Source organism: Aeromicrobium tamlense (assembly GCF_013408555.1).
Classification (GTDB): Bacteria; Actinomycetota; Actinomycetes; order Propionibacteriales; family Nocardioidaceae; genus Aeromicrobium; species Aeromicrobium tamlense.
Genome location: NZ_JACBZN010000001.1, coordinates 1120777 through 1174232 on the forward strand (window position 1 = coordinate 1120777; position 53456 = coordinate 1174232).

Consider the following 53456-nt stretch of genomic DNA (forward strand, 5'->3'; position numbering starts at 1 on the left):
CCGGGTGATGCAGTCATCGTTAGGGAACGGTGCCTCGGGACGGCAGTAGAACGGATCGGGGACGTGCTCGGTCGGCGGAGGCTGCCGGTAGTCGATATTCCAGTCCGGGACCTGGTCGCGGGGCGACGTCTCCCTCTCGTCCCAGATCACGACGCCCTCGTCGTGGAACGGGTCTTCGCCGACGTCAGGGTCGCCAGCGAGGACCGTGCTGATCAACATCGCTGACGCCGCGATGAAGGTCCCCATCACTTCGCATCCCCCCGATATATCGCGGTCACGCGGCGTCCGTCCGCTGAGCCCGTGACTCCGAAGGTGAGTCGCATCTCCGACGCGGAGACGCTCTCTGGCTCGGACGACCGGTCTTCGCGGCGTGTTCCCTCTGCGATCTTCATGTCGATCGTCACGAGACTCTCACCGTCTCGCACGTAGCCTCCCTTTGCGCCCTGGAACGTGCGAGCTCCGCCAGTGATCTGCCCGCCAGCCTCTGCTAGATCCTGGATCGCTGTGATGTAGGACTGACAAGCGTCGCAGCCGGGATCGGACAGCCTGGACAGCTCGGCCGTCTGGCCGGTCCAGTGGGCGTAGGACAGAACCTTCAGATAGTACGAGACGAAATCGGTCACACCTTGCGGTGAGTCATCACCGGCCCTCGGCGGAACGGTCGGCGGAGGCTCGGTGACAGTGGTCGCCGTCGTGCTGGGTTCGGGTGGCGGCGGGTCGTCCCCGCCGCAGGCGCTCAGTGTGAGCGCGAGTGTCGCCATGACGGCAGACGTGACCAGCCGCATCGTTCCCCCTGACTCGATGGTGTGAACCCGAGTTGCAGGAACCCTAGCGACCAGGCGAGCTCCGCGGGAGCCTCCGTCTCAGCCCTGTGGACAGGGGGAAGCGCGCACCCCAGAAAATGTGTAGCGGTATCCACCCGAATTCCGGCGGAAGCGCCGGAAAAGGGTGGATACCGCTACAGATCTCGCGCGCCGGAGGCGCGAAGCCCGGGTCAGTCGGCCTGGAGGTCCAGGGCGATGCCGTTGATGCAGTACCGCAGGTCGGTCGGCGTGGCGAAGCCCTCGCCGGCGAAGACGTGGCCGAGGTGGGAGCCGCAGTTGGCGCAGCGGACCTCGGTGCGCTTCATGCCGAGCGTGGAGTCCTCGATGTACTCGACGCGGTCCTCGGCCAGGGGGGAGTAGAACGACGGCCAGCCGCACTGGGCGTCGAACTTGGTCTCGCTGCGGAACAGCTCGGCTCCGCAGCCGCGACAGCGGTACACGCCGACCGTGGGGTCGTGCTCGTAGTCGCTGCTGAAGGGTCGCTCGGTTCCGGCCTGGCGCAGCACGTGGTACTCGGCGGCGCTGAGGTCCTCGCGCCACTGGTCGTCGCTGCGGTCGACCGCGTAGGTCTTGTCGGTGGGGTTGCTCACATCTCCGCCTGTTCGTCGAAGGTCAGGTGTTCCAACAGGTGCAACGTCGGGACGTCCAGTTTTCTTCTCGCGCGCGACGTCCAGTCGAGGTGAAGGAACTCACGCACGACGTGCGGCTCGGTGAGGATGATGACCTCGTCGCAGGACTGCTCCTTCACGAGGTCGACCAGCGCGTCGATCGGGTCGTACTCCACGAGCTTCGTGGTGACCTTCTGCCCGCGCTCGACGAGCAGGGCCGCGGACGCGTCGAGCTCCTGCTGACCGTCCGCGCGCAGCTCGTCCTCGATGCGCGTGTAGGAGGCGGGCTCCTCGAGCGGGACGAACTGGGCCCCGCCGAACGCCGTCATGGACGCGCTCAGTGCCGCCGGGGACGAGTCCACGGGCAGCAGCATGTGATAGGTGACCTCGTCGTCGACGCCCTCGTGCAGGGCGAGGATCTGGTCGGCGTCGAGGTCGATGAGCTGGCGCTCCACCAGCAGGGCCACGTTGTACATGTCCCCAGCCTAGGCCGCGCGCCGATCACGGACCCAGCGTGTGAGCAGCACGCCGTCGTCGTCGATCGCATGACCCAGCCGCATCGGCAGCTCCACGGGTCGCGCGCCCTCGGTCATCCGCTTCGCGGCGCCTCCGAGGAGGTGCGGCGACACGGTCAGGCAGACCTCGTCGACGAGGTCGAGGTCGACCAGCGTCCCGTGCAGGTCGGGCCCGCCCTCGCACAGGATCCGGTCGAGGCCGCGGGCGGCGAACGCGTCGAGCACGGCCGGCCAGTCGACCTCGTGCTCGCCCGCGACGATCACCTCGACGGACTGCGACAGCTCCTGCCGCCGCTCGGCGTCGGAGGCGGCCGGCGTGATCACCATGAGCCCGGGCGTCAGGAGCGACTCCGGGATGTCGAGGTGGCGGCTGACGACGGCCAGCTGCGGCACGCGGGGACGGTCCTCGCGCAGCGTCTCGTGTATGGCGTCCGCACCGATCGGGCGGTAGCCCTCGGCCCGCGCGGTGCCCGCGCCCACGACCACGACGTCGGCGAGGCTGCGCAGCACCTGGAACAGCCGGGCGTCCTGCTCGCCGCCGAGCGTGCCCGAGAGGCCCTGCGAGTTCTGCACCCCGCCGTCGACCGAGGCGACGAAGTTCGTGCGCAGCCACGGCTTGTGGGACTCGGGGTAGGCGTACAGGTCGGCGAGCTCATCCAGATCCGGCATGGCTCCACCGTAGGGCGACCTGAGGCATACTGCCGAGATGACGGACCTGCGCTCGACCCTCGCGACCACCGGACCGATCGACCTGGCCGCGCACCCCTCCGACGCGACCCCCGGATTCACGGGAACGAAGCGCGACGCGAAGCGCCTGCTGCCCGAGATCGGCGCGCGGCTGATGGACCTGCAGGAGCTGCTGTTCGCCAACGGTCGCGCGGGCACCACCGACCGCAAGGTGCTTCTGCTGCTGCAGGGCATGGACACGTCCGGCAAGGGCGGCACGCTGCGCCACGTCGCCGGTCTCGTCGACCCGCAGGGCCTGGCGATCACCGCATTCAAGGCCCCCACCGACGAGGAGCGCGAGCACGACTTCCTCTGGCGGATCGGCCGGCGACTGCCCGAGCCCGGCATGATCGGCGTCTTCGACCGCTCACAGTACGAGGACGTCCTGATCGGTCGCGTGCGCGAGCTCGCCCCGGCCGACGAGATCGAGCAGCGGTACGAGCAGATCAACGCGTTCGAGCGCGAGTTCACCGGCGGCGGGGGAGTCCTGCTGAAGTGCTTCCTGCACATCAGCCCCGACGACCAGCGCGAGCGCCTCGCCGAGCGGCTCGAGGACCCCACGAAGTTCTGGAAGTACAACCCCGCCGACCTCGACGAGCGCAGCCTGTGGCCTCAGTACCAGCAGGCCTACGAGATCGTCCTCGAGCGCTGCTCCACCGAGTACGCCCCGTGGCACGTCGTCCCCGCGGGCCGCAAGTGGTACCGCAACTGGGCGATCGCCACGATGCTCGGCGAGACGCTGGCCGAGCTCGGCCTCGACTGGCCGGCCGCCGACTTCGACGTGGAGGAGCAGAAGAGGCGCCTGGCCACGATGTGACCAGACGCCTCCCTCCGCCCTCGGGCGGTTGCTCTCAGACGTCGGCGAAGAGCGCGTCCATCGGGACCAGGTCCACCGCGCCCACGGCGTAGCGGGCCAGGATCACCTCGGCGACCTCGTCGGCGACACCGAGCGGCTCGGCGACCGCCACGGCGCCGGCCTCGAGCGCGAGCTCCCTGGCGCGGTCGGGCAGGACGCCCGGCGCCAGGAACAGCATGCCCACGGCGATGTGACGTCGACCGTCCGCGCGGTGCGCGCGCACGGCCTCGCTGGCCGCCGGCGGGACGCTCGAGGCGAACGCGGCGATCGTGGGCAGCTTGTGGTGCGCACCCCACGCGCGGGCGGCGCGGGAGATCATCGCGTTGGCCATCGGGTCGGACGAGCCGGCGCCGGTCAGCACGAGCGCGTCGAGCTCACGCACGCGGTTCTCGCGCAGCGCCTCGCGCAGGCGACGGTCGAGGACGTTGAGGAACGTGCCCTCGATGCCCAGGACCTTCGTCACCTCGATGCGGACGTCGTGCTTCGCCGAGGCGGCCTTCGCGACCTCCGGGACGTCGACCTTGGCGTGGTACGCCTCGGTCAGCAGCAGCGGCACGACGACGATCTCGCCGAAGCCCTCCGCGGCCAGCTGCTCGACGACCTCGTCGAAGCTCGGGCCGCACAGGTCCAGGAACGCCGTCTCCACGCGCAGGTCGGGGCGCATGCACGCCACCACCTCCGTGAGGGCGTTGATGGTCTCGGCCGATCGCGGATCGCGGCTGCCATGGGCCAGGGCGATCAGTGCGGGTGCGGTCATCGTGCATTCCTCCCTTCCTGCGGTGCTGTGCTGGTGATGTCGGTGCGGGCCAGGTGGCCCAGGAACTTGAGTCGGAACGCGCGCAGACAGCTGCGGCACTCCCACTCGCCGTGCGTCTCGCCGTGAGGACGCAGGTCCTCGTCGGCGCAGTACGGGCACGAATAGGGGACGAGGCGTTCACTCATCGCGACACCGCCTCGAAGAAGCAACGGTCCGGCGATGTGGCGACTCGTGATGCTGAAAGGTTCGCTCGCTGGCGCTCGCTCATCGCAAGACCTCCTCGTCGGCCCGGGCGACCCACGCGGCGAAGGACTCGCCGTCCTCGCGGTTCGCCAGGTAGGTGCGCGAGAGCTTCTCGACGTAGTCGGGCAGCTCGTCGCCGGTGACCTTGTGGGCGCGCAGCTTGCGGCCGAACCCGGCGTCGAGGCCGAGCGCGCCGCCGAGGTGGACCTGGAAGCCCTCGACCTGCTGGCCGTCCTCGTTCAGGACGAGCTGGCCCTTGAGGCCGATGTCGGCGGTCTGGATCCGTGCGCAGGAGTTCGGGCAGCCGTTGACGTTGACCGTGATCGGCGTGTCGAGCTCGGGGACGCGCTGCTCCAGCTCGTCGATGAGCGCCGCGGCGCGGTCCTTGGTGTTGACGATCGCGAGCTTGCAGTACTCGATGCCGGTGCAGGCCATCGTGTGCTGGCGCCACTGCGACGGACGCGCGTGCAGGCCGAGCTCGGCGAGCGCCGCGACGAGCGACTCGACGCGGTCCTCCTCGACGTCGAGGACGACGATCTTCTGCATCGGCGTCAGCGCGACGCGGGCGGAGCCATGGGCCTCGACGACGTCGGCGAGCCGCTGGAGCAGCGGACCGGAGATGCGTCCCACCGTGGTGGCGGCGCCGACGTAGAAGCGTCCGTCGACCTGGCGGTGCACGCCCACGTGGTCGACCGGGGTGTCGGGGACCGCGGGAGCGTCGAGGTCGATCAACGGGCGCCCGAGGTACTTCGTCTCGAGGACCTCGCGGAACTTCTCGATGCCCCAGTCCTGGACGAGGAACTTCAGTCGGGCACGCGAGCGCAGCCGGCGGTAGCCGTAGTCGCGGAAGATGCTGACGACGCCCTCCCACACCTCGGGGACCTCGTCGAGCGGCACCCAAGCGCCCAGGCGCAGGGCCAGGTGCGGGTTGGTGGACAGGCCGCCGCCGACCCAGACGTCGAAGCCGGGCCCGTGCTCGGGGTGGACCGCGCCGACGAACGCGACGTCGTTGATCTGCGGGACGACGTCGTGGCCGGGGTGGCCGCTGATCGCGGTCTTGAACTTGCGGGGCAGGTTCGAGAAGGCCTGGTCGCCGATGTAGCGGCTCTCGATCGCGTCGATCGCGGGACGGCCGTCGATCAGCTCGTCCGCCGAGACGCCGGCGACCGGGCTGCCCATGATGACGCGGGGGCAGTCGCCGCAGGCCTCCTGCGTGGACAGGCCGACCGACTCGAGGCGCTGCCAGATCGTGGGGACGTCGCGGACGTCGATCCAGTGGAACTGGATGTTCTGGCGGTCGGTGACGTCGGCCGAGCCGCGGCCGAAGTCGACCGAGACGTCGGCGATCGCGCGCAACTGCTCGAGCGAGAGCTGACCGCCGTCGATGCGCACGCGCATCATGAAGTAGGAGTCGTCGAGCTCCTCGGGCTCGAGCGTGGCGGTCTTGCCGCCGTCGATGCCGGCCTTGCGCTGGGTGTAGAGGCCCCACCAGCGGAACCGGCCGCGCAGGTCGCCGCCGTCGATGCTCTCGAAGCCCCGGTGCGCGTAGATGTTCTCGATGCGGGCGCGCACGTTGAGCGGGTTGTCGTCCTTCTTGGACTGCTCGTTGGCGTTGAGGGGCTCGCGGTAGCCCAGGGCCCACTGGCCCTCGCCCTTACGGCGGCGGGGACGTGCGGGTGCTGCGGGGGAGGAAGACATCGTTGCTCTCTGTCGCGGTGCGGGTGCGCGGGCGTCGTCGCCTCGGCGCTGAGGACTGCGGGGTGGGGCAGATCAACGACACATCATGGAGCGCGCACGACCGAGGTCGACGTGGAGTCGTTCCACGAGCCAGGTGGTCTGTGCGGCGAGCATGCAGACAGTCTGTCCAGTGAGACGGTGGTCCAACAAACGGACGTCTCAAATGATGGAACCATCGTCCGCATGGCGAGACTCGCGAAAGCGAAGCGCCGAATTTCCAGGCTGAATTGATGTCGCGATTCAGCCGAGCCTGCGCGTGACGCACGTCTCACTCCAGCCCACGGTACCGCGAGGCGGGTGCAAGGTGCTGAGCGAACATTGCACGGGTGCTATGGACAGGCATAGCACGCGTGCGATACGGTCCCGGCATGCGAGGACCGATCGAGCACGACGACTTCTACGAGGGCATCGCCCGACAGGTGGTCGAGCAGCGCACCGTGCGCCGCCTGTCCCAGCGCGAGCTGGCCGACCTGTGCGGCACCACCCAGTCGGCGATCGCCCGCTTCGAGACCGGCTCACGGCCGCCGAAGCTCGACACCCTGCTGCGGATCGCCGCGGCCCTCGACTGCGAGCTGGACGTTACGTTCCGCCCGCGCACCCGTCCCATGAAGGAGTCCCGATGAGCACCCGCGTCAACACCGAGGAGATCGAGTCCACGCGCAGCGAGCGGCTGCTGGCGGTCCTGCTCGCGGCCTTCCTGCTGGTCGGCACGGTGTGGTTCTACGTGAAGGTCCCGGCGTGGGTCGACGACGCGATGCCGTCGGTCGACGACTCCGCGGTGGTCCGGGCCGAGGACCGGCAGCAGGAGACGGCCGACGCCCGCTGGGACGCCGAGACCGCCCGCGACGAGGCGCTCGTCCAGCTCGACCTCGAGCGTGAGGAGTACAAGGTCGCCCTGCAGGAGGGTGAGGGCGTGCAGGCCGCGCGTGCCGAGTACGAGCAGGCCCAGGGCGAGCACGAGCGCGCTGACGCCGCCCTGACGACGGCCACCGAGCAGGCGAGCACGGCCGAGAAGGCCGCCGTCGAGGCACGCGAGGACTACGACCGGGAGAACCGCTCCGGGCTCAAGGCGTGGCTGGTCGCGGGCATCCGCCTCGCGTTCGTCGCGGCCTGGACCGTCGGCGCCTACCAGCTGATGGCGCGGCTGCGGCGGCGCGACTCGCGCTATCTCACGCTGGCGTTCGCGGGCGCCGCCGTCGGCGCGGTGATGGCGCTGGTCTTCGCGATCGACTACGTCACCGACTACATCGACCCGCTCGATCTCGGGCCGTTCGTGCTGTCAGCCCTCGGCGTCGCGGCCACGGTGGTGGCGTTCCGTGTCCTGCAGAGGTACCTCGCGGCGCGGCTGCCCGGGCGGCGGGTGCGCAAGGGGGAGTGCCCGTTCTGCGGCTTCCCGCACCAGGACGCCGGGATGCCGGGCGCCCACTGTGCCGGCTGCGGCCGCGAGGTCGTGGGCGAGTGCTCCACGTGCGGGGCACCCCGCCGCGTCGGCTCGCCGCACTGCGTGTCGTGCGGGGCCGCCTGATCAGGCCAGGCGGCTCACGGTGACCCACGCGGAGGCGCCGGACAGGACCTCCAGCTCGGCAGGCGTCAGCTCGATCGCCGAGTCGGCGCTGCCGACGGCGGGGAACACCGTGTCGAAGCGCTTCAACGACGTGTCGAGGAACACGGTGGCGCTCTCGGGGTTCGCGAACGGGCAGACGCCGCCCACGGGGTGACCCGTGAGCGCCTCGACCTCGTCGGCCTTGAGCATCGTGGCCTTGCGGCCGAAGCGGGCCTTGAACGCGGCGTTGTCGGTGCGGGCGTCCCCGGCCATCACGACCAGGATGCAGGTCTCGGGGGAGTCGCCGCGGAAGGACAGGGTCTTGGCGATCCGGGCCGGCTCGACGCCGAACGCCGCGGCGGCCTCGGCCACGGTGGCACTGGATCCGTCGGTGCGGCGGATGGCGCCGCCGCGGCCGTGCTCGCTCAGGAACTCCTGCACGCTCTCGATCGACATGGCTCGATCCTGCCCGACGGCGTCAGACGCGGGGGAAGCGGTCGGCGAGGTCGGAGTTCTGCAGGACCTGGTCGCGCAGGAAGCGGCTGCCGTCGTTGTTGGGGTGGATGCCGTCGGGTGCCTGGGCCAGGGTCAGGGACTCGGTGTCCACCCACGAGAAGCCGTAGCGCTCGGCCGCGGCCTGCACGATCGGGCGGATGATGCGGCCCTTACGCGCTTTCGTGGTGCCCCAGGGCGTCATGACGTAGACCTCGGCGCGGGGATGACCGAGCTCGTCCCAGACGCCGGCGAGCTCGGCGAAGAAGCCGTCGGTCGCCCGCTCGATCTCGGTGCGGGTGGCCTCCACGACGCGACCGTCGCGCGTGCAGCGGCGCCAGTCGTTGCGGCCGCCCTCGATCATGAGGATGCGCGGGTCGACGGCGCGCACCGTGTCGAGGCGGGCCTTAAAGCGGGTGTGCGCGCAGCTGCTGCTGCGCGAGAGGAAGCCGGTGCCGCCCATCGCGTCGAGCTGCGGCTCGAGGCCCAGGTCGGTGGCGAGCATGGCCCACCAGCCGGGATAGCGGCTGTGGCGGTCGCCGTAGTAGGAGGAGTACGAGTCGCCGATGACGAGCATCGTCTCGGGCTGCGCCGGCACGGTGACCGGGGCGACTGTCGGGCTGGCCGCGGGCGTCGTGGACGGCGAGGCCGCTCCGGCGCCGGTGACGAGGGCGATCAGGGTGCCGGCGATGGCCAGGGCCACGAGTCCGAGGCGCCGCCAGGGCAAGTGAGCACGGCTCGTCACGCCGGTTCCTCCGAGGGTTCGTTACTGCTGAGTCAGTAGAAGATAGCGCGCCCGCCGCGTCCGATCGTGCCTCGGCACGCGGGAGTGAGACGGCGTGTCGTCACTGGGGGGCCGGATCCGCGACGAGGTCGCGAAAGGGCCCCGGAGATTGTCACATGCCGGGGGCCCCGCCCTCGAATCGCGACGGGGTCAGTGCCAGCTGAACCGTTGCACCAGCACGTCGACCCGCGTGAGCCGTGACAGCGCCGTGAGGAGACCGAAGCCGAGCAGCGCTCCCGCGACGTTGAAGAGGAGGTCGTTCACGTCGGCGACGTGGCCGCCGTGGAAGAGGTGCGCCGCGACGTACTGGGACACCTCGATCGCGAGGCTGAACGCCGCTCCCACGACCAGGACGCGCCGCCAGGACGCACCCGCCACGAGCAGCGGGACGAGCACCCCGACCGGCAGGAACACGACGATGTTCATCACCGCGTCGGCGAGCTCGTAGTCCACGAGGGGCACGGTGGACAGCGACGCGTGCCAGGGGCGGTCGCCGCCGGGCATGTCCAGGTAGATCGGGAACACGGTGTTCGCCACGACTCCGGCGGCGTAGACGCAGAGCACGAGCGCGACCGACGCCCGCGGCGCCGTGAGCTGCTCCCGACGGTGCAGGACCCACAGCAGGACGAGGAGGACGACAGCCGCGAGGGGCACGACCACGGGCAGCACGGGGACCTCGCCGAACACTCGGTGTCGCTCCTCCCGTGGGGACCAGCCCTGAACATGCGAGAACCCCCGGTCTCCCGGGGGTTCTCAGTGGGTGGGCGATACTGGGTTTGAACCAGTGACCTCTTCCGTGTCAGGGAAGCGCGCTACCGCTGCGCCAATCGCCCGTGGTGATGCAGTTTTCAGCGAGGTGGGTACGGGATTTGAACCCGTGTAAACGGATTTGCAGTCCGTTGCCTCGCCTCTCGGCCAACCCACCGCAGATGGGTCCGGCGAGACCCTCTCCGAGCGGATGACGGGATTCGAACCCGCGACCCTCACCTTGGCAAGGTGATGCTCTACCACTGAGCCACATCCGCGCTGGCCGCGTTACCGGCCGAGAAGAAACATTAGCCGATGGTCGTGGCGCACTCAAAACCGGGTCGGCCTACAGTCGAGTCATGAAGGCGTGGATCAACGGCGAGGTGCTGGAATCACCGGACGAACCGGTCCTGAGTGTGCTCGATCACGGGCTCGTCGTGGGCGACGGAGTGTTCGAGACGGCCGCCGTGATCGACGGCGAGCCGTTCGCGATGACGCGTCACCTCGACCGCCTGGTGACGTCCGCCGAAGGTCTCGGGATCGGCCGACCCGACGTCGGGGCGCTCCGCGAGGGGATCACGGCGACGATCGACGGCCAGGAGCTCGCGTTCGGACGCATCCGCATCACGGTGACCTCGGGGAAGGGCCCGCTGGGCTCGCCGCGGGGGAGCAGTGGCCTCACGCACGTCGTGGTCACCGAGCCGGCCGAGCGCCCGCCCGCCGTCAGCCGGATCGCGACCGTGCCGTGGACGCGCAACGAGCGGAGCGCGCTGGCCGGACTCAAGACCACGTCGTACGCCGAGAACGCCAAGATGGTCGAGTACGCGAAGGCGCGCGGCGCCTCGGAGGCCGTCATGGCGAACACGCGTGGCCACCTCTGCGAAGGCACCGGCTCGAACGTGATGTACGTGCTGGACGGGCAGGTCGTCACGCCGACCCTGCACTCGGGCTGTCTCGCCGGAATCACGCGTGCGCTGGCCATCGAGTGGCTCTCCGGCGAGCTGGACGTAGTCGAGCGCGACGCGCCGCTGGAGGTCCTCTTCGACGCCGACGAGGTGATGCTCGTGGGGACCACACGCACGATCCAGGCGATCAGTCAAGTGGACGACCGCGAGCTGCCCGCACCCGGCCCGATCACCCAGCGCGCGCAGGAGATCTGGCGTGCTCGGGAGGCCGAGTCGACCGACCCGTGACGACGCCCTGACCCGGTGTCGGTGGTCGTCCCTAGTGTCGATTCCATGACCTCGACGACCGCTGGCGACGCCGTGATCGCTCGTCTGCGCGACGCCGCGCAGACGCTGCGGTCGGTCTCGTCGTCCGCCCTCGACGAGGTGCGCGCGATGGTCGCGGCGCGCGATGCGCTCGACGCGGCGATCTCCGAGTCGCTGCTCGCGATCGAGGAGACGGGCGTCCATCGCGAGGAGGACGCGTCCACGGTGCAGACCTGGGCGCGACGCGAGGTGCGTCTCGACGCCGCCGAGACCCGCTCGCGGTTGCGCTCGGCGCGGGCGATGCGACGGCTGCCGGCGATGGCCGAGGCCCACCGTCAGGGCCGGATCTCGGCCGAACACGCCAAGGCGTTCGACTTCGCGCTGCGGCACGTGGGGGAGCCCGAGACGGTCGAGCTCGAGCCGGCACTGCTCGACGTGGCCCTCGTGGCCGAGCCCACCGAGCTGCGCCGGGTGGCACGCCGTTTCAAGGACGTCATGCACCCCGAGGCGCTCGACGAGGCCTGGCTGCGCGGTATGGACCGACGTGACCTGCAGGTGCACCGGTTCGAGGACGGCTGGCACGTGAACGGCTTCCTGCCGATCCAGACCGGTGCACGCCTCCAGGCCTTCCTCACGGCCGCCTCCGCGCCCGGAGAGGCCTGCGACGAGCGCACGGCCGCGCAGCGGCGCGTCGATGCGCTCGACGACCTCCTTGACCGTGTCCTCGCCGAGGGCCTGCCCACGGACGGCACCGTGGCGCCCCAGCTGCACGTCATCGTCGAGGCCGGGACGCTGCGCGAGGCGCTGGCTCCGGGCGCGCAATCGTCCTTCGAGGCCGGCGAGCCCGCCGTGCTGGTCGGCTTCGGGATGATCGGCCGGAACCTGCTGCGCCATCTCGCGTGCGGCGCCACCCTCACGCCCGTGCTCGTCGAGCGGATCGAGCCGAACCTGAAGATCCTTGACGTCGGCCGGGCCGAACGTCTCGCCACCCGGAAGCAGCGGCAGGCGATCTGGCTCCGGCAGGGCGGGGAGTGCGCCACCGAGGGGTGCCGGAACCCGATCGACCACGTCCACCACGAGATCCCGTGGTCGCTCGGCGGACCCACGGACCTCGGCGTCATGACCGGACGCTGCGCCGTCTGCCACACCCACGTTCACTCGCGCGACGGCACGATTCGGGCGGTGGCGTAGGGACGAGGGGCATCGGGGATGCCCCCGTTCGTGCTGCGCCGGGGGTGTGCGTTAGTCTGGTCGTCGCACTCGGGCGATTGGCGCAGTGGTAGCGCGCTTCGTTCACACCGAAGAGGTCACTGGTTCGAACCCAGTATCGCCCACCCGAGGAGAGCCCCGGAACCGCAACGGTTCCGGGGCTCTCGGCATTGCTGGGTCCTCACCTCGTGCTCGCACGTCCGATTCCTGAGAAAAACTTATTCATGTTGCTTGCCACATGAATAAGTTACGTAGTACGGTCGGACTACTCACCGAGTTGTGCACCCAGCTCGCGTCAGTACGCACCCCTGGGGAAGGGGCAGTTCCATGGTCAACATCAAGAGGCTTCCGTCGCCCATCATCGAGTCCTACGAATGGCAGTGGGAGGGCGCCTGCATGGGTGCCGACTCCTCGGTCTTCTTCTCGCCCGAGGCTGAGCGTGGGATGAAGCGGCACCGCCGTGAGGAGAACGCCAAGGCCGTCTGCGCCACGTGCCCGGTCATCGACCGGTGCCGTGAGCACGCGCTCGCGGTCCAGGAGCCGTACGGCGTCTGGGGCGGTCTCACCGAGTCCGAGCGCACCGAGATCCTCGCGGGCCGTCAGGTGGCCGTCGGCTGAGACCGACCCGGGTGCGGGCGGCGTGACCGGCGCCCGCATGGCCCATCGGGGTCATCTCTGCTGAATCCGCGGTCACGGCACCTGTCGTGATGCGAGCATCCACGCATGAAAGACCTGGTCAAGCGGCTCGCGGCCTGGATGGCCGCGAGCTCGCAGGACGCATCGCTGGTGTGCGGCACCGAGGGCTGCAACGGTGATGCGCGGTACTCGCCTCCCAGTCGGGGTCACGTCAAGACCTGCCTGTGGGTGGGCGACTTCTGAGGCGCCGATCACCCGTGAAGCACGTCGTCGTCGCGATCGCCGCCGCGGTCGCTCTCTCGCTCCTGCCCGGCGTCGCCCACGCGGCCACCTCGGTCGAGGTGGCCCGCGGTGCGCCGCCCTGCGAGCCCGAGTCTCGCACCGCCCGACCGATGTCGAAGTCCGCTCCGGCGACCTACCGACGCGCCGGGGCCTGGACGTACGGCGACTCGATCACGTTTCAGTCGCGGCAGCACCTGCGGCGGATCGTCACCGTCCGCACCGCCGTCGACGCGCACTGGGGCCGTGACACCGAGAGCGCGGTCGACGCGCTGGCGGCCGACGTGCGCCGGCACGGCGCTCCTCCGGTCGTCGTCATGGCGGTCGGCACCAATGACCTGAAGGACGTTCGCGCCTTTCGCGCCCAGGTGGTCCGGACGCGCCAGCTGCTGCCGCGACGCACGCGCCTGGTGTGGGTGGACGTCTACGCCGACGCCGTGACGGGGCACGACGCGGCGAACCGCGCCCTGCGCAGCGTTCGGGGCATCGAGGTGCTCGAGTGGTCGCGACAGAACACCCGGCGGCTGCGCGACGGCCGGTCCCGCCTGCTCGGCGACGGCATCCACGTCAACGCGCGGGGCTGCGAGATCCGCAACGACCTGATCGGCACGGCGCTGACCCGGGCCGCGCGTCGTTGACGCCCCGCGGGGCTCAGGCCAGGACGCCGACGAGCAGCGCGACGATGCCGAGCACGGGAAGCGTGCCCTGGGTGATCGCGGCGCGGGCCTTGCTCCGGTCCGAGAGCAGCAGGACGAGCGCGGCGGCGGCCATGGAGCCGATGCCGGCGAGCACGAGCGCCACGCCGGCGTCGTCCTCGTTCGACAGGACGAGGGCGATGCCGATGCCCGTGACGATGGCGAGGAACAGGTTGTAGAAGCCTTGGTTGTAGGCCATCTGCTTCGTCGCCTCGGCCTCCTGGGCGCTGAGTCCGAACGTGGCGCGGGTCCGCGGACTCGTCCAGGTGACGGACTCCATCACGAAGATGTACACGTGCAGCAGGGCGGCGAGCCCCGCGAGGACCAGACCGATCGTGACCATGGCCCGATCCTGCCCTGCAAAGGGCCCGAGCGCACGCACCGGCGTGCCGCGGTTGGGGGCGGCGCTTAGACTCGCCTCACTCTGATGGACGACGCCGTCGTCCGCCGTCGACCCGAGAGAGACATGGACATACACAGTACGAGCCCCCTGCCTGCACCTGAGGAAGACGCGGACGGGGGGAATGAGAACTGATGTGGGCGCTGACACTGCTGCTCGGCGTCGTGGTGGTCCTGGCGATCACCGCCGTCACCGGGTACTTCGTGGCGCAGGAGTTCGCCTACATGGCGGTCGACCGCGCTCGGCTCGGCGCCCTGGCCGAGAAGGGTGACCAACGGGCCCGGCGTGCGCTGTCCGTGACGCGCCGCACGTCCTTCATGCTGTCGGGTGCCCAGCTGGGCATCACCGTCACCGGACTGCTGGTCGGCTACGTCGCCGAGCCGCTGATCGGCGAGTCGCTCGGCACCGCCCTCGGAGGCGTGGACGTCCCCACGGGCGTCGGGATCGCGATCGGCACGGTCGTCGCGCTGCTGCTGTCGACGTTCGTCCAGATGGTCTTCGGCGAGCTGTTCCCGAAGAACCTCGCGATCGCGCGGCCGGAGCCGGTCTCGCTGTGGCTGGCCCGCTCGACGACGATCTACCTCGCAGCGTTCGGCTGGCTGATCACGCTGTTCGACGCCGCCTCGAACGCGCTCCTGCGTGCGCTGCGCATCGAGCCGGTGCACGACGTCGAGCACGCGGCCACGCCGCGCGACCTCGAGCACATCGTCGAGCAGTCCGAGCGCAGCGGCGATCTCCCGCACGAGCTGTCGACGCTGCTCGACCGCGTGCTCGACTTCCCGCAGGCCGACGTGGAGCACGCCATGATCCCGCGCTCGCGCGTCGACGTGCTGCGCCCCGACGCGGGGCTCGACGAGATCCGCACGGTCATGGCCGAGGGTCACTCGCGCTACCCGGTGCTGAGCGAGGACGACGAGGTGCTGGGCGTCGTCCAGCTCGCGGACGTGCTCGAGGCCGACGTCAGGTCGGCCGAGCCCACCGCGGCCGACCTGCTGCGACCAGCGCTCATCCTGCCCACGACGATGGCGCTGCCCGCCGCGCTCCAGGCCCTGACCGGCGAGCGGCAGCAGCTGGCCTGCGTGGTCGACGAGTACGGCGGATTCGCCGGTGTGCTCACCGTGGAGGACCTGGCCGAGGAGCTGGTCGGCGAGATCACCGATGAGCACGATCCCGACGACCCGACGGCCGAGCCACAGCCCGACGACGGCAGCTGGGTGATGGGCGGCGACGTCCACATCGACGAGGTGGAGCGCGCGATCGGTCACGAGCTGCCGCCCGGCGACTACGAGACCATCGCCGGCTTCGTCATCGCCCACCACGGCGCCCTGCCCGAGCTCGGCTCGACCGTCGAGGTCGAGCTGCCGCTGCGCCCGTCCGACCTCGTCGGCGCCGAGGACGTCGCGCCGCCGCTGCTGCGCGTGGAGGTGCTCGCGATCGAGCGGCACGTCCCGGCGCTCGTCCGCGTCACCACCCCCGTCGACGACCAGGCCGAGGAGGCCCTCCGATGAGCAACCCCTGGCTGATCGTCGGCGCCACCGTCGCGCTCATCACCCTCAGCGCGTTCTTCGTGGCCGTGGAGTTCGCGCTCCTGGCCGCCAAGCGGCACCGTCTCGAGGACGCCGCCAGCACGAGCCGCTCCGCCCGGGCGGCCCTGCGCAGCTCGAGCGAGCTGACCCTGCTGCTGGCGGGGTCCCAGCTGGGCATCACCGCCTGCACGCTGGCGCTCGGTGCCATCACGAAGCCGGCGGTCCACCACTGGCTGACTCCGTGGTTCGAGACCTGGGGGATGGCCCTGTGGGTCGCCGACGTCGCGGGCTTCGTCCTCGCGCTGATCATCGTCACGTTCCTGCACCTCGTGGTGGGCGAGATGGCGCCGAAGTCGTGGGCGATCGCTCACCCCGAGCTCTCGGCGACCGTCCTGGCGCTGCCGATGCGCGGCTTCATGTGGCTCACGCGTCCGCTGCTGCGGGGGCTGAACGAGCTGGCCAACCGGTGCCTGCGCCGCGTGGGCGTCGAGCCGACCAACGAGGTCGCCTCGGGGCAGACGAGCGACGACCTGCGTCACCTGGTCGCGCACTCCGCCACCGCGGGCACGCTCGATCCGGCCTACTCGAGCCAGCTCTCGGTGGCGCTCGAGCTCCAGTCGCTGACGGTGGCCGAGCTGCTCGCAGCGGACTCGGAGCCCGTGGGCGTGCCCGCGGACGCGACCGTGGCCGACGTGCGCCGGGCGGCGCAGGAGTCCGGGCACCTGCGGATCCTGCTCCACCAGGAGGACGCGACGCACGGCTTCGTGCACGTGCGCGACACCCTGCTGCACGAGCCGGACGCCCCCGTGCGAGCGCTCGTCCGGCCGGTGCTCGCGCTCGACCCGACCACCCCGGTGTTCAGCGCACTCGCGTCGATGCGGGAGTCGCGCAGCCACCTCGCCGTCGTCGGCGCGCCGGGCACGAACGGGGTCCACGGCGTCATCACGATGACCGACGTCCTGGACCGGCTGTTCCCCACGCCGACGCAGGCCGTCTAGGCCGGCGCGGCACTGGAGCGTCGGGAGACTGGGAGACTGGTTCGCGTGTACGTGAAGATCTGTGGACTCCGCACGGCCGAGCACGCGCGCGCGGCGGTGGACGCCGGCGCCGACGCGATCGGCGTCGTCATGAACGCGACGAGCCCGCGCCGGGCCACCGACGACGAGGCTCGCGCGGTGGTCGAGGCGTCGGGCGCCGCCGACACCGTGCTCGTGGTCAACGACCTCCCGTCGGCCGAGGCGGCGAGGACCGCGCAGCGGCTGGGCTTCGACGTCCTGCAGCTGCACGGGCGTGCCTACGGCGAGGCCGACTTCGCCGCGGCCCTCGCGGTCGTCCCGCGCGTGTGGCGGGCCACCTCGCTCGACCTCGACCCGCCGCTCGAGGTCGGGGCGTGGGGCGAGGAGGCCTTGCTGCTCGACGCGCCGAAGCCCGGCTCGGGCGAGCGCTGGGACCTGTCGGAGCTCGCCGAGCGCGCGCCCGACGGCCGGTGGCTGCTGGCCGGCGGACTCTCGCCGGCCAACGTCGCCGAGGCCGTGTCGGCGGTCCGTCCCGGTGGGGTGGACGTCTCGAGCGGCGTCGAGGTCGCGCCGGGGGAGAAGTCCTCCGACCTCATCCGCGCGTTCGTCGCGGCGGCGCGTCGGGGCTGACCCGGGCGGTCGGCCGGACCATTGCGGCCACGACCGCCGCGAGGGCGGCCACGACGAAGGTCGTCCGCGCGTCCGAGGCCTCGTCGACCGCGCCGAGGGCCGACGAGCCCGCGGCCTGCCCGAGGGCGAGCACGAGGAACGCCCAGCCCACGCCTGCGGCGGGACTGCGGGGGTGCACGCGCGTGGCCCACACCAGCAGCAGGCCGGTGACGGCGATGTAGGCGGCGCCGAAGGACGCGGCGGCCACCGAAGCGGTCGCGAGCCGGCCCGGCGCGACGGCCAGCAGTGCCGTGGCGCCGGCGAGGAGGAGGGTCGCACCGGACCACGCCGCGGGGATCCCGAGTCGTGCGGCGAGATCGCCGGCGCCGGCGCCCAGGGCGCCGAGCAGGATCCACGCGACGGTGGACCCCTGCTCGTCCAGCCCCTCGGCGACCATGAGGTCGCGACCGAACGTCCAGACGGCGGCGCTCGCGGCCCCGGCGAGGACTGCGGCCACCGTGAGGTGCAGGCTCCCCGGCGGGAAGAAGGGCCGCGGCAGCAGTCCGGTCGGCGGAGCGTCACCGCGGTCGCCCGGGACCCGGACGGCGGCCCAGAGCGTCGCGAGCGAGGCGAGGATCGCGAAGGACAGCCAGGCCTCGCGCCACTCGTCGCGGGTCAGCAGGGCGATCGGGCCGGCGATGGCGACCCCCACGCCGGTGCCGGCGTTGACGACCGTCTGGACGCGCCCCTGTCGCTCCGAGGCCACCCGGTGCGCCACCGCGTGGGCGAGAGCGGGGGACACCAGTCCGGAGCTCGCCCCGCCCAGCAGGACGCCGAGCACCAGCGCGGGTGTGCTGCCGGCGAGCGCGATCGTCAACGTGCCCGCCGTCGCGAAGGCACCGGCGGTCACCGCCACCCCCCGGGCGCCGAGCCGCGGCGTGAGCACCGACGCGGCGAGCACCGCCACGCAGTAGACGACGTACCCGCCGGACGCGATGACTCCGGTGGCGGTCGCGTCGAGGGAGAACTCGTCTCGGAACGAGGGCACGAACAGGCCGTACGCGAACCGGGCGAGGCCGTAGCAGGCACCGATCAGGCACAGGCCGGCTGCGCTCAGTGCCAGCTCCTCGCGACGGGTCATCGGGCTCCTAACTTCACAGATCTGTGAATACGTCTCGACGCTACTACACTGATCGGTGAACAGCAGGGGAGCGAGCATGGACGCGATGACCACCGACGAGGGCGAGCTGGTCCCGCCCGACCTCACGCCCGCGGCCGGGCGCATCCTCGACGCGGCCGCCGAGCTCTTCTACCTCCACGGGATCCACGCCGTGGGGGTCGACACGATCGCCGACGCGTCGGGTGTCACCAAGCGCACGCTCTACGACCGGTTCGGCTCCAAGGACGTGCTCGTGGCCACGTACCTGCGCGCCCGGCATGCCGCGTGGTGGGCACGTCTCGACGAGCGACTGGCGGAGGCACCGGAACCGCGCGCCCTGGCGGTCTTCGACGCTTACGCGCAGGACGCGCCGTCGGTCGAGCGAGGGTGTGCGTTCCTCAACGCCGCGGGCGAGCTGCCGGCGGGCCACCCGGCGCACGCCGTGATCCGTGCGCACAAGCACGCGGTGCGGGTGCGCCTGGAGGAGCTCGTGCGGGCCGATCGGCCGGACCTCGACGCGGCCGCGACGGCCGAGCACCTGTTCCTGCTCCTGGAGGGCGGCGTCGCGCAGCGCGGGATCGACGGCGACGCGCGCCTCATGCGCTCGGCGCGCGAGCTGGCGGCTCGTCTCCTGGGCTGACCGGAGGGAAGCCGCCGAGCCGCACGAGGTTCCCGTGTGGATCGATGACGTGGAACTCCGTGGCTCCCCACGGCTCGTTCCGTGGCTCGCTCAGGACCGACGGGGCGGTCACCTCCACCCCGCTCCAGGCCGCGTGACAGGCCCGAGCGGCGTCCGGATCGGCGAAGCGGACGTAGCAGGCCACGTCGTTCGTCCACCGGTCCACGGCGAGGTCGCGCCAGAAGTGCAGCTCGATCCCGAGGTCCTCGTGACGCAGGACGAGGTACTCGTCCCACCGGCCCCGCTCGACGAAGCCGAGGTCACGCCAGAACGTCGCGGTGGTGTCGAAGTCCGCGCTGGGCAGGATCGGGATGGTCTCCGGCATGGGTCGAGTATGAGCCCCGCGTGCTGGTCAGGAGGTCGTCGTTGCCGGTGGACCCCACCGTTCGGGACAGTGAAGGAGGGCATCCTGCCCCGCGATCACGGGAGGCGTGACATGGCGGACGGCGGAGCCGGCGCGGCGGCCGGCGGTGGAGCGATCTACGGCCTCGGGATCTTCGGGGCCTGGGTGTGGTTCTGGACCGAGGCCGAGGGGTTCTGGGAGCACGCATACGCGATCTTCCAGGGCCTGTTCTGGCCGGCGTACATGATCTACGACGCCTTCGCGGCGCTCGCGCGCTGACGGCCGGCGGGGATCAGCGCGACTGCCACGCCTCCGTGTGCTCGGTGCGCTTGAGCACGGACGACGGCAGGTTGCCCTCGGCGAGCTGCTCGATCGTGACCGTCTCCAGCACCTCGCGCAGGGCGTCGCGCGCGGCGATCCACACGGGCTTGAGGCTCTCGGCGCGACCGTTGTACGTGACCGCCTCGGGACGGAGGCCGTAGATCGAGACGATCGGGCCGTCGACCGCGCGAATGACGTCGGCGATCGTCACGGCGTAGGCGGGTCGGGCGAGCCTCCAGCCGCCGGACTGGCCGCGCTGGGCGATGAGGACGCCGGCCTTGCGCAGGTCGCCGAGGATCGACTGGAGGAACCCGTGGGGGATGTCCTGGCGTCGTCCGAGCTCGTCGGCGGTCACCGGCTTGTCGCCCGGCTCGGCCGCCAGCTCGATCAGCGCGCGCAGCGCGTAGTCGGCCTTCGTCGAGACTCTCACCCGACCAGTGTCCCAAAGCGGGTCGCCGGTGGCGTGAGTATCCTCCGAGAGTGACCCGCGCCGACTCCCCGAACGACGTCTCGACCCTCACCGCCGCCCCGCTCGCGCACGTGGTGCGCGGCGAGCTCGTCGAGTCGGTGCACCTGGGCCATCTCGTGGCGCTCGGCGCCGACGGCGAGCCGGTGCTGGAGCTCGGCGACCCGGGCGTGACGATGTGGCCGCGGTCCAGCGTCAAGCCGTTCCAGGCGGTCGCGATGGTGCGTCACGGGCTCGACCTGCCCGATCGGCTGATGGCGCTCGCCGCCGCCAGCCACAACGGCGAGCCCGACCACGTCGCCGGCGCGCTCGCGATCCTGGCCTGCGCGGGCCTCGACGAGGGGGCCCTGCGCAACACGCCCGACCTGCCGTGGGGATCCACCGCGATGCGCGACTGGCTCGCCGCCGGGCAGGGTCCCGAGCGGATCAGCCAGAACTGCTCGGGCAAGCACGCGGCGATGCTGCTGACCTGCGTCACCGCGGGCTGGGACACCGAGACCTACCTGCAGCCCGACCACCCGCTCCAGCGGGCGATCCGCGAGACCGTCGGCGAGCTCACGGGCGTGCCCGTCACGACCGAGACGGTCGACGGCTGCGGAGCGCCGCTGTTCGCCACGACGGTCACGGGCCTCGCGCGGGGATTCGCCCGCGTGGCGGCCGCTCCGACGAGCGATCCGGAGTCCGCCGAGGCTCGCGTCGCGCGCGCCATGGCGGCCCATCCCGACATGGTCGCCGGCGGTCAGCGGCCCACCACCACGCTCATGCGCGCGGTCCCCGGGCTGGTCGCCAAGGACGGCGCTGACGGGATCTTCGCCGCGGGTCTGCCCGACGGCCGCGCCGTGGCGTTCAAGGTGCTCGACGGCGGCGAGCGTCCCCTGGCTCCCGTCCTCGTCACGGCCCTCGACGCGCTGGGCGCGTTCGACGGGGACGGCGTGGACCACGAGGCCGTCGCGTCGCTGCGCGAGCGTGACGTGCTGGGCGCCGGGCGCCCCGTCGGCGCGATCCGCGCCGCGTTCTGACCTCAGGGCTGTTCACGCACCCAGTCGATGACGACGGGGTCGCTGGTCCGGAAGCGCTCGACCTCCTCGCCTCCGTCGCAACGGCACAGGACGACGTCGGCCTCGGCGCCGAGCTCGACGAGCTGGCACGTGCCGCCGTGGGCGACCCAGCGCTCGAGCCGCGCGATCGCGTCGCTCACGGGAGTCCCGCCCACGTGCGGAGCTGGCGGTGCACGCTCCACGCGCCCACCAGCACGGGGGAGTCGCCGAGCTCGGGCACGGGCTCGGTCAGGTCGGGGTCGACCTTCCAGCCGCGCGGGTGCACGAGCACCGCGTGGTTCTGCGGACCGCCGATGCCGCCGTGCGAGCCGACCTGCCCCTCGAACGCGTGGATGCCGCCGAGCTCGTCCACCGTGGAGATCACGACGAGGTCGCCGCAGTCCTGCAGGCCGTGCAGCCGGGCGAGGTCGGCCGCGGTACGCGAGGGGTAGGCCCGCAGCGGGTCCTCGCCCGTCACCGTGCCGTCCGCGCCGAGCGCGCGTGCGCCTGCGGGCCCGAACACGATCGGCTCGCCCGTGTCGTCGGTGCCCATGACGAGTCCGACGCCCGGACTGGCCAACAGGCCCGGCACGAGGTTCGGCCACGTGCCGTCGACCTGCGACAGCGCGGGCCGCTCCGCCAGGCGGGGGAACCACACCATGCCGAGGTTGCCACCGCCGGTGACGACGACCTCGGGATCCTCGGAGTCGGCCACGACCTTCTCGGGGCGTCGCTGGCCCTCGCCGACGACGCTGGAGACCAGGGCGTTGACGGGACCACGCTCCTCGCCACCCTCGGTGGTGGTGAGCAGCGACGCGTCGGACTGGTCGGTGCGCATCAGCGCCGCCACGTGCTCGGGGAACGAGACGCCGGCGAGGTCGGAGAACGGGGCGCCCAGGCTCTGGCCGTGGTCCGAGACCAGGACGAGGTCGTACCGCGTCGCCACCGAGCGCGCCACGCCCTCGAGCGCACCGAGGACCCCGTCGAGGCCCTCGATCGCGCGCATCGACTCGGGGCGCTCGGGACCGGCGTGGTGGGCGATCTCGTCGTAGTCCACGAAGTCCACGAAGATCAGCGGCGAGCCGTGCGCCATCTCCTCGGCGACGAGCGACAGGTTGAGCTTGCGCAGCAGCACGTTCGTCACACCGCGCAGCACGACGTAGCCGCCCTTGCGGGGGATGCGCGGCTGCACGTCGCGAGCGCGCTGGCGGTACCCCTGGTGCAGCTCCTTGAGCACCTCGCCGACGGTCATGACGATCGCCCCGGGCAGCAGGAAGGGCCGGATGAAGAACGCGAGGTACGTGGAGCCGGACCCCAGGTCGCGGACGCGGGTGGCCTTGCTGATCGTCAGGTACGCGCGCGACGAGCCGCCCGTGTAGGTCGTGCTGATGGCGCTCCCGTCGCGCAGCAGGCCCGAGTCGGGCGGGAACCGCGACTCGACCAAGCGCGAATCGGCCGGGTTGCCCGCAGCGAGCAGACGACCCGAGCGCCGGTCCCACCAGCGGAACGCGGGCACGTCGGGGCTGCCGTGCAGGAAGCCCGCCATGCTGGCCGGCGTGGTGCAGGGGATCGTGGCCCACCAGCCCGTCAGCGCGTGGCTCGAGCCGATCCAGCGGGCGATGTTGGGCGCCTGCCCGCCGGCGATCGCGCGGCGCAGCACGGGCAGGGCCAGTCCGTCGAGCTGGACGACCAGCACGCCGCGGCCGCCGGGGTCGGACCGCGCCCGCCCGAGGGCGCGCGCGGTGCGCGCCGTCGCGGCGCCGACGACGTAGCCGCTGTCGGTCGCGCCGGAGAACCAGCGTCCGACGGCCATGACCGCCGACGCGACGAGCAGGACGACGAGCGTCTCGCCGACGTCGAGGTCGGCCCGGGCGCCGAGGCTGATCGCCGTACCCAGCACGACCACCTGCGCGCCGAGGCCGAGCGCCATCGCCAGCAGCACGCTGCCGCGCGAGGCCAGCAGCCGCAGCGGACCGGCGAGGACGACGTCGACGAGGAACATCGCGACGATCACGAAGACGATCAGCTGCACCTTGTCGTCGACGGTCTCGCCGACGGACCACAGGCCGAGGGTGACCGCGGCGGTGGTGACGAGGACCGTCCACAGCGCCTGCATCACGTCGGCGACGCGCGGCACCCACCGAGAGCGCCGGACGGCGACGACGCGCTCCTCGGCCCAGCCGACGGGTGCGATCTGGCTCACATCGGCATCGTCCCACGCGGCAGGGGCGTCCGGACGCCCATCGGCGGCGCCACCACGTGGTCGGCCAGGCCGGCCTCGGCGGCGGCCTCGAGGAAGCGGCCGGCCGGCCGGGTGAACCACTCCTCGTGTGTCGGCCCCGAGGACCGCAGCACCACGGGCCAGTAGGTGCCGTGGTGGACCGGCACGATCCAGCGCGCGCCGACCTGCCGCACGGCCTCGACGGCCTGCACGGGGTCGAGGTGGCCGTGGCCGAGGGACGGGCCCCAGCCGCCGATCGGCACGAGCGCGAGGTCCACGGGGCGGACGGCGCGGAAGTCCATCACCCCGGTGTCGCCGGGGTACCAGCACGTCGTGCCGTCGCGACCGAACCGGTAGCCGACCGATGGCGCCTCGGCCGCACCAGGTCGCTTGTCGCGCCGGCCGTCGTGGCGGGCGGGGAGGACCTCGATGTCGACGCCCGCGACCTGGAGACGGTCGCCGGGGGACACCTCGATCGTGACGAGCCGCTCGAGCGGTCGCACGGCGGGCACCGCCCCGCGCGGGACGACGATCGGGACGGTGTCGTCGAACCGCCGCAGCGTCGGCACGTGCAGGTGGTCGTGGTGCAGGTGGGAGACCAGGACGAGGTCGGCGCGGGTCGCCGCCGACGGCGGCGGGGGCGAGGCGCGCCGCACGTGGAACAGGCGGCGCACCATGAGCGGGTCGGTCACGACGGTCGCTCCGGGCAGCTCGACCGTGGCGAACGAGTGCCCCCACCAGGTCACCGCCGTCATGGCGTCCGGTCCTCCATGACGTCAGTGTGGACCGCCGGCGGGTCGCGACGGCGCGATGGACCGAAGTGACAAGCCGGGCCGCCAACTTGTGCACGAGTGACAAGAGGCTGGGGTGGCGCACCCTGGTTTGTCCGCCGTGCACAATCCGCGCCCCGAAGTTCTGCCGAAACGCGCCTGTTTGCGGCATGCGCGACTGGCCTACGGTCCGGAACTGTGGCCCACATCACACACTCGGACCGGAGGAACGACGCGATGACCCTGCCGTATCTCAGCGACGCACTCGCCCAGCAGCACGGCGACGCACCGGCCGTCGCCGACGAGCGGACGGCCCTGACGTTCGCCGAGCTCGACGCCCGCGCGTCCGCCGTGGCGGGACGTCTGGCCGCCGAGGGGTTCGGACGCGGCGACGTCCTGGCCGTGATGCTGCCGAACCGCGTCGAGCTGGTGGTCTGCCTGTTCGCCGCGTGGCGGCTCGGCGGGACGGCCACGCCGGTCAACCCCGCGTTCACCGAGGTCGAGGCCACGCACCAGGTCGCCGACTCCGGAGCGACCCTGATCGTCGTCGAGAGCGACGACGCACCGACCGGCGGCGCCCGACCCCTCACCGTGGCTTCCCTCGCCACGGCCACCCCCACGGGCGCCGCCCCGGTCGATGTCTCGCCCGACGACCTGGCGCTGCTGGTCTACACGAGCGGCTCCACCGGCCGGCCGAAGGGCGTCATGCTGAGCCACGCGAACGTCGACGCGATGTCGGCGACCATGGCGCGGCACATGGAGCTGACGGCGGACGACCACTGCATGCTGATCCTGCCGCTGTTCCACGTCAACGCGGTCATGGTCTCCCTGCTCGCGCCGCTGCGGGTCGGCGGCCGGCTGACGATCATCGGGCGCTTCAGCCCCCAGACGTTCTTCGGCGAGGTCGAGCGGCTGCGCCCCACCTACTTCTCGGCCGTGCCGACGATCTACGCGCTGCTCGCGGCGTTGCCCGAGGAGGTCCGTCCCGACACGTCGTCGCTGCGGTTCGTCGTGTGCGGCGCGGCGCCGGTGTCGCAGGAGCTGCTGGCGGCCTGCGAGCGTCGGTTCGGCTTCGTGATGGTCGAGGGCTACGGCCTGACCGAGGGCACGTGCGCCTCGGCCTGCAACCCGGTCGGCCCCGACGCCGTGCGCAAGCTCGGCACCGTCGGCCCGGCGCTCCCGGGCCAGTGCATCGCCATCGCCGGACCGGACGGCGAGCACCTGCCCCCGGGCGAGACCGGCGAGGTCCTCATCGCCGGCCCCACCGTCATGCAGGGCTACCTGAACAAGCCCGAGGCCACCGCCGAGACGGTCGTCGACGGCTGGCTGCACACCGGCGACGTGGGCCGGCTCGACGAGGACGGCTACCTCCAGCTCGTCGACCGGATCAAGGACATGATCATCCGCGGCGGCGAGAACCTGTATCCCAAGGAGATCGAGAACGCGATCGCGCGCATCGAGGGCGTCCTCGAGGTGGCGGTCGTCGGCCGCCACGACGACGTCCTGGGCGAGGTTCCCGTCGCGTTCGTCGTCGCCTACCCCGGCGCGGTGCTGACCGAGGACGACGTCCTCGCGCACTGCCGGCGCGAGCTCACCCGGGTGAAGGTCCCGGCTGCCGTCGACGTCGTCGAGGCACTGCCGAAGAACCCGGTCGGAAAGATCGACAAGCCCACCCTGCGCCGACTCGTGCGCAGCGCCTGACACATCGAGAAAGGTCGAGGTTCATGGGATTCACGACAGCGGACATGCCACCGGTCGATCCGGAGCGGTTCGAGCAGATGCCGGTGATGGACCGGATGAGGCTGCTCGCGGTGCACTGGGCCGACTACGGCTTCGGCGGGCCCAAGCAGATGCACGCGATCTACCTGGTCAAGACGATCGCCTTCATCGTCGGCGGCTGGCTCGTCGTCGGGCTCACCACGCCCGGGCTGGGCCTGCTGTCCCTCGGCGACTGGTGGGGCGAGCTGATCGTCTACCAGAAGCTGATGGTCTGGATCGTGCTGTGGGAGATCACGGGGCACGCGGCCTCGTGGGGACCGCTCTCGTTCAAGTTCGGGCCGTTCACCGGCGGCTGGAAGTACTGGACGAAGGTCGGCACCCTGCGCTGCCCGCCCTACGGGGACACGGTCCCCGGCACGGGCGGCGCGGCCCGGAGCGTCTTCGACGTCGCGCTCTACCTGGCCCTCGTGGCGATGCTCGTCGTCGCCCTGGTCCTGCCCGGGCAGCAGACCGACGCGGCCTACTCCGAGGTCGGCATGATCGCGTCCTGGCCGCTCGTCGCCTACTTCGTGGGCCTCGTGGTCATGGCGTTCCGCGACAAGGTCGTCTTCCTGGCCTCGCGTCCCGAGCAGTACGCGCTGTGCCTGCTGGCCTTCGCCACGCTGTCCTCGCACGTCGACATGGTGCTGGTCGCCAAGATCGCGATGGTCACGATCTGGCTCGGCGCCGGCGTCTCCAAGTTCGGCCACCACCTGACGTTCGTCGTCCAGGCGATGATGAGCAACACCCCGTGGCTGACCTCGAAGCGGTTCAAGCGCTCGCTCTACCGCGACGTCGAGAACGAGGACCTCATGCCCACGAGGATGGCGTTCGGGTGGGCGCACATCGGCGGCACCGTCGTGGAGCTCGTGCTGCCGCTCGTGCTGCTGTTCTCGACGAACGCGACGATCACGTGGCTCGCGATCGCCGGCATGATGGCGTTCCACCTGTTCATCTACTCCACCTACCCGCTCGCGGTGCCGCTGGAGTGGAACATCTTCTTCATCTTCGTGACGCCGTTCCTGTTCGGCGGGTTCATGGCCGGCGACGGCTACGGCATCGGCGACTTCTCCAGCCCGTGGCTGCTCGCGGCCGTGCTGGTCGGCTTCCTGACCGGCCCGATCCTGGGCAACCTCAAGCCCGAGTGGGTCTCGTTCCTCATCTCCATGCGCCAGTACGCCGGCAACTGGGCGTCGGGCACGATGGCGTTCCGGATGAACGGCGCCGAGGACAAGCTCGACGCGGGTCTGGTGAAGGGCATGAGGATCCAGCGCGAGCAGCTCGCCGCCCTGTACGGCTACGACGTGGCCGAGGTCTTCCTGCAGAAGTGCGTCGCGTTCCGCAGCATGCACAGCCACGGCCGGGTGCAGCTCGCACTCATGCAGCGACACGTCGACGCCCTCGAGAACTACCGGCTCCGTGAGGGCGAGGTCGTCTGCACGGTGCTGCTGGGCTGGCAGTTCGGCGACGGCCACCTGTTCGACGAGCGCACGATTGCGGCGGTGCAGCAGCGCTGCGGCTTCGAGCCCGGCGAGTGGGTCACCACGTTCACCGAGTCGCAGCCGATCCACACCACGAAGGTGCAGTACAAGGTGATCGACGCGGCCCTGGGTGTCGTCGAGCGCGGGTGGTACGACGTGCGCGATGCTGTGTCCGAGCAGCCCTGGATCCCGAACGGCGTCCAGCACACGGTCACGTGGCAGGCGCCCGGCTACCGTCCGGCGGGGGAGCTGTCCGGTGAGGAGAAGGTGGCGACGTGACGACGGCGGTGGTGGTCGGCAGCGGTCCGAACGGGCTCGCTGCCGCCCTCACCCTCGCCGCCGCCGGCGTCGAGGTCGAGGTGCTCGAGGCCGCCGACGAGATCGGCGGCGGCACCCGCAGCGGCCACTACACGGTCGACGGGGTGCTGCACGACGAGTGCTCGGGGTTCCACCCGCTCGCGGTCGACACGGCCTTCAGTCGAGCGTTCGACCTGGCGGCGGAGGGCCTGGCCTGGCGGTGGCCCGAGGTGCAGTACGCGCACCCGCTCGACGGCGGCTCCGGCGCTGCGGTGTGGCGCGACGTCGACCGCACGGCGCAGGCGCTGGGGGAGTCCGGCGCGGCCTACCGGAGGCTGTTCGGCCCGCTGTCCGACCGGTTCGACAAGATCGCCACCGAGTTCCTCCAGCCGATCGTCCACGTGCCGCGGCACCCGATCGCCCTGGCCGGCTTCGGCGTGGCCAGCCTGCTGCCGGCCACGTGGCTCGGCCGGATGCTGCGGTCGCCGGAGTCGGCGGCGCTGTTCGCCGGCGTCGCGGCCCACGCGTTCCGGCCGCTGGGCTCGCCGCTGTCGTCCGCGATCGGCGTCGCCCTCGGCACGGCGGCCCACCGCTACGGGTGGCCCGTCGCCGAGGGCGGCACCGCGGCGATCTCGCGCGCCATGGAGCAGCTGCTGGCGGAGCACGGCGGGAAGGTCACCACGGGCGTCCGCGTGACCGGCCGCGACCAGCTCGCGCACGCCGACATCGTCATGCTCGACACCACGCCGGGAGCCGCCGCCGACATCCTCGGGGACGCCCTGCCGCCGCGCGTGGCCCGGGCCTACCGCCGCTACCGCTACGGACCCGGCGCGTTCCAGGTCGCGCTCGCGGTCGAGGGCGGGATCCCGTGGACCCACGAGCCCACGCGTGCCGCGGGCACGGTCCACCTGGGCGGCTCGATGGCGCAGATCGCCACGGCTGAGCGCGAGGTCTGGCGCGGCCGGATGCCCGAACGGCCCTTCGTCCTGCTGGGCCAGCAGTCGCAGGCCGACCCGGGCCGCCGCGCGGGGGACGTGCACCCGATCGACGCCTACGCGCACGTCCCGTCCGGGTACGACGGCGACGCCACCGAGGCGATCCTGGCCCAGATCGAGCGGTTCGCGCCGGGCGTGCGCGAGCGCGTCGTCGGCATGTCGGTGCGCTCCACCGAGCAGATCACCCGCGACAACGCGAACTACGTGGGAGGCGACATCGTGACCGGCGCGAACACGCCGCGGCAGCTGATCTTCCGTCCGCGGGTCGCGCTCGACCCGTACGCCACCGGCGTCCCCGGCACGTGGCTGTGCTCGGCGGCCACCCCGCCGGGCGCGGGCGCCCACGGGATGTGCGGCCATCTCGCCGCCCGCAGGGCCTTGCGCCGCGCGGGCATCGCCGGGACCATCGGGCCATGACGCAGCCGCTGACCGGGGCGGGACCCGACGCCGCCGAGGTCCGACGGCTCGTGGCGACGATGGGACAGCGGCTCGCCGAGCAGCAGCCCTACCTGACCCGCGTGCTCACCGACAACATCCGGTCGATCAGCGACCTCGACCTCGACCAGCCGCTCATCGACCTGCTGGACGCCAGCGTCGACAGCAACATCAACACGATCGTCCACCTGCTCATCAACGCGATCCCGGTGGAGCGGATCCAGGCGCCCACCGCGGCCGTCGAGTACGCGCTGCGGCTCGCGCAGCGCGGCGTCCCGTCGTACTCCCTCGTGCGGGCCTACCAGCTGGGCCAGGAGTACCTCATGACCGTGGTGCTGCAGGAGTTCGAGCAGGTCGACGCCGACCGCGCCCACACCCTGCGGGCGGTCCGCGTCATCGCCGACGCGGTCTACCAGTACATCGACTGGATCTGCCTGCACCTGCTGGATCGCTACGAGGACGAGCGGGGCCGCTGGGCGACCACCTCGGGCAACGTCGCCTCGGCGATGCTGCAGGGCCTGCTGCGCGGCGTGGACACGTCGGTGCACGACTTCGAGTCCGAGACCGGCTACCGGATGGACCAGCACCACGTCGGCCTCGTGCTGTGGTCGCGCGATCCCGGCGGCATCACCGACGCGCTGCTCACGATGGAGCGGATCAGCCGCGAGCTCGACGCGCGGATCGGCACCGGCACGCCGCCGTTGTTCTCCGCCATCGACCGCACCACCGGCTGGCTGTGGATGGGCCGGGGGCGTCACGCCGAGCCGATCGACCGCGTGGTGGCCGAGGTGCTGGCGAAGTTCCCGGATCTCGGTGCCGCCGTCGGCCTGCCCGAGCCGGGCATCGACGGCTTCCGGCGCACGCACGCGCAGGCGCGCGACACGTTCGAGCTGGCGCTCACGGCCGGTGACCGCATCGGCCAGGTGGTGGGGTTCGGCGACCGGGGCATCGCCCTGATCTCCCTGCTGCTGCAGCAGCCCGGAGGCCTGCAGCGCTGGGTGCGCGACGTGCTGGGGCCGCTCGGCGAGGTCTCGCCCGCGGCGGCCCGGGCACGGGCCACGCTCGGTGCGTGGCTCGACCACGACCGGAACTTCCAGGCGACGGCCGAGGCGCTGCAGGTACACCGGAACACGGTGAAGTACCGCATCGAGCGGATCACGGCCGACCTCGACGACCGCCTGGGCGACCGTCGGGTCGACCTCGAGCTCGCGCTGCTGGCCTGCCGGCTGCTCGGCGACGAGCTGCTCGTGGAGCCGGACGGCCACCGCCGGCCCGGCCAGGGCTGAGCCCCGGCCGGGACGCGGCTCAGCGCGCGGCGGCGAGCGCGGCGCGGGCGCCGCTCATCATCATGAGGTCCGAGTCGTCCTCGGCCATGATCAGCTCGCCGTTGGCGAACGTGGCGTACACGTCGATGTCCTGCTTGCCGCAGCCCTGGTAGGTGCGGTCCTCGAGGACCGTCACGCCCTTGGCCTGCAGAGCCTTCACCTCGGCGATGGCCTCGTCGATCAGGACGACGATCTCGGGCATCTCGTCACCGAGCAGCACCTTGAGCGCCTCGAGCTGCGCGATCAGCTTGTCGGGCGTGTACGACTCGCCCGAGCCGCGCGAGTGCAGCTTGCGGGCGGTGTTGGCGATGCTGTCGCCGATCACGTCGGGGGAGAAGGCCGGGTCGACCTTGAGGCTGCGCAGGTTCTGCACGGTGGCGCAGCGGCCCTGCTTGACGACGAGGCGCTGCTTCTTCACGGTGGCGCGCTTCTTGCCCTTGTACTTGTAGGTGACCTTCGTGGTCACGCGGTAGGTGCCGGGCTTGAGCTTCACGGCGGTGCGGTTCTTGCGCAGCACCTTCCCGCCCTGGTGGATCGTCATGGCCTTCTTGAGGACCTTGACCTTCTTGGCCTTCGTGAAGGACGGCTTCACCAGCGCGGTCCCGTACCAGTCGATGGACTTGTTCGAGATCGTCTTGATGGTGACCGGCTTGGCGGCGGCCTGGGCCGGTGCGGCGACGAGCGTGGTGCTCGCGGCGACGGCGACGGCGGCGACGAGGCCGAGGAGGGTGCGGCGCATGCGATGACGCCTTTCCGAGAACGGGGACAAAGTCCACCCAGCGTACGCGAGCGGGGACGGTCGCCGGGGCAGAACGACGACGTCGGTAGGGTGAGGCCAAGAGCGCTGCCCAGCCGTAGGGGCCGCCCAGTCACCGAGGGGATCTCATGAGCCTGTCCGTCACCGTCAACGGAGCCCAGCAGCAGGTCGATCCCGGGACGCGGGTGTGGCAGCTGTTCTCCGACGACCCCCAGGTCATCGCCGCCCGGGTGGGCGACGCGCTGGTCGACCTCGCGCGCGAGCTGGCCGACGGCGACGTCGTCGAGCCCGTCGCGATCGACTCGCCCGACGGCCTCGACGTGCTGCGCCACTCCACGGCCCACGTCATGGCGCAGGCCGTGCAGGAGCTCTTCCCCGACGCGAAGCTCGGCATCGGCCCGCCGATCGCCGACGGCTTCTACTACGACTTCGACGTCGAGACGCCCTTCACTCCCGAGGATCTCCAGAAGATCGAGTCGCGGATGAGGAAGATCGTCAAGGAGGGCCAGAAGTTCAGCCGCCGCGAGATCAGCGACGACGACGCCCGCGCCGAGCTGGCCGACGAGCCGTACAAGCTCGAGCTCATCGGCCTCAAGTCCTCCGCGAGCGATGCCGCAGAAGGTGCCAGCGTCGAGGTCGGCGAGGGCGGCCTGAGCATCTACGACAACCTCAAGCGCGACGGCTCGCTGGCGTGGAAGGACCTGTGCCGCGGCCCGCACCTGCCCACCACGAAGCGCATCCCGGCCTTCACGCTCATGCGCTCGGCGGCCGCCTACTGGCGCGGCGACGAGAAGAACAAGCAGCTGCAGCGCATCTACGGCACCGCGTGGCCCACCAAGGAGGACCTCGAGGCGCACCTGCACCGCATCGAGGAGGCTCAACGCCGCGACCACCGTCGCCTGGGGACCGAGCTCGACCTCTACAGCTTCCCCGACGAGATCGGCTCGGGCCTGCCGGTGTTCCATCCCCGCGGTGGCGTGATCAAGCGTGAGATGGAGGACTACGTCCGCCGCCGGCACATCGAGGAGGGCTTCGAGTACGTCGGCACCCCGCACATCGCCAAGGAAGGCCTGTTCCACACCTCGGGCCACCTGCCGTACTACGGCGAGGGCATGTTCCCGGCGCTCGAGGTCGACGGCGGCGACTACCGCCTCAAGGCGATGAACTGCCCGATGCACAACCTCATCTACCGGTCGCGCCAGCGTTCGTACCGCGAGCTGCCGCTGCGGCTGTTCGAGTTCGGCCACGTGTACCGCAACGAGAAGTCGGGCGTCATCCACGGCCTCACCCGCGTGCGCGGCTTCGCCCAGGACGACTCGCACTCCTACGTCACGCCCGAGCAGGCGCCCGCCGAGGTGGCCCACCTGCTGAACTTCATGCTGAGCCTGCTCGACGACTTCGGCATGGACGACTACTACCTCGAGCTGTCCACCCGCGACGCCTCGAAGGACAAGTTCATCGGCTCCGACGAGGACTGGGAGACCGCGACGAAGGTGCTGGAGGAGGTTGCCACCGCGACCGGCCTCGAGCTCGTGCCCGATCCGGGCGGCGCGGCCTATTACGGCCCGAAGATCTCGGTCCAGGCGCGCGACGCGATCGGCCGCACGTGGCAGATGGGCACGGTGCAGTACGACTTCAACCAGCCGTCGGCCGACCGCTTCAACCTCGAGTACGTCGCCGCCGACGGCTCGCGCCAGCAGCCGGTCATGATCCACTCGGCCAAGTTCGGCTCGATCGAGCGGTTCATGGGCGTGCTGGTCGAGCACTACGCGGGCGCCTTCCCTCCGTGGCTCGCCCCGGTCCAGGCGGTGGGCATCCCCGTGGCCGAGCGCCACGTGGAGTACCTCGAGCGGCTCGCGGTGCGGCTGCGCGCCGAGGGGATCCGCTTCGAGGTCGACGACTCCGACGAGCGCATGCAGAAGAAGATCCGCAACGCCCAGACGCAGAAGGTGCCGTTCATGGTGCTGGTCGGCGACAAGGACGTCGAGGCCAGTGCCGTCTCCTTCCGCTTCCGCAACGGAGAGCAGGAGAACGGCGTCTCGCTCGACGACGCGGTCGCCAAGATCGTGGCCGCGGTGCGCGACCGGGTCCAGGTCTGATGCCGGATCCGGACGGCCTCGAGCGGCTGTGGGCGCCCTACCGGATGGCCTACGTCCGCGAGGCCGGCACCGACGCCGGCCACGACGACGGCTGCCCGTTCTGCGCGATGGTCGCGGGGGAGCGCCAGACCGACCTCATCGTCGTGCGCGGCGAGCACTGCTTCGTGGCGATGAACCTGTACCCGTACAACCCGGGCCACCTCATGGTGCTGCCGAACCGGCACGAGTCCGGCCTCACCGAGCTCACGCTCGAGGAGTCCACCGAGCTGACGCTGCTGACGCAGCAGGCGATCCGCGCGATCGGCGAGGTCAGCTCGCCGCACGGCTACAACGTCGGCCTCAACCTCGGGGCGTCCGCCGGCGGCTCGATCTCGCAGCACCTGCACCAGCACGTCGTGCCGCGGTGGGGTGGCGACGCCAACTTCATGACCGTCGTCGGGCGCACCAAGACGCTGCCGCAGACGATCGCCGAGTCCGCCGAGCTCCTGCGTGCCGCCTGGCCCGCAGTCGACCAGTGAGCAGGTGACCTGATGCTCGAACGCTTCCGCGCCTTCTGGAACCGGCTGTTCTCGCCGGTCGCCGACGGCCTGATCAGGATCGGCGTCACTCCGAACATGGTCACCTGGGTCGGCACGATCGGCGTGTCCTTCGGAGCGCTGTTCTTCTTCCCGCAGGGGATCTTCTTCTGGGGCACGCTGTTCATCACCGCCTTCGTGTTCAGCGACATCATCGACGGCACGATGGCCCGCAAGCTCGGCCGCTCCTCGAAGTACGGGGCGTTCCTGGACTCCACGCTCGATCGCGTCGGCGATGCGGCGGTCTTCGGCGGCATCGCGCTCTGGTACGCGTGGGAGGGCGACTCCAAGGTCTACCTGTGCCTCGCGCTGGCCTGCCTCGTCCTGGGCGCGCTGACGTCGTACATCCGGGCCCGCGCCGAGTCGCTCGGCATGGAGGCCAAGGGCGGCATCGCCGAGCGGTCCGACCGCCTGGTCTCGATCCTGGTGATGACGGGCCTGTCGGGCCTGTTCGACCTGCCGATCCTGCAGCACGTCACGCTGTGGGCGCTGGCCGCCGCGAGCCTGGTCACCGTGGCCCAGCGCATGGCGATGGTCAGGCGCCAGGCCGACGCCGCCTGACCCTCGTCTCGTCGACGACCGGCCGGGACGGGAGCGATCAGCGGGCCTCGTAGACTTGACCCGTGAGTACCGAGATCCCCAGCAACGACCAGTCCACGACCGGCAGCGCCCGGGTCAAGCGCGGCATGGCCGAGATGCTGAAGGGCGGCGTCATCATGGACGTCGTCGACGCCGAGCAGGCCAAGATCGCCGAGGACGCCGGCGCCGTCGCCGTCATGGCGCTCGAGCGCGTGCCCGCGGACATCCGCTCCCAGGGCGGCGTCGCCCGCATGAGCGACCCCGACCTCATCGACGGCATCATCGAGGCCGTCTCGATCCCCGTCATGGCCAAGGCCCGCATCGGTCACTTCGCCGAGGCGCAGGTGCTGCAGAGCCTGGGCGTGGACTACATCGACGAGTCCGAGGTGCTGACCCCGGCCGACTACGCCAACCACATCGACAAGTGGGCCTTCACGGTCCCGTTCGTGTGCGGTGCCACCAACCTGGGCGAGGCGCTGCGCCGGATCACCGAGGGCGCGGCCATGATCCGCTCCAAGGGCGAGGCCGGCACCGGTGACGTCTCCAACGCCACGGGCCACATGCGCAAGATCCGCGCCGAGATCGCGCGTCTGCAGAGCCTGCCGAAGGACGAGCTGTTCGTGGCGGCCAAGGAGCTCCAGGCCCCCTACGAGCTCGTCGCCGAGGTGGCCGAGGCGGGCAAGCTGCCGGTCGTGCTGTTCACCGCGGGCGGCATCGCCACCCCGGCCGACGCGGCCATGATGATGCAGCTGGGCGCCGAGGGCGTGTTCGTCGGCTCGGGCATCTTCAAGTCGGGCAACCCCGCGCAGCGCGCCGAGGCCATCGTCAAGGCCACGACGTTCTACGACGACCCCGACGTGATCGCCAAGGTCTCGCGAGGCCTGGGCGAGGCCATGGTCGGCATCAACGTCGACGAGATCCCCGAGCCGCACCGCCTGGAGACCCGCGGCTGGTGACCCGTACCACAGCTGACGAGCGAACGCCCCCGGTTTCGGCCGGGGGCGTTCGTTCGTAGGGGGGTCCTTGGTCACAAAGGACGATGTCATGGTCACAAAGAACCATGACTCTAGTCATGAATCGTTCGTGACATGTGACTCATTTTCGTTATTTCTTCGCTAAATGGCATCAGAGTGCCGGTATTTCGTCGTTACATGGTTGTAGCAGGTGCAACAGATGCACCAGTTACGGATGTGATCGATGGTCGATCAGCCTCATGACGTAGGAGAAGAAGATGAACAAGTCCACCAAGGGCGCCATCGCCGCCGGAGCCGCCGCCGTCCTCATGCTCGGCGGAGCGGGCTCGCTGGCGTACTGGAACGCCGAGGGCGACATCGCCGGTGGCTCCATCACGGCCGGCGAGCTGAAGCTGACCGACCCGACGCCCGGCGCCTGGACGCTCAACGGCAGCCCCGTCACCAGCCTGTCCTCCGTGCGCGTCGTTCCCGGCGACGAGCTCGAGTACACCGCCGGCTGGGACATCACCGCGACCGGTGACAACCTCAAGGCCGTCGTCGACGTGACCGGCTTCAACGCCTCGGGCTCGCTGGCCTCCGCGGTCACCCTCACCGACACCTACCTCGTCGGCGGCACGGCTCCCGCGGGCAACCAGATCACGAGCGCCGACGACGGCGAGACCCTCGCCGCCACCCTGAACGTCGACTTCCCGTTCGGCACCTCTGCTGACAACACGACGCAGACGCTGACGCTCGACCTGTCCGACGTGAAGGTCGCCCTCACGCAGGTGCAGTGACCCGGGACTGAGCGAACCGACCGACCATCGAACGAGGAAGGCCCACGAGGATGACGACCACCACGACCACCCGCACGCACCGCACGGTGCTGGGGTGGGCCGTCCAGGCTCTGGCCTGGGGTGTCATCCTCGTGGCCACCTCGGCGATCGCCGTCGGCGTGCTCGTCCCGCGGATCGGGGGCGCGACGCCCTACACGATCCTCACCAGCTCCATGGAGCCGTCCTACCCGCCCGGCACGCTTGTGGTGGTCCGGCCGACGCCCGCCGAGGAGATCGGCGTGGGCACGGTCGTCACCTACCAGCTCGAGTCGGGCCGCAGCGACGTCGTGACCCACCGGGTCGTCTCGGTCGCCTACGGGGCGGACGGCCAGCCCGAGTTCACGACGCAGGGCGACGCCAACGACGGTGTCGACGCCGAGCCGGTCCAGCCGGTCCAGCTCAAGGGCACCCTCTGGTACGCCGTGCCGAAGCTGGGATTCCTCAGCACGGCGATCGGGCACGACCAGCGCGACTCGGCCGTGTACGTCGTCGCGGGTGGCCTGGGCCTCTACGCCGCGTGGATGTTCGCCGGCGCGATCCGCGACCGCCGCCGGAGCGACTCCGACGCCGAGGCGGTGACCACGCGATGAAGTCCGTGCGCACCGCAGCGGGTGCACTCGGGGCAGCCGTCATGCTGGCCGTGATGGTGCCCCTGGGGTCCTCTGCGGCCTCGGCGCCCGCGGCCCGCCTCGGCCTGAGCGCCGACGGGGTCGGTCCGTGGACCTCGACGCTGACCGAGCCGGTCTTCGCCGACGACACCCGCTGGGTGCCCGGTGACGCCCAGACCGGAGAGTTCTGGGCCCGCAACCAATCCTCCGACGCCGCGGAGATCGAGCTGGTGATCGTGCCCCGGGACGGCGCCCTTCACGCGTCCGGCGACCTCGACGTGCAGATCCGGACCGATGGCGAGGCGTGGCAGCCCCTCTCCACCGCCTGGACCGCGCCTCGTCCTCTGGCGGCGGGCGCGACGGCACGGGTCCAGGTCCGCGCCGCGCTGTCCGAGACGGCGTCCAACGCCGACCAGGCCCAGCACTTCGCGTTCGACGTCCGGACCCGGCTGACCCAGGTCACCGGGACCGAGCCGACCACCGGGCCGACCACGGAGCCGACCGCGAGGCCCACCGCGGCCTCGCCGACCAGCGCGGTCGCTCCCGGCGATCGAGCCGAGACCGCGCCCGCGCGCGACGGCTCGCTGCCGAGCACCGGCGCCGAGCTGCCCTCGTGGCTCCTGCCCGCGGGCATCGGCGCCTCCATCACCGGCCTGTGGCTCGCCCTGGGCGCCCGCCGGAACCGAGAAGAGAGTGACGTTTCATGACGCAGTCCACGACCTCGCGCCTCGTCCGCACCCTGCGGTCGACCCGCACGCGAGCGATCCTGAGCCTCGGCATGGTGCTGGGCCTGACCAGCGTCAGCACGCTGGCGTACTGGACCGACGAGGCCCAGCTGACCACGGGCACCATCCAGGCCGGATCGCTCGACCTGCTGATCCTCGACGGCCGGCTCGACGGCCAGGGCGGCTCGGTCACGAACACGGCCATGTCGGCCACCGCGATGATCCCGGGGGAGAGCTTCGCGTTCACTGTGCCGGTGCAGCGCAAGGCCAACACCGCGGGCTTCGCGCTCACCGCGACCGGCACGGCGGCGGGCACCCTGTCGCCCCACGTCCAGTGGTCGGTCTACGAGGGCACCGCCGGGACCCAGACCACCAACGCGAACGGTGTCCGCTCCAACACCTGCTCAGGAACGCAGCTGTCCACGAACGTCACGCTCGACGGCACCGCCAAGCCGCTGATCCCCACGGCCACGCCCGTGAACCTCGGCGGCACGACGTTCAGCAAGAACCTGTGCTTCCGCGTGGCGATGCCGTCCACCACCGGCAACAGTGCGCAGGGAACGACGGGCACCGCGACGTTCTCCCTCACCGCCAGCCAGCTGCAGTGACCCCGACCCGACGAACGAGTGACCTGACATGAACCGCACGCTCCGCGAGACGATCCTGTGGATCGGCGCCGGCCTGGGCACGCTGTGCCTGGCCTGGACCGCCGCCATGCTCGCCTTCGGGCTCACGCCACTGGTGTTCACGTCGGGCTCGATGTCGCCGGCGATCGAGGCCGGCGACCTGGCCTTCGCCACCACGGTGCCGGCTGACGAGCTCGCCGAGGGCGACGTCGTCAGCGTGATCGACGACCGCGGCGTGCGCATCACGCACCGCGTCACCGGGATCGATCCTCAGGACGACGGGGGAGCGGTGCTGCAGCTCCAGGGCGACGCCAACGCCTCGCCGGACGAGCAGGCGTACAACGTCGACGAGGTCGAGCGCGTGAGCTTCTCCGTGCCGAAGGCCGGCTACGTGATCAACGCCGTGAACTCGCCGTTCGGCATGTTCGTCATCGGACTGCTCGTGGCCACGATCCTGGTGATCGCGTTCCGTCGCGACGGCGGTGGCGGTCCGGACGCGTCGGCCGAGGACGACAGCGACGACGCCGCACCCGACGATCGGGGGCTCGTCCCCGATCACGGCGTGGGCCACCGCGTGCGGCGCGTCGTCGGCGTGGGCGCGGGTGCCGGTGCGCTGCTCGTGGCCTCGGGACTCGGGCTCCAGCCCACCATGGCCGCCTTCGGCGACAGCCCGACGATCGTCTCCGGCGCTCTCGGGGCCGCGAGCGTGCAGGCGCCGGCCACCTTCACGTGCACCAATGTCGGCGGCAGTGGCGCGTCGGTCAATCTCACGTTCCCGCACCAGGACGCCCGCTACGACTACGTCGTCACGATCGTGAACGACCAGACCGGTGCGACCGTCGCGAACCGGGGCGGGACGATCACGGGAGCGGGGACCGTGGGCGCTGCCCAGACCGTCAACGTGGCGCGCAACTTCACCCCGTGGGGCCTCTTCGACGCCGGTGCCGTCCAGTACACGGCGCGCGTCAGCAGCCGGCTCAAGTCGTCGACGACGTGGACGTCCTCCGACGTCACGCTCAAGCTCTACGAGACGCGCGGGCTCTTCGAGTTCAGCTACCGCACGTACTGCGGGACGGCCTGAGCTCTCCCCACCCCCGATGGCCCCATCCGTCACACGAGTTACTCTCGTCACATCGGCCGGCGCCTGAGCCGGGCCGAGACGACTCCAAGAGCGCGGGTCGGACGACACGAGGACGTCGTTCCCGTTCCCCACGGGGAGGAGCTCATGAAGACCTGGACCAAGGGCGCGGTCGCCGGGGCCTCGGCGCTCGTGCTGCTCGGCGGCGCGGCGTCGCTCGCGTACTGGAACGGTTCCGGATCCGTCGCCGGCGGCAGCATCTCAGCAGGCCGACTCACGCTGACGGAGTCCACGCCCGGCGCCTGGACGCTCAACGGCACTCCGCTCGCCGACGTCTCGGCCGTGCGTGCCGTTCCGGGTGACACCTTGCTGTTCACCGGCTCGTGGACGATATCGGCGACCGGCGACGACCTCGAGGCGACCGTCGATGTCACGGGCCTCGAGGGTCAGGGCGGCCTGGCCGACGACGTCTCGATCACGGATACGTACACGGTGGACGGGACGCCTCTGGCGGGCCAGATCACGGACGACCACGACGGCGACGTTCTCGCCGCGGAGGTCGTGGTCGACTTCCCGTTCGGCACGGGCTTCGGCAACACGTCACAGGGCCATGTACTCGACCTGACCGACGTCAGGGTCGCCGTCGCCCAGGGTGACTAGACTTCCGGGGTGACTTCCATCGGTGTGTTCGCCCTCCAGGGCGACGTCCGCGAGCACCTGCACGCGCTGCAGCGGCTGGGCGTGGACGCGTTCACGGTCCGTCGCCCGGCCGAGCTCGAGCGGTGCGACGGGCTCATCGTGCCCGGCGGGGAGTCCACCACGATGTACAAGCTGGCGCGCACGTTCGACCTGCTCGAGCCGCTGCGCCGGCGCGTGAAGGACGGCATGCCCACCTTCGGCACCTGTGCCGGGATGATCATGCTCGCCGAGCGGATCCATGACGGTGCGGCGGGGCAGGAGACCGTCGGCGGTCTCGACGTCACCGTGCGTCGCAACGCGTTCGGCCGTCAGGTCGACTCGTTCGAGACCGACCTGCAGATGGCGGGCGTCGCCGACCCGGTGCACGCCGTGTTCATCCGCGCCCCCTGGGTCGAGGAGGTCGGGCCCGGCGTCGAGGTGCTTGCCGCGGTCCCCTCGGGCGAGGCCGCCGGTAGGATCGTGGCGGTGCGGCAGGGGCCGCTCATGGCGACGTCCTTCCACCCCGAGGTCGGGGACGACGACCGTGTGCACGGACTCTTCGTCGATCTCGTGAAGCAGAGCTAGGACTACGCAAAGGAACGACATGTCGGGCCACTCCAAATGGGCAACCACCAAGCACAAGAAGGCCGCGATCGATGCGAAGCGCGGCAAGCTGTTCGCCAAGCTGATCAAGAACATCGAGGTCGCGGCGCGCACGGGTGGACCCGACCCTGACGGCAACCCCACGCTCTACGACGCGATCCAGAAGGCCAAGAAGCAGTCGGTCCCCAACGACAACATCGACCGCGCCGTCAAGCGCGGCGGGGGAGCCGACGGCGGCGGCGCCGACTACACCACGATCATGTACGAGGGCTACGGCCCCAGCGGCGTCGCGTTCCTCATCGAGTGCCTCACCGACAACAAGAACCGGGCCGCCATGGAGGTCCGCACCGCGATGACCCGCAACGGCGGCACGATGGCCGACCCGGGCTCGGTGTCCTACATGTTCGGCCGCAAGGGCGTCATCATCGTCCCCGCCGAGCAGGAGGGCGGTGCCACCAACGAGGACGACGTCCTGATGGCGGTGCTCGACGCGGGCGCCGAGGAGGTCAACGACCTCGGTGGCAGCTTCGAGGTGCTGTGCGACCCCAGCGACCTCGTCACGGTCCGCACGGCACTGCAGGAGGCCGGCCTGGACTACGACTCGGCCGACGCCTCGTTCGTGCCCAGCGTGACCGTCGAGGTCGATGCCGAGGGGGCGGCCAAGGTCGTCAAGCTGATCGACGCGCTCGAGGACTCCGACGACGTGCAGAACGTGTTCGCCAACTTCGACGCGCCCGACGAGGTCATGGCCGAGCTCTGAGCCGGCCTCGGCCATGATGTGGCCATGGACCGACGCGTGCGCACCCCCGACGGCGTCGGGTGGACCGTCCGTGTCGGTCGTCCCGCGCTGCGCGGACACGAGGGCGACCTCGTCGTCGGCGGCACGCCGACCGGTGGCGGCTTCGGCCCGCTGCTCGTCGTGGCGGGGCTCGTCCTGCTCGGCGTCCTGACGCCGGTCCTGCTGAAGTCGGATCGCGGCTGGGTGCTCGCGCTCGTCCCCGTGCTGCTCGTCGCCGGCTGGCTGTTGCTCGCGCGGTATCCCGTCGAGCTGCGCCGCGACGGCTCCGAGCGGCCGCTGCACCGCACGCTCGTGGCGGGACGGCTGAACGCGCGCCGCGTCGCCGGAGAGCTGGCCGAGGAGATCGAGCGCACCCCGGACGACCAGCTGACGGGCTGAGCCCGGCGCGCGGCGTGCCTCCGCGAGGCCGTCGCCGCCACCGCCTACAGTGTCGAACATGCGTTCCCTTCGTGTGCTCGGAGTCGACCCCGGCCTCACTCGGTGCGGCGTGGGCGTCGTCGAGGGGATGGTGGGCCGCCCGCTCGACCTGGTCGACGTCGGCGTCGTGCGCACCCCGGCCGACCTCGACCTCGCGAAGCGGCTGCTGCGTCTCGAGCGCGCGCTCGACGACCTCGTCGTCCGGCTGCGGCCCGACGTCGTCGCGGTCGAGCGCGTCTTCAGCCAGCAGAACGTCCGCTCGGTGATGGGCACGGCCCAGGCCAGCGGCATCGCGATGCTCGTCGCGGCGCGCCACGGCATCCCCGTCCAGCTGCACACCCCGTCGGAGGTCAAGGCCGCCGTCACCGGCAGCGGCCGGGCCGACAAGGCCCAGGTCACCGCGATGGTCACCCGGCTGCTGCGCCTCGACGCGCCGCCGAAGCCCGCCGATGCCGCCGACGCGCTCGCGCTCGCGATCTGCCACCTGTGGCGCGGCTCGGCGCAGAACCGCCTGGCCGCGGCCGTCGCCGCCGCGGGAGGCACCCGGTGATCGCGCATCTGCGGGGCTCCGTGGCCACCGTCTCGCTCAACTCCGCCGTCCTCGACCTGCAGGGCGTCGGCTACCACGTGATGTGCACGCCCTCCACGATCGCCGACCTGCGGATCGGGCAGGAGGCCACGCTGTGGACCTCGATGGTCGTCCGCGAGGACTCGATGACCCTCTACGGCTTCGCCGACGCCGAGGAGCGCGACATGTTCGAGCTCGTCCAGACCGCCAGCGGCGTCGGCCCCAAGGTCGCCCAGGCGATGCTCGCGGTGCTGCCACCCGAGCGCCTGCGCAGCGCGATCGCGTCGGCCGACCACGCCACGCTCACCAAGGTCCCGGGCATCGGTCGCAAGGGGGCCGAGCGCATCGTCGTCGAGCTCAAGGACCGCGTCGGCGCCGTCGCCGCGTCGGCCGCCGCGCCCGCCCGTGCGGGGTGGCGCGACCAGGTGCACGAGGCCCTCGTCGGTCTCGGCTGGTCGGCCAAGGACGCCGACGCCGCGATCGACCGCGTGGCCGACGGCGTCGGCGACGACCCCGACGTCTCCACCGTCCTGCGCGACGCCCTGCGATCGATGGACCGGCGCCGATGAGCATGGACGAGTACGACGACTTCGAGTCGATCGTGGCCGAAGCCGCCGGACCGCAGGACACCGCGTTCGAGCAGGCGCTGCGGCCCCGCACGCTGGACGAGCTGATCGGCCAGGAGCGCGTCCGCGAGCAGCTGGCCCTCGTGCTGGACGCCGCCGTCGCGCGCGAGCGCACCCCCGACCACGTGCTGCTGTCGGGTCCTCCCGGACTCGGCAAGACCACGATCGCGATGATCATCGCGCACCAGCTCTCCGCCCCGCTGCGGCTCACCAGCGGCCCCGCCATCCAGCACGCCGGCGACCTCGCGGCGATCCTCTCGGGCATCAACGAGGGCGACGTGCTCTTCATCGACGAGATCCACCGCATGTCGCGCCCCGCCGAGGAGCTGCTCTACATGGCGATGGAGGACTTCCGGGTCGACGTCGTCGTGGGCAAGGGTCCGGGCGCCACGGCGATCCCGCTGCAGATCCCGCCGTTCACCGTCGTCGGCGCCACCACCCGCGCCGGCCTGCTGCCGGGCCCGCTGCGCGACCGCTTCGGCTTCACCGCCCAGCTCGACTACTACGAGCCCGCCGACCTCGACCGCATCGTGCGCCGCTCGGCCGATCTGCTCGACCTGGGCATCAGCGCCGAGGCCTCGGCCGAGATCGGCTCGCGCTCGCGCGGCACCCCGCGCATCGCGAACCGGCTGCTGCGCCGCGTGCGCGACTACGCCGAGGTCCGCGCCGACGGCTCGGTCGACCACGCCATCGCGCGGGCCGCGCTCGACCTGTACGAGGTCGACGACCTCGGCCTCGACCGGCTCGACCGGGCCGTGCTCGACGTCCTGTGCCGCAGCTTCGGCGGGGGACCGGTGGGCATCGCCACGCTCGCCGTGGCGGTGTCGGAGGAGCGCGAGACGGTCGAGGAGCTGGCCGAGCCGTTCCTCGTCCGGCTGGGCTTCCTGGCCCGCACGCCACGCGGCCGCATCGCCACCGCGGCGGCCTGGCGGCACCTCGGCCTCACCCCGCCGGCCGTGCCCGACACGCTCGACTTCGACGGGTGAGAACTCAGAGCAGGCTCGGGTAGGCCGCGAACAGCGCGGCGGCGAGGGCCGCGGCGCCGAGGCGCAGCACGAAGGCCAGCAACCCCGTCATCCCGAAGCGCAGGCGGGCCAGCGCCCGCCACGTCAGCACCAGGGTCGCGAGCGGCATGAGGATCCAGGCGACGTCGGCCCACGAGCCGTACAGGTCGGGCGTCGACAGGCCGTACGCGCGGGCGCCCGCCATGACCCCGGCCGCGTACCACGGGAAGGCGAGTACCGCGGATCCACGGATGGCGGCTCCCAGGGCGATGCCCAGCGCTCGGCGCGGCGCGTCCGCGAGGAGCCGGAAGTACGCCCTCCGTCCGATCGCGACGAACGCGACGGCGAGGACGACCGCCGCCCACCACCATGCGGACGCGGTGGAATCGTCCATGACGGGCGGGCGGTGATCGACGGCGGGCGACAGCGACGTGCTCGCCCACACGAGTGTCGGGACGAGTGCGACGACGCCGGCGCTGAGCGCGAGGGTCGCGAGCGTACGAGCCGTGCGCGTGGTCCAGGCGAGACCGGGCTCGCTCGGCGCCGGGGCCGACTCGGGCGTCAAGCGGGACGACGGGACGACGGCGGTGACCGTCGGACCCGCCTGGGCGGCCCCGATCGACTCGAAGGGGGCGAGCGCCGCGGCGAAGTCGGCGGCGCTCGCGTAGCGACGGTCGGGATCGATCGCCATGGCACGGTGCAGGACGTCCACGAGCCCTGCGGGGATCGCCGGATCGACCTCGCGCGGATCCGGCCGGTCGGCCGAGCGGTGCGCCATCAGCTGCACCGCCGGCGGGCCGGGGAACGGCGTGCGGCCGGTCAAGGTCTCGAACAGCAGGCACGCGACGGAGTACACGTCACTGCGCCGGTCGACCCGGCCCTCGTACTGCTCGGGGGACATGTAGTGCGGAGTGCCGGCGATCGTGGCCGTCAGGTCGGAGGCCGCGCGGGAGATGCCGAAGTCGACGAGGCGCACGTCGCCTGCCGCCGTCAGCAGGACGTTGGCGGGCTTGATGTCCAGGTGCAGGATGTCCGCCCGATGGCAGGCGTCGAGAGCGGCCAGCACGTGCCGGACGAGTCGCACGGACTCGATGCTCGGTCCGTGGTCGGTGAGCAGCTGCTTCACGCTCGTGCCGTCGACGAGCTCCATCACGAGGTGCGGCGACTCCTCGCCGTCGCCGTCGGGCAGCATCACCAGGTCGTGGATCGTGACGACGTACGGGTGACTCACGCGGGCGAGGGCGTTGACCTCCCGCCGGATGCGGTGCATCGCCCGCGGGTCGTCGGTCAGGACGTGCGCGAACCGCTTCACGGCCACGTCCCGGCGCAGCTGGTGGTCGTGCGCGCGGTAGACGACGCCGTGACTGCCCGCGCCGATCCGCTCGAGCATCTCGAAGCGGGGTGCCCGGTCGAGGGCACCGACGGTCACGACCATGGGCTCATTGTCCCCCGAGCAGCGGCACGGTCCCGAACGCGTCGGCGCGCACGGTGAGTCGGACGCCGGCGAGCTCGATCGTGGAGCCGGGCCCGAAGGGCTGCCACGCGTCGTTCGACAGGCGCTCGCCGTCGACCACCGTCCCGTTCGTGCTGCCCAGGTCCCGGATCTCCCAGCCGCCGCCGCGGTGGCGCACGGCGGCATGGCGACCCGAGACCTCCGGGGCGGTGAGCCGTACGGGGGACTGGTCGCCCCGACCCAGCACGACGATCGACCCCTTCTCCACGTGGGCGGATCCGTCGGGCCCCACCAGCTCGATCCCGGACCGGCCGACGGCCACGGTGGCAGGCTCGCGAGTCTGGTCGATCTGGGCCGCGGTCCAGGTGGCGGTGATCGGACCGGTGTCGTCCGTGGCGAGCGACACCGACCGCGGGCTCGCGACCCGCGCCCAGGCGGCCGCCCGTTGGGCGTCGGTGCCGGTCGGGGCCGACGCGACCGGCTCGGGAGCGGTGGGGCGGCCGACCCCGCGCGCCGGCGGGATCCAGCCGGGACGGAGGACCGGGTCGATCTCGATGGCCACCTGCACGTCCGTGGGCACCTTCCACTGGTTGCGGGCGGCGTGCTTGAGGTACAGCTGGACGGCATCGCGCTCGAGCCCCGAGAGCTCGCCTTCGGGAGCGAGGCGCTCGGCGTCCTCCGGGGAGATCCGCACGACGAGGCGCGGGTGGGCGTGCCGCTCGCCGCTGGGCATGACGACGTGCTGACTCGTCACGGCGCGGGCGAACCGGCGCCGCAGGGCGCCGGGCGTCGCGGTCGGCAGCGACGTGAGACGGGCGGCCGCCTCGACGGCCGTCGACCGGATCGAGACCGTGCCGAACACCGAGCGGGCGACCAGCAGCGCCACGACCACGACGCCGAGGAACACCGCGAGCACGACTAGATTGGATCCGAGGGTCGTCAGCGAGTCGATCATGACGCCAGCGTGCGGCCCCCGGATCGGTGGTGTCGAGCCGCCGTGGAACACGTTCCGCGCGAGGGGACTCACATGCGCATCGCCTGGTCGACCGACGCCGGCCCGTCCGGCACGGCCGAGCTCGAGCCGGGGCAGCGGTGCGTCGTCGCCCGCCGGATGGACCTGCCCACGGACCGGCTGGTCGCGGCCACGGAGATCGACGGATCGTGCTTCGTCTTCGTGCGGCTGCCGTACGTCAGCGACCCGGCCCTCGTGCTCACGGCCTCGGCGGACCGCCCGGCGCTCTACCGAGGCCAGCGCGCGAACGGCGCGATCGTCGAGGTCAGGACCGGCACCGGCGAGATCACCGTCCCCGCGGCCGGCCAGCACCTGTCGTTGCCGCACACACGCACCGAGGTGTCGTTGCGCTTCCCGGACCTGGTCATGACGCTCGACATCGAGACACCGCAGCAGGCGCCGACGGAGGGCTCCGGGACGGTGCAGCTGGGCGTCGCCGCGCTGGAGGGCGATGACGGGTGGCTCGTCGGAGCGCTCGCCGTGGCGCTCTCGCCGCCACACGGTGTGGTCGCCCACGGGGACCTGAAGACGGCGTTCGCGACGTGGCGTGGCATCCCCGAGCCGAGTGACGGCGCCTTCGACCGCAACGTCCTGCGCCCGGCGCTGGCGCGGCGCTCGATCGACCTCCCCGGGCCGCGGCTGAACAAGATCGTCTACCTCGTCGAGCGGTGTCGCGCGACGACCGAGTTCCCTCCCCGGATACTCGACGAGATCCGCGCGGGGCTCGACCCCTAGAATCGATCGGGATGAGTCCCGCTGACCTGATTCCCCTCCTCCTTCTTGCCGTCGTCTTCTTCCTGCTGATCATCCGGCCGATGCGTGCGCGCCAGAAGCAGTACACCGAGCTGCGCCAGATGCAGGACGCCCTCCAGCCGGGCGCCCGCGTCATGATCAGCAGCGGCATCCACGGCACCGTGCAGAGCCTCGCCGACGAGACGATCGACCTCGAGGTCGCGCCCGGCGTCGTCATCACCGTCGCCCGCGCCGCGGTCGCCGAAGTGATCGACCCCCAGGCATGAGCGACTTCCCCGAGGTCGCCGCGCGCCTCGTGCGCGCCATCGAGGACTGGCCCGAGGCCGGCGTCACGTTCCGTGACATCACCCCGTTGCTCGCCGCCCCCGAGGGCCTGCGCGCCACCGTCGACGCCCTCGTCGACGCCGCGCGCGCATTCGGCCCGCTCGACGTCGTCGCCGGCGTCGAGGCCCGTGGGTTCCTGCTCGCGCCGCTGATCGCCGAGGCGCTCGGCATCGGCCTCGTGCCGGTCCGCAAGGCCGGCAAGCTGCCGGCGCGGACCCTCGCGGAGAACTACTCCCTCGAGTACGGCGAGGCGGTCGTGGAGATCCACGCCGACGCCGTCACCGAGGGTGCCCGCGTCCTCCTCGTCGACGACGTCCTCGCCACGGGCGGCACGCTGGCCGCCTCCCGGCGCCTGTTCGAGCGCGCCGGCGCCGAGGTCGCCGGCGGGCTCGTCCTCATCGAGCTGCCCGCCCTGGGCGGCCGCGACGCCCTCGGCGACCTCGCCCTGACCGCACTCCTGGAGTACTGATGAGCCAGAACACCGTCCGCATCGTCGCCATCATCGCGATCGCCGCGCTCGTGCTCGGCGTGTTCGCGTCGGTGATCTCCGGCGCGCTCTGACCGGGCCTCCGTAGGATGGACTGAAGGAGGCACGCGTGGCTGAGCGGACCGAGGGATCCTCGACGAAGCCGGCCGAGTCCAGGACACCTGACTCGGCGCGGACGTCCTCGCGCGTGCGCAGCCGCCTCGCGCGGATCGGCGGCCGGTCCACCGGCGCCGGCAACCCGGTGCTCGACCCGCTCATCAAGGTCTACCGCGACACGCATCCCAAGGGCGACGTCACCGCGATCCAGAAGGCCTACGAGGTCGCCGCTGCGATGCACGAGGGTCAGAAGCGCAAGAGCGGCGACCCGTACATCACGCACCCGCTGGCCGTCGCCACGATCCTGGCCGAGCTCGGCATGACCGCGCCCACCCTGTGCGCCGCGCTGCTCCACGACACGGTCGAGGACACCTCGTACACGATCGAGCAGCTGCGCAAGGACTTCGGCGACGAGGTCGTGCACCTGGTCGACGGCGTCACGAAGCTCGACAAGGTCAAGTACGGCGATTCGGCCCAGTCCGAGACGATCCGCAAGATGGTCGTCGCGATGGCGCGCGACATCCGCGTGCTGGTCATCAAGCTCGCCGACCGCCTGCACAACATGCGCACCCTGCGCTACCTGCGCCAGGACAAGCAGGAGCGCATCGCCCGCGAGACGATCGAGATCTTCGCGCCCCTGGCCCACCGCCTGGGCATGAACACGATCAAGTGGGAGCTCGAGGACCTGTCGTTCGCGACCCTGCACCCCAAGGTCTACGACGAGATCGTGCGCCTGGTCGCCGAGCGCGCGCCGTCCCGCGAGGCGTTCCTGGAGCGCGTGATCCGCGACGTGAACTCCGACCTCGGGCACGCCAAGATCAAGGCGAAGATCACGGGCCGGCCGAAGCACTACTTCTCGATCTACCAGAAGATGCTCGTGCGGGGCCGCGACTTCTCCGACATCTTCGACCTCGTGGGCGTGCGCATCCTCGTCGACGACGTGGCCGACTGCTACGCCGTGCTCGGCGTCCTGCACGCGCGCTGGAACCCGATCCCGGGCCGCTTCAAGGACTACATCAGCGTCCCGAAGTTCAACATGTACCAGTCGCTGCACACCACCGTGATCGGCCCGCAGGGCAAGCCGGTCGAGCTGCAGATCCGCACGTACGCCATGCACCGTCGCGCCGAGTTCGGCGTCGCGGCGCACTGGAAGTACAAGGAGGAGTCGCTGGCGGCGGTCGGCGGCAAGGCGTCCAAGGGCGCCCCCGGCGGCAACGAGATGGTGTGGCTGCGCGAGCTCGTCGACTGGCAGTCCGAGACCGAGGACTCGAGCGACTTCCTGGACTCACTGCGCTTCGAGATGCAGAACGCCGGCGTCTACGCGTACACGCCGCGAGGCGATCTCATCCAGCTGCCCGCCGGGGCCACGCCCGTGGACTTCGCGTACGGCGTGCACACCGAGGTCGGTCACACGTGCGTCGGCGCCCGGGTCAACGGCCGCCTCGTCTCGTTGGAGTCCAAGCTCGAGAGCGGCGACGTCGTCGAGATCTTCACGTCGAAGTCGCCCACGGCCGGACCGAGCCGCGACTGGCTCGACTTCGTCAAGAGTCCCCGCGCCCGCAACAAGATCCGCCAGTGGTTCACGAAGGAGCGCCGCGAGGAGGCCATCGACCACGGCAAGGACCTCATCGCGAAGCAGATGCGCAAGGAGGGCCTCCCGATGCATCGCCTGTTCCGGCAGGCGAACCTCGACACGGTGGCCAAGGAGATGGGCCACGCCGACATCGCCGCGCTGTACGCGGCGGTGGGGGAGAGCAACGTCGGCGCGCAGAACGTCGTCGACCGCGTCATCGACCTCGCCGGCGGCCGTGAGGGCGCCGAGGAGGAGGCGGCCGAGGCCACGGCGATGCCGTTGCGCACGAGCCGCTCGGTCACGTCGGTCCGCGGCGACGCGGGCGTCGAGGTCGTGGGCGTGTCGGGCGACGTCATGGTCAAGCTGGCGCGCTGCTGCACTCCAGTGCCCGGTGACGCCATCCAGGGCTTCGTCACGCGCGGCTCCGGCATCTCGGTGCACCGCACCGACTGCGTGAACTTCACCGAGCTGGCCCACCAGACGGAGCGCGTCGTGGACGTGCGCTGGATCGCGAACGCGAAGACGACGTTCCTGGTGGCGATGCAGGTCGAGGGCCTCGACCGCCCGCACCTGCTGTCCGACATCACCAAGGTGATCTCCGACCAGCACGTCAACATCCTGTCGGCCACCCTCAGCACCGGGCGCGACCGCGTCGCGAAGAGCCGCTTCACCTTCGAGATGGCCGACGCCAAGCACCTCGGCGCCGTCCTCAAGGCCGTCGGCAACGTCCCCGGCGTCTTCGACGCCTACCGCGTCACCCAGTAGCCCGCGCCTCCGGCGCGCGAGATGTGTAGCGCTGTCCACCCTTTTACCGGCAGAACCGGCTGAAAAGGGTGGACAGCGCTACAGATCTGGAGCCCGAAGGGCTCGGAGCCTCAGCTGAAGTCGGAGGCGGTGCGGCGGGCGATGTCGAGGAAGGCCTGGCGGGACTCGAGGTTCTCGCGGAGCTTCGCGACCTTCTTCGTGTCGCCGGCGGCCTCGGCCTTGGCGATGTCGGCCTCGATGCCGGCGATGGCGTCCTCGAGCTTGGTGATCATGTCGTCCGCGCGGGCCGACTTCTCGGGGTCGGTGCGCTTCCACTCCTGGTCACCGGCGTCGCGGATCGCCTTCTCGACGGCGCGGATGCGACCCTCGAGCTCCTTGATCTGGTCGCGCGGGACCTTGCCCGCGGCCTCCCAGCGGTCGGCGATGTCGTGCCAGGCGCGACGCGTGGCCTCGAGGTCCTTGATCGGCAGCAGCGCCTCGGCCTCGACGAGGATCTCGCGCTTGACCGCGGCGTTCTCGGCGAACTCGGACTCCTGCGCGGCGTTCGCGGCCTCGCGAGCCTGGAAGAAGACGTCCTGGGCGGCGCGGAAGCGCTTCCACAGCTTGTCCTCGACGTTGCGCGGCGCGGAGCCGGCGGCCTTCCAGCGCTGCATGAGGTCGCGGTAGGCGCCGGAGGTCGGCCCCCACTCGGTGGAGCCGGAGAGCGCCTCGGCCTCCTCGATCAGCTTCTCCTTGATCTTCTTGGCCTCGTCGCGGCGGACGCTCTGCTCGCCGAAGTGGGCCTTGCGCTTCTTCGTGTACGCGGTGCGGGCGCTGGAGAAGCGGTGCCACAGCTCGTCGTCGGCGGCCTTGCTGAGCCGGGGGAGCGCCTTCCACTCGTCGAGCAGCGCGCGCAGCCGGTCGGCGCCGTTGCGCCAGTCCTGGCCGGCGCCGATCTTCTCGGCCTCGGCGACGATGCGCGTCTTGGCCTCGGTGGCCTCGGCGGTGCGCTGCTCGCGCTCGGCCTTGCGCTTGGCCCGCAGCTCGCCCAGGGCCGGCTCGAGCTTGTCGAGGCGCGCGGACAGCGACGCGAGGTCGCCGATCGCCTGCGCGTCGACGAGCTGCTCGCGGATGGTCGCGATCGCCTTCGTGGCGTCGTCGGGCGAGACGGTGCCGGCCTCGATCCGCTTCTCCAGCAGATCGACCTCGGTCTCGAGGTTGTCGAAGCGTCGCGTGTAGAACGCGAGCGCCTCGTCGGCGTCGCCGCCGGTCACCCATTGTCCGATCAGACGCTCGCCGTCGCCCTCTTTGACGTAGACGTTGCCGTCCGCGTCGACGCGGCCCCAGTCACTCATGGCGGTCAGTCTAGGAGGTTCGCGGCGCTGGGTCCTCCTCGCGTACCCTGACAGGCGTGCTTCTCACCGCCTTCCCCGCCGGACCGCTGCAGGCGAACTGCTATTTCGTCGCCTCCGGACCCGGCCAGCCGTGCGCGATCGTCGACCCCGGGATGCAGTCCTTCGAGGGCGTCCGCGCCGTCGTCGCCGAGCACGACCTGACCCCGGCGGCCGTGCTGGTCACCCACGGCCACTTCGACCACATGTGGGACGCCGCGCAGGTCGCCGACGCCTACGGCTGCCCGCTGTGGATCCACCCGGCCGACCGGCACCTGCTCGCCGACCCGATGGCCGCGATCTCGAACGAGTCGGCGGCGATGCTGCGCCAGCAGCTCGGCGAGATCGACGAGTCCCAGTTCTCCGAGCCCGCCGACATCCGCGACGCAGTCGACGGCGCCACGATCGAGGTCGGCGACCTGACGCTCACGGTCGACCACTGCCCGGGCCACACGCCGGGCACGGTCGCGTACCGCGTCGACTACACGGGCCCCGAGCCCGTCTCGCAGATCATGTTCTCCGGCGACTTCCTGTTCTACGGCTCGATCGGCCGCACCGACCTGGTCGGCGGCGTGCACGCCGAGATGCTGCGCAGCCTGCAGTCCAAGGTGCTGACGCTGCCCGACGACGTTGTCGTCCTGCCGGGCCACGGCCAGCAGACCTCGATCGGCCGCGAGAAGGCCACGAACCCGTTCCTCGCGGAGCTGACGGCATGATCGAGCGCCAGCGAGATCCATTCAGGCACCTCATGTCGGCGCGTCCGTACCGTGCTTCTTCGACGGAGGTGTCGTCATGAGCAGACTGAGCGGCTTCCCGGAGTTCCTGCCGGCGGAGCGGAACGTCGAGCTCGTCGTGCTCGACCACCTCGCGCGCGTCTTCGAGCTGCACGGGTTCGGCAACATCGAGACCCGCGCCGTCGAGCCGCTCGAGACGCTGCTGCGCAAGGGCGAGATCGACAAGGAGGTCTACGCCGTCCGCCGCCTGCACGCCGACGAGTCCGAGGCCTCCGAGCTGGCCCTGCACTTCGACCTCACCGTGCCGTTCGCGCGCTACGTCGTGGAGAACGCCGGCCACCTGCAGTTCCCGTTCCGCCGCTACCAGATCCAGAAGGTCTGGCGCGGCGAGCGCCCGCAGGCCGGCCGCTTCCGTGAGTTCACGCAGGCCGACATCGACATCGTCGGCGACGGCACGCTGCCGTTCCACTTCGACGTCGAGGTCGCCCGCGTCATGGCGGAGGCGCTCGCGGGGCTGCCCATCCCGGGCCTGTCGCTGACACTGCAGGTCAGCAACCGCAAGGTCCTCGAGGGCTTCTACCTGGGTCTGGGCATCGCCGAGCCCACGGCCGTCATGCAGGTGATCGACAAGCTCGACAAGCTGCCGGCCGAGCGCATC

Annotated in this window: 62 protein-coding genes and 4 tRNA genes (2 of these 66 only partly in view); 41 read left to right on the forward strand and 25 right to left on the reverse strand. The window is 71.4% G+C overall.

All coding sequences use genetic code 11. The features are described 5' to 3' along the window. From BJ975_RS05570 to BJ975_RS05590, 5 genes are all read right to left on the reverse strand, one after another. Positions 1–219 carry the start of a hypothetical protein gene (locus tag BJ975_RS05570; protein ID WP_179424196.1) on the reverse strand. 471 nt of this gene lie to the left of the window's left edge, so only the first 219 of its 690 coding nucleotides appear in the window; the start codon lies at positions 217–219; its stop codon lies beyond the left edge, outside the window. Positions 220–245: 26 nt separating this feature from the next. Continuing rightward, on the reverse strand, positions 246–785 hold the full coding sequence (locus tag BJ975_RS05575; protein ID WP_179424197.1) for a DUF6318 family protein: 540 nt from the start codon (positions 783–785) through the stop codon (positions 246–248). 209 nt (positions 786–994) lie between these two features. Further along, complete coding sequence (gene msrB, locus BJ975_RS05580) at positions 995–1414, reverse strand: peptide-methionine (R)-S-oxide reductase MsrB (RefSeq protein WP_179424198.1); 420 nt, start codon at positions 1412–1414, stop codon at positions 995–997. Then, positions 1411–1908, reverse strand: a complete 498-nt coding sequence (locus tag BJ975_RS05585) for a universal stress protein (protein WP_179424199.1) — start codon at positions 1906–1908, stop codon at positions 1411–1413. Before BJ975_RS05585 ends, msrB begins: the two co-directional genes overlap by 4 nt. Positions 1909–1917: 9 nt before the next feature. Then, complete coding sequence (locus BJ975_RS05590; protein WP_179424200.1) at positions 1918–2616, reverse strand: pyrimidine reductase family protein; 699 nt, start codon at positions 2614–2616, stop codon at positions 1918–1920. 37 nt (positions 2617–2653) lie between these two features. Between BJ975_RS05590 and BJ975_RS05595 the strand changes: the two genes are divergently transcribed. Continuing rightward, positions 2654–3490 carry a PPK2 family polyphosphate kinase gene (locus tag BJ975_RS05595; protein WP_179424201.1) on the forward strand — a complete coding sequence of 279 codons (837 nt, stop codon included), beginning with the start codon at positions 2654–2656 and terminating at the stop codon, positions 3488–3490. 34 nt (positions 3491–3524) lie between these two features. Here BJ975_RS05595 and BJ975_RS05600 read toward each other — a convergent pair whose 3' ends face one another. The 3 genes from BJ975_RS05600 to BJ975_RS05610 form a co-directional block, all read right to left on the reverse strand. After that, positions 3525–4286, reverse strand: coding sequence for a sirohydrochlorin chelatase (locus tag BJ975_RS05600; protein WP_179424202.1), 762 nt, complete (start codon positions 4284–4286; stop codon positions 3525–3527). Then, positions 4283–4471 (reverse strand): hypothetical protein, encoded by a 189-nt coding sequence (locus BJ975_RS05605; RefSeq protein WP_179424203.1) that lies wholly within the window; start codon positions 4469–4471, stop codon positions 4283–4285. Before BJ975_RS05605 ends, BJ975_RS05600 begins: the two co-directional genes overlap by 4 nt. A 79-nt stretch (positions 4472–4550) precedes the next feature. Beyond that, positions 4551–6227, reverse strand: coding sequence for a nitrite/sulfite reductase (locus tag BJ975_RS05610; protein ID WP_179424204.1), 1677 nt, complete (start codon positions 6225–6227; stop codon positions 4551–4553). 407 nt (positions 6228–6634) lie between these two features. Here BJ975_RS05610 and BJ975_RS05615 point away from each other — a divergent pair, with 407 nt between their 5' ends. Both BJ975_RS05615 and BJ975_RS05620 read left to right on the forward strand, forming a co-directional pair. Beyond that, positions 6635–6889: a helix-turn-helix domain-containing protein gene (locus tag BJ975_RS05615; protein ID WP_179424205.1), complete on the forward strand. Its 255-nt coding sequence runs from the start codon at positions 6635–6637 to the stop codon at positions 6887–6889. Beyond that, on the forward strand, positions 6886–7791 hold the full coding sequence (locus BJ975_RS05620) for a hypothetical protein (protein ID WP_179424206.1): 906 nt from the start codon (positions 6886–6888) through the stop codon (positions 7789–7791). The genes BJ975_RS05615 and BJ975_RS05620 overlap by 4 nt, the downstream gene beginning before the upstream one ends. On the opposite strand, the gene BJ975_RS05625 is transcribed toward BJ975_RS05620, so the two are convergent. The 6 genes from BJ975_RS05625 to BJ975_RS05650 form a co-directional block, all read right to left on the reverse strand. Then, a complete protein-coding gene (locus BJ975_RS05625) occupies positions 7792–8265 on the reverse strand; it encodes a YbaK/EbsC family protein (protein ID WP_179424207.1) in 474 nt (157 codons plus the stop codon). A 22-nt stretch (positions 8266–8287) separates the two neighbouring features. Next, positions 8288–9028: an SGNH/GDSL hydrolase family protein gene (locus BJ975_RS05630; RefSeq protein ID WP_179424208.1), complete on the reverse strand. Its 741-nt coding sequence runs from the start codon at positions 9026–9028 to the stop codon at positions 8288–8290. A gap of 207 nt (positions 9029–9235) precedes the next feature. After that, positions 9236–9772 (reverse strand): VanZ family protein, encoded by a 537-nt coding sequence (locus BJ975_RS16690; RefSeq protein ID WP_179424209.1) that lies wholly within the window; start codon positions 9770–9772, stop codon positions 9236–9238. Positions 9773–9846: 74 nt separating this feature from the next. Then, positions 9847–9918 (reverse strand) — tRNA-Val (locus BJ975_RS05640). A 21-nt stretch (positions 9919–9939) separates the two neighbouring features. Next, a tRNA-Cys gene (locus BJ975_RS05645) sits at positions 9940–10010 on the reverse strand. A 28-nt stretch (positions 10011–10038) separates the two neighbouring features. Beyond that, positions 10039–10110: transfer RNA gene (locus BJ975_RS05650), tRNA-Gly, on the reverse strand. Positions 10111–10191: 81 nt separating this feature from the next. Between BJ975_RS05650 and BJ975_RS05655 the strand changes: the two genes are divergently transcribed. The 6 genes from BJ975_RS05655 (at position 10192) to BJ975_RS05680 (ending at position 13805) form a co-directional block, all read left to right on the forward strand. Continuing rightward, a complete protein-coding gene (locus tag BJ975_RS05655) occupies positions 10192–11025 on the forward strand; it encodes an aminotransferase class IV (protein ID WP_179424210.1) in 834 nt (277 codons plus the stop codon). Positions 11026–11070: 45 nt separating this feature from the next. After that, positions 11071–12234: an HNH endonuclease gene (locus tag BJ975_RS05660; RefSeq protein ID WP_179424211.1), complete on the forward strand. Its 1164-nt coding sequence runs from the start codon at positions 11071–11073 to the stop codon at positions 12232–12234. A 71-nt stretch (positions 12235–12305) separates the two neighbouring features. Then, positions 12306–12377, forward strand: a tRNA-Val gene (locus tag BJ975_RS05665). A gap of 202 nt (positions 12378–12579) precedes the next feature. Continuing rightward, on the forward strand, positions 12580–12870 hold the full coding sequence (locus BJ975_RS05670) for a WhiB family transcriptional regulator (protein WP_179424212.1): 291 nt from the start codon (positions 12580–12582) through the stop codon (positions 12868–12870). Positions 12871–12975: 105 nt separating this feature from the next. Further along, on the forward strand, positions 12976–13131 hold the full coding sequence (locus BJ975_RS05675) for a hypothetical protein (protein WP_179424213.1): 156 nt from the start codon (positions 12976–12978) through the stop codon (positions 13129–13131). A 14-nt stretch (positions 13132–13145) separates the two neighbouring features. Next, the gene (locus BJ975_RS05680) at positions 13146–13805 is read left to right on the forward strand and encodes an SGNH/GDSL hydrolase family protein (RefSeq protein ID WP_179424214.1); all 660 of its coding nucleotides are present in this window, start codon (positions 13146–13148) and stop codon (positions 13803–13805) included. 13 nt (positions 13806–13818) lie between these two features. Here BJ975_RS05680 and BJ975_RS05685 read toward each other — a convergent pair whose 3' ends face one another. After that, a complete protein-coding gene (locus tag BJ975_RS05685) occupies positions 13819–14205 on the reverse strand; it encodes a DUF1304 domain-containing protein (RefSeq protein WP_179424215.1) in 387 nt (128 codons plus the stop codon). 191 nt (positions 14206–14396) lie between these two features. Between BJ975_RS05685 and BJ975_RS05690 the strand changes: the two genes are divergently transcribed. The 3 genes from BJ975_RS05690 to BJ975_RS05700 are packed head-to-tail and all read left to right on the forward strand — an operon-like array spanning position 14397 to position 17434. After that, positions 14397–15770, forward strand: a complete 1374-nt coding sequence (locus tag BJ975_RS05690) for a hemolysin family protein (RefSeq protein ID WP_218845745.1) — start codon at positions 14397–14399, stop codon at positions 15768–15770. Next, positions 15767–16786, forward strand: coding sequence for a hemolysin family protein (locus BJ975_RS05695; RefSeq protein WP_179424216.1), 1020 nt, complete (start codon positions 15767–15769; stop codon positions 16784–16786). The genes BJ975_RS05690 and BJ975_RS05695 overlap by 4 nt, the downstream gene beginning before the upstream one ends. 45 nt (positions 16787–16831) lie before the next feature. Then, complete coding sequence (locus BJ975_RS05700; protein ID WP_179424217.1) at positions 16832–17434, forward strand: phosphoribosylanthranilate isomerase; 603 nt, start codon at positions 16832–16834, stop codon at positions 17432–17434. On the opposite strand, the gene BJ975_RS05705 is transcribed toward BJ975_RS05700, so the two are convergent. Further along, entirely contained in the window at positions 17397–18554 is a 1158-nt protein-coding gene (locus BJ975_RS05705) for an MFS transporter (protein ID WP_179424218.1), read from the reverse strand. The genes BJ975_RS05700 and BJ975_RS05705 overlap by 38 nt on opposite strands. A 76-nt stretch (positions 18555–18630) precedes the next feature. Between BJ975_RS05705 and BJ975_RS05710 the strand changes: the two genes are divergently transcribed. Continuing rightward, positions 18631–19212 (forward strand): TetR/AcrR family transcriptional regulator, encoded by a 582-nt coding sequence (locus BJ975_RS05710; protein ID WP_223303250.1) that lies wholly within the window; start codon positions 18631–18633, stop codon positions 19210–19212. Here BJ975_RS05710 and BJ975_RS05715 read toward each other — a convergent pair. After that, entirely contained in the window at positions 19169–19576 is a 408-nt protein-coding gene (locus BJ975_RS05715; protein ID WP_179424219.1) for a bleomycin resistance protein, read from the reverse strand. The two genes, BJ975_RS05710 and BJ975_RS05715, sit on opposite strands and share 44 nt — an antisense overlap. Positions 19577–19687: 111 nt before the next feature. Here BJ975_RS05715 and BJ975_RS05720 point away from each other — a divergent pair, with 111 nt between their 5' ends. Further along, entirely contained in the window at positions 19688–19873 is a 186-nt protein-coding gene (locus tag BJ975_RS05720; protein WP_179424220.1) for a hypothetical protein, read from the forward strand. 13 nt (positions 19874–19886) lie between these two features. Here the strand turns inward: BJ975_RS05720 and BJ975_RS05725 are convergent, their stop codons facing one another. Then, entirely contained in the window at positions 19887–20345 is a 459-nt protein-coding gene (locus BJ975_RS05725; RefSeq protein WP_179424221.1) for an RrF2 family transcriptional regulator, read from the reverse strand. Positions 20346–20395: 50 nt separating this feature from the next. Here BJ975_RS05725 and BJ975_RS05730 point away from each other — a divergent pair, with 50 nt between their 5' ends. Beyond that, entirely contained in the window at positions 20396–21400 is a 1005-nt protein-coding gene (locus tag BJ975_RS05730) for an asparaginase (RefSeq protein ID WP_179424222.1), read from the forward strand. 2 nt (positions 21401–21402) lie between these two features. Here BJ975_RS05730 and BJ975_RS05735 read toward each other — a convergent pair whose 3' ends face one another. From BJ975_RS05735 to BJ975_RS05745, 3 genes are read right to left on the reverse strand one after another with little or no spacing between them, the layout of a single operon-like run. Further along, positions 21403–21579 carry a hypothetical protein gene (locus BJ975_RS05735; protein ID WP_179424223.1) on the reverse strand — a complete coding sequence of 59 codons (177 nt, stop codon included), beginning with the start codon at positions 21577–21579 and terminating at the stop codon, positions 21403–21405. Beyond that, positions 21576–23621, reverse strand: coding sequence for an alkaline phosphatase family protein (locus BJ975_RS05740; RefSeq protein WP_179424224.1), 2046 nt, complete (start codon positions 23619–23621; stop codon positions 21576–21578). Before BJ975_RS05740 ends, BJ975_RS05735 begins: the two co-directional genes overlap by 4 nt. Further along, positions 23618–24394: an MBL fold metallo-hydrolase gene (locus BJ975_RS05745; protein ID WP_179424225.1), complete on the reverse strand. Its 777-nt coding sequence runs from the start codon at positions 24392–24394 to the stop codon at positions 23618–23620. Before BJ975_RS05745 ends, BJ975_RS05740 begins: the two co-directional genes overlap by 4 nt. Positions 24395–24646: 252 nt before the next feature. On the opposite strand from BJ975_RS05745, the gene BJ975_RS05750 reads away from it, so the two are divergent. From BJ975_RS05750 to BJ975_RS05765, 4 genes are read left to right on the forward strand one after another with little or no spacing between them, the layout of a single operon-like run. Continuing rightward, the gene (locus BJ975_RS05750) at positions 24647–26110 is read left to right on the forward strand and encodes a class I adenylate-forming enzyme family protein (protein ID WP_179424226.1); all 1464 of its coding nucleotides are present in this window, start codon (positions 24647–24649) and stop codon (positions 26108–26110) included. Positions 26111–26133: 23 nt separating this feature from the next. Continuing rightward, positions 26134–27927 (forward strand): DUF3556 domain-containing protein, encoded by a 1794-nt coding sequence (locus tag BJ975_RS05755; RefSeq protein ID WP_179424227.1) that lies wholly within the window; start codon positions 26134–26136, stop codon positions 27925–27927. Further along, entirely contained in the window at positions 27924–29357 is a 1434-nt protein-coding gene (locus BJ975_RS05760) for a phytoene desaturase family protein (protein ID WP_179424228.1), read from the forward strand. Before BJ975_RS05755 ends, BJ975_RS05760 begins: the two co-directional genes overlap by 4 nt. Then, positions 29354–30661 (forward strand): PucR family transcriptional regulator, encoded by a 1308-nt coding sequence (locus BJ975_RS05765; protein WP_179424229.1) that lies wholly within the window; start codon positions 29354–29356, stop codon positions 30659–30661. Before BJ975_RS05760 ends, BJ975_RS05765 begins: the two co-directional genes overlap by 4 nt. 19 nt (positions 30662–30680) lie before the next feature. Here BJ975_RS05765 and BJ975_RS05770 read toward each other — a convergent pair whose 3' ends face one another. Then, positions 30681–31439 carry a hypothetical protein gene (locus tag BJ975_RS05770; protein WP_179424230.1) on the reverse strand — a complete coding sequence of 253 codons (759 nt, stop codon included), beginning with the start codon at positions 31437–31439 and terminating at the stop codon, positions 30681–30683. A gap of 146 nt (positions 31440–31585) precedes the next feature. Here BJ975_RS05770 and thrS point away from each other — a divergent pair, with 146 nt between their 5' ends. From thrS to ruvB, 16 genes are all read left to right on the forward strand, one after another. Next, positions 31586–33556 carry a threonine--tRNA ligase gene (thrS, locus tag BJ975_RS05775; protein ID WP_179424231.1) on the forward strand — a complete coding sequence of 657 codons (1971 nt, stop codon included), beginning with the start codon at positions 31586–31588 and terminating at the stop codon, positions 33554–33556. Continuing rightward, the gene (locus BJ975_RS05780; RefSeq protein ID WP_179424232.1) at positions 33556–34074 is read left to right on the forward strand and encodes an HIT family protein; all 519 of its coding nucleotides are present in this window, start codon (positions 33556–33558) and stop codon (positions 34072–34074) included. Before thrS ends, BJ975_RS05780 begins: the two co-directional genes overlap by 1 nt. A gap of 12 nt (positions 34075–34086) precedes the next feature. After that, the gene (gene pgsA, locus BJ975_RS05785) at positions 34087–34692 is read left to right on the forward strand and encodes a phosphatidylinositol phosphate synthase (RefSeq protein ID WP_179424233.1); all 606 of its coding nucleotides are present in this window, start codon (positions 34087–34089) and stop codon (positions 34690–34692) included. A 62-nt stretch (positions 34693–34754) separates the two neighbouring features. Beyond that, on the forward strand, positions 34755–35666 hold the full coding sequence (pdxS, locus tag BJ975_RS05790) for a pyridoxal 5'-phosphate synthase lyase subunit PdxS (protein ID WP_179424234.1): 912 nt from the start codon (positions 34755–34757) through the stop codon (positions 35664–35666). 275 nt (positions 35667–35941) lie between these two features. Beyond that, positions 35942–36460: an alternate-type signal peptide domain-containing protein gene (locus BJ975_RS05795; RefSeq protein ID WP_179424235.1), complete on the forward strand. Its 519-nt coding sequence runs from the start codon at positions 35942–35944 to the stop codon at positions 36458–36460. Positions 36461–36510: 50 nt separating this feature from the next. After that, entirely contained in the window at positions 36511–37089 is a 579-nt protein-coding gene (locus BJ975_RS05800) for a signal peptidase I (RefSeq protein ID WP_179424236.1), read from the forward strand. Continuing rightward, a complete protein-coding gene (locus BJ975_RS05805; RefSeq protein WP_179424237.1) occupies positions 37086–37814 on the forward strand; it encodes an LPXTG cell wall anchor domain-containing protein in 729 nt (242 codons plus the stop codon). The genes BJ975_RS05800 and BJ975_RS05805 overlap by 4 nt, the downstream gene beginning before the upstream one ends. Further along, positions 37811–38440, forward strand: coding sequence for a SipW-dependent-type signal peptide-containing protein (locus BJ975_RS05810; RefSeq protein ID WP_179424238.1), 630 nt, complete (start codon positions 37811–37813; stop codon positions 38438–38440). The genes BJ975_RS05805 and BJ975_RS05810 overlap by 4 nt, the downstream gene beginning before the upstream one ends. Positions 38441–38468: 28 nt before the next feature. Further along, positions 38469–39539, forward strand: coding sequence for a signal peptidase I (locus BJ975_RS05815; RefSeq protein ID WP_179424239.1), 1071 nt, complete (start codon positions 38469–38471; stop codon positions 39537–39539). 144 nt (positions 39540–39683) lie between these two features. Further along, complete coding sequence (locus BJ975_RS05820; protein WP_179424240.1) at positions 39684–40196, forward strand: alternate-type signal peptide domain-containing protein; 513 nt, start codon at positions 39684–39686, stop codon at positions 40194–40196. A gap of 9 nt (positions 40197–40205) precedes the next feature. Then, positions 40206–40799 carry a pyridoxal 5'-phosphate synthase glutaminase subunit PdxT gene (gene pdxT, locus BJ975_RS05825; RefSeq protein WP_179424241.1) on the forward strand — a complete coding sequence of 198 codons (594 nt, stop codon included), beginning with the start codon at positions 40206–40208 and terminating at the stop codon, positions 40797–40799. A 19-nt stretch (positions 40800–40818) separates the two neighbouring features. Further along, positions 40819–41577 (forward strand): YebC/PmpR family DNA-binding transcriptional regulator, encoded by a 759-nt coding sequence (locus BJ975_RS05830; protein WP_179424242.1) that lies wholly within the window; start codon positions 40819–40821, stop codon positions 41575–41577. A gap of 24 nt (positions 41578–41601) precedes the next feature. Then, complete coding sequence (locus BJ975_RS05835; protein WP_179424243.1) at positions 41602–41994, forward strand: hypothetical protein; 393 nt, start codon at positions 41602–41604, stop codon at positions 41992–41994. Between the two features lie 58 nt (positions 41995–42052). After that, positions 42053–42583, forward strand: coding sequence for a crossover junction endodeoxyribonuclease RuvC (gene ruvC, locus BJ975_RS05840; protein ID WP_179424244.1), 531 nt, complete (start codon positions 42053–42055; stop codon positions 42581–42583). Next, positions 42580–43170, forward strand: a complete 591-nt coding sequence (gene ruvA / locus BJ975_RS05845; RefSeq protein WP_179424245.1) for a Holliday junction branch migration protein RuvA — start codon at positions 42580–42582, stop codon at positions 43168–43170. Before ruvC ends, ruvA begins: the two co-directional genes overlap by 4 nt. A 2-nt stretch (positions 43171–43172) precedes the next feature. Beyond that, the gene (gene ruvB / locus BJ975_RS05850) at positions 43173–44213 is read left to right on the forward strand and encodes a Holliday junction branch migration DNA helicase RuvB (protein WP_179428047.1); all 1041 of its coding nucleotides are present in this window, start codon (positions 43173–43175) and stop codon (positions 44211–44213) included. A gap of 4 nt (positions 44214–44217) precedes the next feature. Here ruvB and BJ975_RS05855 read toward each other — a convergent pair whose 3' ends face one another. Together BJ975_RS05855 and BJ975_RS05860 are read right to left on the reverse strand one after the other, a co-directional pair. Next, the gene (locus tag BJ975_RS05855; protein ID WP_179424246.1) at positions 44218–45666 is read right to left on the reverse strand and encodes a serine/threonine-protein kinase; all 1449 of its coding nucleotides are present in this window, start codon (positions 45664–45666) and stop codon (positions 44218–44220) included. 4 nt (positions 45667–45670) lie between these two features. After that, the gene (locus BJ975_RS05860; RefSeq protein WP_179424247.1) at positions 45671–46639 is read right to left on the reverse strand and encodes an FhaA domain-containing protein; all 969 of its coding nucleotides are present in this window, start codon (positions 46637–46639) and stop codon (positions 45671–45673) included. A 72-nt stretch (positions 46640–46711) separates the two neighbouring features. On the opposite strand from BJ975_RS05860, the gene BJ975_RS05865 reads away from it, so the two are divergent. From BJ975_RS05865 to BJ975_RS05880, 4 genes are all read left to right on the forward strand, one after another. Then, positions 46712–47431: a hypothetical protein gene (locus BJ975_RS05865; RefSeq protein WP_179424248.1), complete on the forward strand. Its 720-nt coding sequence runs from the start codon at positions 46712–46714 to the stop codon at positions 47429–47431. Between the two features lie 11 nt (positions 47432–47442). Continuing rightward, a complete protein-coding gene (gene yajC, locus BJ975_RS05870; RefSeq protein WP_179424249.1) occupies positions 47443–47715 on the forward strand; it encodes a preprotein translocase subunit YajC in 273 nt (90 codons plus the stop codon). Beyond that, complete coding sequence (locus BJ975_RS05875; protein WP_179424250.1) at positions 47712–48242, forward strand: adenine phosphoribosyltransferase; 531 nt, start codon at positions 47712–47714, stop codon at positions 48240–48242. Before yajC ends, BJ975_RS05875 begins: the two co-directional genes overlap by 4 nt. A gap of 127 nt (positions 48243–48369) precedes the next feature. After that, positions 48370–50694: a RelA/SpoT family protein gene (locus BJ975_RS05880; RefSeq protein ID WP_395487554.1), complete on the forward strand. Its 2325-nt coding sequence runs from the start codon at positions 48370–48372 to the stop codon at positions 50692–50694. Positions 50695–50804: 110 nt separating this feature from the next. Here BJ975_RS05880 and BJ975_RS05885 read toward each other — a convergent pair whose 3' ends face one another. After that, positions 50805–52028, reverse strand: coding sequence for a DUF349 domain-containing protein (locus BJ975_RS05885; RefSeq protein WP_179424251.1), 1224 nt, complete (start codon positions 52026–52028; stop codon positions 50805–50807). Positions 52029–52084: 56 nt separating this feature from the next. On the opposite strand from BJ975_RS05885, the gene BJ975_RS05890 reads away from it, so the two are divergent. Both BJ975_RS05890 and hisS read left to right on the forward strand, forming a co-directional pair. Further along, positions 52085–52780, forward strand: a complete 696-nt coding sequence (locus tag BJ975_RS05890) for an MBL fold metallo-hydrolase (RefSeq protein WP_179424252.1) — start codon at positions 52085–52087, stop codon at positions 52778–52780. Between the two features lie 76 nt (positions 52781–52856). Further along, positions 52857–53456, forward strand: partial view of a histidine--tRNA ligase gene (hisS, locus tag BJ975_RS05895; RefSeq protein ID WP_179424253.1) — the start only. It continues 723 nt past the right edge of the window; 600 of the gene's 1323 nt are visible here — the first part of the coding sequence; the start codon lies at positions 52857–52859; its stop codon lies off the right edge, out of view.

What these genes read in the sequence shown, in the direction of transcription:
- BJ975_RS05710 (WP_223303250.1), top strand. Translation starts at nt 18,631, where the DNA reads ATGGACGCGATGACCACCGACGAGGGCGAGCTGGTCCCGCCCGACCTC.
- BJ975_RS05885 (WP_179424251.1), bottom strand. Translation starts at nt 52,028, where the DNA reads ATGAGTGACTGGGGCCGCGTCGACGCGGACGGCAACGTCTACGTCAAA.
- BJ975_RS05595 (WP_179424201.1), top strand. Translation starts at nt 2,654, where the DNA reads ATGACGGACCTGCGCTCGACCCTCGCGACCACCGGACCGATCGACCTG.
- BJ975_RS05655 (WP_179424210.1), top strand. Translation starts at nt 10,192, where the DNA reads ATGAAGGCGTGGATCAACGGCGAGGTGCTGGAATCACCGGACGAACCG.
- BJ975_RS05685 (WP_179424215.1), bottom strand. Translation starts at nt 14,205, where the DNA reads ATGGTCACGATCGGTCTGGTCCTCGCGGGGCTCGCCGCCCTGCTGCAC.
- BJ975_RS05810 (WP_179424238.1), top strand. Translation starts at nt 37,811, where the DNA reads ATGACGCAGTCCACGACCTCGCGCCTCGTCCGCACCCTGCGGTCGACC.
- BJ975_RS05875 (WP_179424250.1), top strand. Translation starts at nt 47,712, where the DNA reads ATGAGCGACTTCCCCGAGGTCGCCGCGCGCCTCGTGCGCGCCATCGAG.
- BJ975_RS05780 (WP_179424232.1), top strand. Translation starts at nt 33,556, where the DNA reads ATGCCGGATCCGGACGGCCTCGAGCGGCTGTGGGCGCCCTACCGGATG.
- pgsA (WP_179424233.1), top strand. Translation starts at nt 34,087, where the DNA reads ATGCTCGAACGCTTCCGCGCCTTCTGGAACCGGCTGTTCTCGCCGGTC.
- BJ975_RS05705 (WP_179424218.1), bottom strand. Translation starts at nt 18,554, where the DNA reads ATGACCCGTCGCGAGGAGCTGGCACTGAGCGCAGCCGGCCTGTGCCTG.
- BJ975_RS05695 (WP_179424216.1), top strand. Translation starts at nt 15,767, where the DNA reads ATGAGCAACCCCTGGCTGATCGTCGGCGCCACCGTCGCGCTCATCACC.
- BJ975_RS05830 (WP_179424242.1), top strand. Translation starts at nt 40,819, where the DNA reads ATGTCGGGCCACTCCAAATGGGCAACCACCAAGCACAAGAAGGCCGCG.
- BJ975_RS05615 (WP_179424205.1), top strand. Translation starts at nt 6,635, where the DNA reads ATGCGAGGACCGATCGAGCACGACGACTTCTACGAGGGCATCGCCCGA.
- BJ975_RS05855 (WP_179424246.1), bottom strand. Translation starts at nt 45,666, where the DNA reads ATGGTCGTGACCGTCGGTGCCCTCGACCGGGCACCCCGCTTCGAGATG.
- BJ975_RS05590 (WP_179424200.1), bottom strand. Translation starts at nt 2,616, where the DNA reads ATGCCGGATCTGGATGAGCTCGCCGACCTGTACGCCTACCCCGAGTCC.
- BJ975_RS05600 (WP_179424202.1), bottom strand. Translation starts at nt 4,286, where the DNA reads ATGACCGCACCCGCACTGATCGCCCTGGCCCATGGCAGCCGCGATCCG.
- BJ975_RS05805 (WP_179424237.1), top strand. Translation starts at nt 37,086, where the DNA reads ATGAAGTCCGTGCGCACCGCAGCGGGTGCACTCGGGGCAGCCGTCATG.
- BJ975_RS05745 (WP_179424225.1), bottom strand. Translation starts at nt 24,394, where the DNA reads ATGACGGCGGTGACCTGGTGGGGGCACTCGTTCGCCACGGTCGAGCTG.
- BJ975_RS05675 (WP_179424213.1), top strand. Translation starts at nt 12,976, where the DNA reads ATGAAAGACCTGGTCAAGCGGCTCGCGGCCTGGATGGCCGCGAGCTCG.
- BJ975_RS05620 (WP_179424206.1), top strand. Translation starts at nt 6,886, where the DNA reads ATGAGCACCCGCGTCAACACCGAGGAGATCGAGTCCACGCGCAGCGAG.
- BJ975_RS05690 (WP_218845745.1), top strand. Translation starts at nt 14,397, where the DNA reads ATGTGGGCGCTGACACTGCTGCTCGGCGTCGTGGTGGTCCTGGCGATC.
- BJ975_RS05770 (WP_179424230.1), bottom strand. Translation starts at nt 31,439, where the DNA reads ATGCGCCGCACCCTCCTCGGCCTCGTCGCCGCCGTCGCCGTCGCCGCG.
- BJ975_RS05750 (WP_179424226.1), top strand. Translation starts at nt 24,647, where the DNA reads ATGACCCTGCCGTATCTCAGCGACGCACTCGCCCAGCAGCACGGCGAC.
- BJ975_RS05800 (WP_179424236.1), top strand. Translation starts at nt 36,511, where the DNA reads ATGACGACCACCACGACCACCCGCACGCACCGCACGGTGCTGGGGTGG.
- thrS (WP_179424231.1), top strand. Translation starts at nt 31,586, where the DNA reads ATGAGCCTGTCCGTCACCGTCAACGGAGCCCAGCAGCAGGTCGATCCC.
- BJ975_RS05660 (WP_179424211.1), top strand. Translation starts at nt 11,071, where the DNA reads ATGACCTCGACGACCGCTGGCGACGCCGTGATCGCTCGTCTGCGCGAC.
- BJ975_RS05670 (WP_179424212.1), top strand. Translation starts at nt 12,580, where the DNA reads ATGGTCAACATCAAGAGGCTTCCGTCGCCCATCATCGAGTCCTACGAA.
- BJ975_RS05865 (WP_179424248.1), top strand. Translation starts at nt 46,712, where the DNA reads ATGCGCATCGCCTGGTCGACCGACGCCGGCCCGTCCGGCACGGCCGAG.
- BJ975_RS05860 (WP_179424247.1), bottom strand. Translation starts at nt 46,639, where the DNA reads ATGATCGACTCGCTGACGACCCTCGGATCCAATCTAGTCGTGCTCGCG.
- BJ975_RS05575 (WP_179424197.1), bottom strand. Translation starts at nt 785, where the DNA reads ATGCGGCTGGTCACGTCTGCCGTCATGGCGACACTCGCGCTCACACTG.
- BJ975_RS05715 (WP_179424219.1), bottom strand. Translation starts at nt 19,576, where the DNA reads ATGCCGGAGACCATCCCGATCCTGCCCAGCGCGGACTTCGACACCACC.
- BJ975_RS05720 (WP_179424220.1), top strand. Translation starts at nt 19,688, where the DNA reads ATGGCGGACGGCGGAGCCGGCGCGGCGGCCGGCGGTGGAGCGATCTAC.
- BJ975_RS05765 (WP_179424229.1), top strand. Translation starts at nt 29,354, where the DNA reads ATGACGCAGCCGCTGACCGGGGCGGGACCCGACGCCGCCGAGGTCCGA.
- BJ975_RS05585 (WP_179424199.1), bottom strand. Translation starts at nt 1,908, where the DNA reads ATGTACAACGTGGCCCTGCTGGTGGAGCGCCAGCTCATCGACCTCGAC.
- ruvC (WP_179424244.1), top strand. Translation starts at nt 42,053, where the DNA reads ATGCGTTCCCTTCGTGTGCTCGGAGTCGACCCCGGCCTCACTCGGTGC.
- BJ975_RS05795 (WP_179424235.1), top strand. Translation starts at nt 35,942, where the DNA reads ATGAACAAGTCCACCAAGGGCGCCATCGCCGCCGGAGCCGCCGCCGTC.
- BJ975_RS05815 (WP_179424239.1), top strand. Translation starts at nt 38,469, where the DNA reads ATGAACCGCACGCTCCGCGAGACGATCCTGTGGATCGGCGCCGGCCTG.
- BJ975_RS05820 (WP_179424240.1), top strand. Translation starts at nt 39,684, where the DNA reads ATGAAGACCTGGACCAAGGGCGCGGTCGCCGGGGCCTCGGCGCTCGTG.
- BJ975_RS05610 (WP_179424204.1), bottom strand. Translation starts at nt 6,227, where the DNA reads ATGTCTTCCTCCCCCGCAGCACCCGCACGTCCCCGCCGCCGTAAGGGC.
- BJ975_RS05605 (WP_179424203.1), bottom strand. Translation starts at nt 4,471, where the DNA reads ATGAGTGAACGCCTCGTCCCCTATTCGTGCCCGTACTGCGCCGACGAG.
- BJ975_RS05835 (WP_179424243.1), top strand. Translation starts at nt 41,602, where the DNA reads ATGGACCGACGCGTGCGCACCCCCGACGGCGTCGGGTGGACCGTCCGT.
- yajC (WP_179424249.1), top strand. Translation starts at nt 47,443, where the DNA reads ATGAGTCCCGCTGACCTGATTCCCCTCCTCCTTCTTGCCGTCGTCTTC.
- ruvB (WP_179428047.1), top strand. Translation starts at nt 43,173, where the DNA reads ATGGACGAGTACGACGACTTCGAGTCGATCGTGGCCGAAGCCGCCGGA.
- BJ975_RS05625 (WP_179424207.1), bottom strand. Translation starts at nt 8,265, where the DNA reads ATGTCGATCGAGAGCGTGCAGGAGTTCCTGAGCGAGCACGGCCGCGGC.
- BJ975_RS05755 (WP_179424227.1), top strand. Translation starts at nt 26,134, where the DNA reads ATGGGATTCACGACAGCGGACATGCCACCGGTCGATCCGGAGCGGTTC.